Origin of the sequence: Novosphingobium sp., assembly GCF_039595395.1 — a bacterium.
Lineage (GTDB): Bacteria > Pseudomonadota > Alphaproteobacteria > Sphingomonadales > Sphingomonadaceae > Novosphingobium.
In genome coordinates this window covers 4,049,863-4,106,518 of record NZ_JBCNLP010000001.1, presented here as the reverse complement: position 1 = coordinate 4,106,518, position 56,656 = coordinate 4,049,863, and the positions used below count along the sequence as shown (strand labels likewise).

Genomic DNA, 56,656 nt, shown 5'->3' with positions numbered 1-56,656 from the left:
CTCCAGCTCGTCGCGATAGCGATAGCCGGCTGCGCTGCCCGGCCAGACGTCCTGCGTGGCGGGGTGGGTGTAAAGCTCGGTCAGGCCATCGGGCAGGGCGGCCAGCGCCTCGGCCATGGCCTCGGGCGTGAAGGCGCCGGTCTGGGTCAGACCCATGACCTGGTCGTTCACCATAATACCGCGCGCCTTCAGACGGCGGCCCAGAAGCCCGGCCCACCAGCGCATGGCGGCGGGGCCGAAACCGGAGGAGCCATGCTCGACCGGCACGCGCATTGCGGGAATGCCCAGCGATGTTCCGGCATCGAGAATCGCCGAGGTGATCATCGGATGCATATGGAAATGCTTGTGCGCATTCACATGGTCGAGCGGTAGCCCGGTGGCGGCGAAGGCGGCGAATTGCGCGGCCACCTCGGCGCGCATCTGGGCGCGGGCGGCGGGATTGAAGGCGATGGCGAAGGCGGTCTTCACCATATCGGGCTGGAACCAGCCATCGGGCCCGACCAGCGCGGGGATCTGCTCGGGCGGCAGCATGGGCTGGCCATCGACCAGCACCACATGCAGCCCCACGCCGAGGTTTGGCAGACGCTTCGCACGCTCCACCGCGTCGGCGGCGCCCTCACCGGCCACCATCAGGCTGGCGGCGGTGAGGATGCCATCGACATGGGCGCGTTCCACCGCTTCGTTCACCGCGATCGCGGCGCCGAAATCGTCAGCGGTGACAACAAGGCGTTTCAGCGACCGGGCCCCCCCGTTGCCTCCCGGCGCCTGATGTTCGCGTCCTGCCCCCCGGCTGGTGCTCAGGCTGCTTCCTTTCTGCGGCGCAGGAAGTCGAAGAATTCCACGCCCTCGCGCAGGCGGCGCTTCATCATATCCCAGTCGCGCACCATCTCACCCACGATCTGGGCGATCTTGCGCGGGCGGAAGTAGTAGCGCTTGTAGAACTCTTCCACCTTGTCGAAGATGACGGCGGAGGAGAGATGCGGATAGGAGAGCTGGGCGATCTGGTTGCCGCCATCGGTCAGCAGATGGTCGCTGCCGTCGAACCAGTTGTTCTCGACCGCCTGCTTGTACAGGAACGTGCCGGGATAGGGCGCGGCCAGCGACACCTGGATGGTGTAGGGGTTCAGCTCGATGGCGTATTTGATCGTTTCCTCGATCGTCTCCAGCGTTTCGCCGGGCAGACCCAGGATGAAGGTGCCGTGGATGGTCAGCCCCAGGCTGTGCGCATCCTTGGTGAACTGGCGCGCCACATCGGTGCGCAGGCCCTTCTTGATGTTGTGCAGGATCTGCTGGTTGCCGCTCTCATAGCCGACCAGCAGCACGCGGCAGCCGCCCGCCTTCATTTCCTTGAGCACATCGTAAGGCACGTTGGCCTTGGCGTTGCAGCCCCAGGTGATGTCGAAGCCCTTGGTGCCGAAGCCCAGCTTGCGCATTTCGCGCGACAGCTCGACCACATGCTTGTGCGCGTCGGCCAGCGTGTCGTCGTCGAAGAAGATTTCCTTCACCTCAGGCATGTTCTCGAGGATGTACTTCACCTTCGATCACCTTGGGCACGCTGCGATAGCGATAGTTGTGGCCCGAGATGGTCTGCGGCCACAGGCAGAAGGTGCAGCGGCTCTTGCAGCCACGGCCCGTGTAGAAGCTGACATAGGGGTGGCGCTGATAGCCACCGAAATACTTCACCGGGTTGAGGTCGCGCTTGTAGATCGGCGAGACCATGGGGAAGACATCCATGTCCTCCACCATCTTGCGGTCCTTGTTGCGCACGATGGAGCCATCGGCGGCGCGCCAGGTGATGCCGTCGATTTCGGCGAGCGGCAGGCCATTGGCCAGATCGACGCAGGTGAAATCATACTCTTCGCGGCAGACCAGATCGATGGCGTTGCAGGCCTTCAGGCTCTTTTCGTCCTCGATCATCACCTTGGCGCCGACGAAGGCGATCTGGATGTTCGGGTTGCGCGCCTTGATCAGTTCCGCCGTGCGGATGTCCTGCCCGAAGCTGGGGGTGCTGGTGTGCAGGATGACCAGATCGCGATCGTCGAACTCATGCGCGATATCGTCCCAGCTCAGGTCGTGAGCGGGGGCGTCGATCAGCTTGGAACCCTCGACCATGGCGGCGGGCTGGGCCAGCCAGGTGGGGTACCAGAAGCTCTTGACTTCGCGCTTCATCTGGTAACGCGCGCCGGCACCGCCGTCATAGCCGTCAAAGGAGGGGGCCTGGAGGAAAAGGGTCCGCTTCATTTGTCTCTCATTGCTGTGGGGCGGGTCCGGCCTTTGCGCGGATCTCGCGCTCAGGAGCATGCCGGATGCGTCCATTCTCGGTCATTGTAAGGCTTGCGCCGCGCCAATCAATCTTTCGAGCGATCAGGCTGACGCAAAAGATGGCGAAGCCTAGCACATCGCCCGCCGCGATGCACCATAGCGGAGCCGCCTTTCTGCGCGCTGTACGACGAATGGCGAAAGCGACGGCGAACCGTGTGGCGATGGCGCCACACAAGGCGATGGTGCCGGCGGCAGGCGCGAAGGGCAGGGCGAGCAGGGCGAGCGGCAGCGGTTGGGTCACCACGGACCCGACATGCCCCCCCGGATTGAGATCGCGGATCGTCACCGCCCAGCGCAGGAAATGGCGCCAGAGCTGCGCCAGAGTCGCCTCATCGCCAGCATGGTCAAGCAGGATCGGCGGCACGGCAATCTTCAGGCCTTGCGCGGTGACTGCGGCGCCCATGGCGTGATCGTCGGCCAGCACATCGGCAAAAGCTTCAAACCCGCCGATGGCGTCGAGAGTCTCCCGCCGCAGGGCGATGGTCGATCCCATGCAGGGCTGGGCGAGACCATGCGCCAGCGCGAAAATCATGTTGGGGGTCTGCTGGAAGGAGATCATCGCCGCGCCGATCTCGCTCCACGCTCCGGCATCGCCGCGCCCGATATAGAGGCAGGTGGCCAGCCCCACGCCCGGCTGGGCCAGAGCGGCGGTGACGGTGGCGAGATAGTCAGGCTGCACCACCATATCGCTGTCCGAGAGGATCAATATATCGTGTTTGGCCAGCGGCATCATCGCGGCCAGATTGCCGATCTTGCCATTGGCGCCGGGCAGGCGCGGCCCCGGATTGAGCGCGATATCGGCGCGGGGATGGCGCGCCACCAGCCATTCGACGGCGGAGCGGGCCGAGTCCTCGGGCGTGTTGATGCCGCAGACCATCTGCACCGGCGCGTCATGATCCTGCGCCAGAAAGGTGGCGAGATTGACGGCCAGCTTTGGCTCGGCGCCATAGAGCGGTTTGAGCAAAGTCACCGGCTCGGCCTGCGCGGCTTGCGGCGCGGGTTGCGGCGCGGGTTGCGCAAAGAATCGCCGGATCGCATGGACCAGCGCCAGTTGATACGCCGACCCCACCCCCGAAAGGGCGGCGAGCGTAACACCGATGGCCTGAATCCCGTGCATGGCGCGCCCTTAGAGCATCGTGCGAAAAAGTGGGAACCGGTTTTTCGCAAAAACGATGCGGCAGCGATAAAAGGGCATCGTGCGAAAAAGTGGGAACCGGTTTTTCGCAAAAACGATGCGACAGCGACAAAATCTAGCTGCTTTGCATGCCGCATAAAAGCCTTTAGGAGGCCGCGCTGTGACTGCTCCAGATCCTTCTATCACCGTGGTAACCGGCGTCGCCGGCTTTCTTGGCAGCGCCGTGGCGCGCACTCTGGCGGCGCAGGGCCGCAAGGTGCGCGGCGTGGTGCGCGGCTCGTCGCCGCGCGCCAATCTGGCGGATTTCCCCGGCGAACTGGTAGAGGCCGATCTGCGCGACGAGGCCGCCGTGGCCAAGGCGATGCAGGGCGCGGGCGCGCTGTTCCATGTGGCGGCGGATTATCGCCTCTGGGCGCGCGACCCCGAAGAGATCGTGCGCAACAATCTGACCATGACCCAGGCGGTGATGGGCGCCGCGCTGAAGGCTGGCGTGACCCGCGTGGTCTACACCTCCAGCGTGGCGACGCTGCTGCCGCTCGATGACGCGGTGTCGAACGAGAATCATCCCGCCACGCCGGAGCAGGCCACCGGTGCCTACAAGCGCAGCAAGGTGGTGGCCGAGAGGCTGGTCGAGGAGATGGTGGCCAAACAGGGCCTGCCTGCCGTGATCGTCAACCCCTCCACGCCCATTGGCCCGCGCGATGTGCGCCCCACGCCGACCGGGCGCGTGGTGGTGGAGGCCGCCAATGGCAAGATGCCGGCCTATGTCGATACGGGGATGAACCTTGTCCATGTCGATGATGTGGCGCGCGGTCACCTGCTGGCTGAAAGCAAAGGCCAGATCGGGCGCCGCTATGTGCTGGGCGGACAGGATGTGACTCTGGGCCAGATGCTGGCGGATATTGCCGCTCTGGTGGGCCGCAAGCCTCCGGGCGTGAAGCTGCCCATCGCGCCGCTCTTCCCGATTGCCGCTGTGGCCGAGCTGGGCGGGATGCTGACCGGCAAGGAGCCTTTCGTTACCCTCGATTCGCTGCGGATGGCGCGGCACCGCATGTTCTATTCCAGCGCGCGCGCTCAGGTGGAGCTGGGCTATCATGCCCGGCCTTATCTCGAAGCGCTGCGTGATGCCGTGGACTGGTTCCGCGATGCGGGCATGATTCGATGACCCTGCTCGGCCTTCTGGTGGCGGCGATCTGGATCGGCCTGACGCTGACCGGCTTCTGGACCTGCCGCGAGCGTGACACCAACGCCCCGCTGGCCCGGCCCGATGTCTGGCCCGAGGTGGTCGCCGTGGTGCCCGCGCGCGATGAGGCCGATGTGATCGCCCGCTCGATCGGCAGCCTTGCGGCGCAGGATTATCCGGGGCCGTTCCGCATCGTGCTGGTGGATGACAATTCCTCAGACGGCACCGGTGATATCGCCCGCGCTCTGGGCTCGGATCGCCTCACGGTGATCAGCGGGCAACCGCTGGCTGCCGGCTGGACGGGCAAGCTGTGGGCGGTGCATCAGGGGATTGCTCAGGCCGGGGCGCCGCAGTTCCTCTGGCTGACCGATGCCGATATCGCGCATGCCCCCGATACGCTGCGCACGCTGGTGGGCATCGCGCTGGGCGGGCGGCGGCGTTTGGTCTCCTTTATGGCCAAGCTGCATTGCGATACCTGGGCCGAAAAGCTGCTGATCCCGGCGTTTATCTGGTTCTTTATGATGCTCTACCCCTTCAACTGGGTGAACCGCAAAGGCCCCATCGCAGGCGCGGCGGGCGGCTGCGTGCTGGTGGAGCGCAAGGCTCTGGAAGAGGCGGGCGGCATCGCCGCCATGCGCGGCGCGCTGATCGATGACTGCACCTTGGGTGGCCTGATCAAGAAGACCGGGCCGATCTGGCTGGGCCTCACCGACCGCAGCCGCTCGATCCGGCCCTACTCCGGCTGGCGCGAGATCGGCATGATGATCGCCCGCAGCGCCTATGCGCAATTGCGCTACAACCCCGCGCTGCTGGTGATGACCGTGCTGGGGCTGGCGCTGGTGTTTCTGGCGCCTTGGGCTTTGGCTTTCACGCAGATCGGTGTCGCGGGCTGGGGCGGGGGCCTTGCCTGCGGGCTGATGCTGGCGCTTTACCTGCCGGTGCTGGCTTTCTATCGCCGCTCATCGCTGTGGGTGGTGGCGCTGCCGCTGGTGGCGCTGTTCTATCTGGGCTGCACGCTGTATTCGGCGCAGGCCTATTACCGGGGCCGGGGGGGGCATGTGGAAAGGGCGGGCGCAAGCCGCGAGATGACTGAAATGACCCTCAAGGCCTCGGACCTCGCCAGCGGCAAGGACCATAAGGGCGAAAACTTCCCCGTCGCCAGTTGGCTGGTGCGCCCCGATGCGCGCGCGCCGATCATGGCCTATTACCGCTTCGCCCGCGCCTCGGACGATGTGGCGGATGACGAAAGCACTTCCTCTGCCGAAAAGCTGCGCCTGCTCGCCCATATGCGCGCCGGACTGGAGGGCAAGGGCAGCCCCGAGGCCATGGCGCTGGGCGATGTCTGCCGGGAACGCGGCATCGATCTGGCCCATGCCCATGATCTGCTCGACGCTTTTGTGCAGGACTGCCGCGTCAACCGTTACGAGGATTGGGAAGGGCTGATCGGCTATTGCCGCCTCTCGGCCATGCCGGTGGGCCGCTTTGTGCTCGATGTGCATGGTGAGGATCGCGCCACCTGGGCGATGAACGATGCGCTCTGCGCCGCGCTGCAGGTGATCAACCACCTTCAGGATTGCGGCAAGGATTATCGTGGCATCGACCGGGTCTATATCCCCGTGCCGATGCTCAACGCCGTGGGGCTGGATGAGGCTGCGCTGGGCCGCGATCGTGCCGATCCCCGGCTGCTGGGCGTGATCCGCCTGCTGGCCGAAAAGACGCAAGGGTTGCTGCGCCAGAGCGCCGCTTTCTCCCGCGTGATCCGCGACGCGCGCCTCTCCGCCGAAGTGGCGATCATTCAAACTCTGGCCGAGGATCTGACGCGGATGCTGCTCGCCCGCGATCCGCTGGCTGACACGGTGCATCACGGCAAGGGCAGGGCGGCCTGGCTGGCCCTGACCGCCGTGGCGCGCAACAGCATTTCAAGGATTTCCCGATGACCACCGCTCCTCTGACGATGCAGGATCTGCAGGCCAAGGTCTCGGGCAGCAGCTTTTACGCCGGCATGCGTATCCTGCCCAAGACCGAGCGTGAAGCGATGTTCGCCATCTACGGCTTCTGCCGCATGGTGGACGATATCGCCGACGACCAGCAGACCCCCGCCGACCAGCGCGGTGCGGCGCTGGATGAATGGGTGTCGGGCATCCAGGCGCTCTATCATGGCGGTGAGCCCGGCGTGGCGGCTTTCCTCGCGCAGGCCGTGCGCGATTTCGATCTGCAGCAGGAGGATTTCCTCGCCGTGATCGAGGGCATGCGCACCGATGTCGATGGCGATGTCCGCTGGCCCTCCTTCGCAGATTTCGACCTCTACTGCGACCGTGTAGCCAGTGCCGTAGGGCGTCTGTCGGTCAATGTCTTCGGCATGGAGCGCAAGGTGGGTGTGGAACTCTCCCACCATCTGGGCCGCGCGCTGCAGTTCACCAACATCCTGCGCGATATCGACGAGGATGCCGGGATCGGCCGCGTCTATCTGCCTATCGAGGCCTTGCGCGCCGCAGGCATCACGCCTGCCTCACCCGAGACGTTGGTGACCGAGCCCAATCTGGATGCCGCCGCCCGCTGGCTGGCCCCCAAGGCCCAAAAGCATTTCGACGAGGCAGCGCTGATCCTCAAAAGCCGCCCCAAGGGCCATCTGATCGCCCCGCGCCTGATGGAGAGCGCCTATGCGCGCCTCTTGAAGCGCATGGTGGCGGCGGGCTGGAACGCCCCGCGTGTGCGGGTGAAAACCTCGAAACTGCGGCTGGTGCTGGCGCTGATCCGCTTCAGCGTATGGGGCTGACAGTGGGATTCGCGCGCGCGCATGTGGTCGGCGCAGGCCTCGCCGGGTTGAACGCCGCCACTTTGCTGGCCGAGGCCGGGCTTGCGGTATCGCTCAGCGATTCGGCGGCGCGGGCTGGCGGGCGCTGCCGCAGCTATTTCGACCCCTCGCTGGGGCTGACCATCGACAATGGCAACCATCTGGTGCTGGCCAGCAATCCGGCGGTCAAAGTCTTCCGCGAGCGCATCGGCGCGCATGAACCTTTGGCCGGGCCGAAGCATGCCGATTTCGCCTTCGCCGATCTGGTCACTGGCGAGCGCTGGAACTTGCGCATCAACGATGGCGCTCTGCCATGGTGGGTCGCCGTGTCGAGCCGCCGCATTCCGGGCACCGGCATCGCCGATTACCTGCCCTTGGGCAAACTGCTGCTGGGCAAGGGCGAGCAGACCATCGGCGATCTGATCGCCACCAAGGGCCCGGTGTGGGACCGCATGCTGGCCCCGGTGCTGCTGGCGGTGCTCAACACCGATGTGGCCAGTTCCAGCGCGGTGCTGGCCGCCAATGTGCTGAAGGAAACCTTGGCCAAGGGCGGCCTTGCCAGCGCGCCGCGTATTGCCATGCCCACGCTTGGCGCGGCCTTTATCGATCCTGCCATCGCATGGCTGGGCGGCAAGGGCTGTTATCTGGCCACCGGGCGCCGCCTCAAAGCCATCAAGACCGAAGCGAATCGCGTCTCCGCCCTGATCTGGGCCGATGGCGAGGAAGCGGTTGCCCCCGATGCCGCCGTGGTGCTGGCCGTGCCCGCATGGGTGGCGGGCGATCTGGTGCCGGGCCTCACCGTGCCCGACGATCATCGTGCCATCGTCAACGCCCATTTCGCGATTGCGCTGCCCAAGGGTGCGCCTGAGATGCTGGGGTTGATCAACGCCACCAGCGAATGGCTCTTCACCCATCCCGACCGCGTGTCGGTCACCATCTCCGCCGCCGACCGGCTGGTCGACACCCCGCGCGAGGAGCTGGCCCGCATCATCTGGGCCGAGGTGGCGCAGGCTCTGGGCCTGCCTGCGGACACGCCTCTGCCGCCATGGCAGATCGTGAAGGAAAAGCGCGCCACCTTTGCCGCCACCCCGGCGCAGGAGCGGCTGCGGCCCAAACAGCGCACCGCTTTCACCAACCTTTTTCTGGCCGGTGACTGGGTCGATACCGGCCTTCCCGCCACCATCGAGGGCGCCCTGCGCAGCGGCGATTCGGCGGCGCGTCTGGTCTTGGGGCAGCGACTGGTCTATGGGCGCGGGCGATGAGTACCCCCCAAACCGATACCAATGCCGATACGCTGACCCGCAACGCGCTGGATGAAGGCATCGCGCGCGGCGCCCATCGCCTCGGCGCCGAGCAGCAGGGCGACGGCCACTGGGTCTATGAGCTGGAAGCCGATTGCACGATCCCCAGCGAATATATCCTGCTGCGCCACTACCTGGGCGAGCCCGACGATCTGGTGCTGGAGGCCAAAATCGGCACCTATCTGCGCCGTATCCAGAGCAGCGTGCATGACGGCTGGGCGCTGTACCATGATGGCGGCTTCGACATTTCGGCCACGATCAAGGCGTATTATGCGCTGAAAATGATCGGCGACGATGTGGACGCGCCCCATATGGCCCGCGCCCGCGCCGCCGTGCTGAAGGCGGGCGGCGCCGAGCGGGCCAATGTCTTCACCAAGATCCAGCTCGCGCTGTTCGGCGCTGGAAGCTGGCAGGTGGTGCCGACCATACCGCCCGAGCTGATTCTGGCGCCCAAGTGGTTCCCGGTCCATCTGCTCAAGATGAGCTATTGGGCGCGCACCGTGGTGGTGCCGCTGCTGGTGCTGTGCGCCTTGCGCCCGCTGGCGAAGAACAAGCGCGGCATCAAGGTGGATGAGCTTTACTCCGGCAACCCTGCCGGGCTGACCTCTCAGGCCGCCCATGTGCATCGCGTCTGGAAGACCGGCTTCGAGGTGCTCGACTGGGGCCTCAAGCGCTTCGAGAACCACTGGCCCAAGAAGATGCGCCGCCGCGCCATCGACCTGTGCGCCGCCTGGGTGACCGAGCGTCTGAACGGCGAGGACGGTCTGGGCGCGATCTATCCCGCCATGGCCAACAGCGTGATGATGTATGATGTGCTGGGCTACGCGCCCGACCATCCGCATCGCGCCATCGCCCGTCACTCGGTCGAGAAGTTGCTCGTCATCAAGGATGATGAGGCTTACTGCCAGCCCTGCGTCAGCCCGGTGTGGGATACGGCGCTGGCCGCCCATGCCATGCTGGAGGTGGGCACGCCCAAGGCTGTCGAGCAGGCGTATGCGGCCTTGGATTGGCTGGGCGAACGCCAGATCCTCGATACGGTGGGCGACTGGGCCGAGCAGCGCCCCGATGTCCGCCCCGGCGGCTGGGCCTTCCAGTATGGCAACGATTACTATCCCGATCTCGACGACACCGCCGTGGTGGTGATGGCGATGGATCGCGCTGCCGGTGTGCGCGGCGGCAAGGATGCCGAGGCGATCGCACGCGGCGCCGAATGGACTTTGGGCCTGCAGAGCCATGATGGCGGTTTCGGCGCTTTCGACGCCGATAATGACAAATTCTACCTCAACAATCTGCCCTTTGCCGATCATGGCGCGCTGCTCGATCCGCCCACGGCGGATGTGTCGGCGCGCGTCGTGTCGATGCTGGCGCAGATGGGCGAGCTGGACAGCCCGCGCATGAAGGCCGCTCTGGCGTGGCTGGAAAAGGAGCAGGAGCCTGATGGTTCGTGGTTCGGCCGCTGGGGTGTGAACTATATCTACGGCACATGGTCGGTGCTCTGCGCGCTGGGCCGGGCCGAGCTGGATGCCGATCATCCGATGGTCGCCCGCGCCGTCAACTGGCTGAAGAGCGTTCAGAACGAGGACGGCGGCTGGGGCGAAAGCTGCGATTCCTATGCGCTGGACCGCAAGGGGCATGAATTCGCTGCCTCCACCGCATCGCAGACGGCATGGGCGCTGCTGGGGCTGATGGCGGTGGGTGAGGCCCGCTCGCCAGCGGTGGCCAAGGGTGTGGAATGGCTGCTCGCCAATCAGGCCGAGGACGGTCTGTGGGGGCAGGAGGTCTACACCGGCGGCGGCTTCCCGCGCGTCTTTTATCTGCGTTATCATGGTTATCCGCGCTATTTCCCGCTCTGGGCGCTGGCGCGTTACCGCAATCTGTCGGACTCGAATTCGGAGCGCACCGCGTGGGGGATGTAAATGACAAGCCGGTGATCGCGGTGACCGGCACGCTGCGCGAGGGCGATCTGGTCAAGGGTCTGGGCGTGACGGTGGTGGCCGGGGGCTCCGACCCCGAGCGCCTGCGTGCGCAGCTTGCCGAGATGGCGCCGCATGCCGCGGGCATCATCAGCTTCGGCATGGCGGGCGCCATCGACCGGCATATGAAGCTGGGCGACATGATCATCGGCTCGCGGCTGATCGGCGGCTTTGCCGGCGATTGCGACGAGGCCTGGGTGAAGGCGCTGCGCAGCATGATCCCCACCGCGAAAGTGGGCGCGATGCATGCCGATGGCCGCTTCTTCGCCGACCATCGCAGCAAGAATGAGCGCGCCGGGCGCAGCGCGGCTCTGGCGGTGGATATGGAGAGCCATATTGCCGCTCAGGCTGCCGCCGATGCGGGCATTCCCTTTGCCATCCTGCGCAGCATTTCGGATCTCAGCGAAGTCAATCTGCCGCCTGCCATTGCTCTGGCGATGAAGCCGGATGGCGGGGTGAATTATGGCGCGGTGATCGGCTCGATCCTCAAGCAGCCGGGGCAGTTGCCCAATCTGATGACCACGGTCAGCGGCTTTGCCAAGGCCTATGGCCAGTTTGGCCGCGCGCTGAAGAAGGTGCAGGGGCGGCTGGGGTTCGATCTGCGGTAAAATTGCCTGACAATCGGGAGGTCTCTGGTGTCCAAGCGTGCTGTCCTCTTTGCTGTTGCCACCATGACGACCGGGGTGATGACCGATGCCGTGCAGGCCCAGGATCTGCTCCCCAGTGATGCAGAGATGCAGAAGGCACTGGGCGGCGCCTACAACCATCTGGGGCTGATCGAATATTGTGCCGATCATGGCCATGCGACGACTCAGGACGTGACCCAGGCGCATAAGGTGACCGAGACGCTGGTCGGCACGCTGACGCCTGAGCCTGCCGCCATGGCGCAGGAAAAGGACGGGCGCGAGGGCACGATCATCGGCCTGCAGATCGTTGGCCGGATGGATCTGGCCTCTGTGGGCCATCCCGAAATCGTGCCGGAGGGGCGAACCATGAGTTTCGCCGACAATGCCCGCGCCCAGAAACTGACCGAGCGCGAGCTGTGCCAGCAGATGGTCGCGCAGATGCAGACGCCGGAATAGGCGCTAGCGCTCCTTGGGGGAGAGATAGGCCGGATCATGCGTGAAGGGCATCGCCTGGCCCTCGCGCAGGGCGGTCATCACATCGGCGAAGCTGGTGGCGCAGCGAAAGCCCAGCACCTCTTCGGCATGGGCTGAATCATAGACCCGCCCGATGCTGCGCGGCAGGCTCCAGCCTTTTGCGGCATAGAGTGCTGGTGCCTCGGGAAAGAGGCGGGCGATCACGGCGGATGCATCCTCTTTCAGGGCCCTGGCATGCTCGCGCGTGAAAAGGGTGGGGGCGGAGAGGATGAAGGTGCCGAAGCCGATCTGCGGCGCGCGATGCAGCGCGGCGATATGGGCATCGGCGGCATCCTCGACCGTGAGGCGGCGGTGAAGCAGCTCATTGGCCTTCAGATTCTCGCCCGAGGGGGTGGCGTGGGTGTCGTCATCCTCCGGGAAGAAGCGTGCCGTGCGCAGCACCGCGGCATTGAGACCGCGGGTTTGCGCATAGAGGCGGCACAGGTTCTCGGCAGCCAGCTTGGTCACGCCATAGATGTTGCGGGGCATCAGGGGGCAGCTCTGTTCGTCGAGCCAGACGGCCTTGGGGGGTGCTTTCATCGCGGATTGTCTGGCTGATCATCAGCGAGGTGGTGGAGGTGAAGACGAAACGGTCATGCCCGGCCCGCACCGCCGCCTCCAGCAGGTTGAGCGTGCCCGTGACGTTCACATCGACAAAGGCTTGCGCGGGATAGCGCGCGATATCGGGCTTGTGGAGCGATGCGGCGTGGATCACCGCCTCCACCCCGCGATCGAAGGCGTTCTGGATCACGCCGGGGTTGGCGACCGAGCCGATGATCTGCGTATCCGCACCCGCCGCGATATCGAGGCCCACCACATCATGCCCGGCGGCGCGCAGGCGAGGGGCGAGAAAGCGGCCAAGCCAGCCGGATGAACCTGTGAGAAGCACGCGCATGGCAGGGGATTAGCACGGCGTGGGGTCATGGAAAAAGGGCCGCCTCACCATCCGGCGAGGCGGCCCTTTCTGTGTCAGTGCGGAACGGCTCAGGCCGCGCGCGTTGCCCGGCGATAGCCTTCGGGGTCGGAGATGCGGATCTTCTCCAGCTCCTGCTCGACCTGCGTGGCGTGCACGTCGACCGCGCGGCGCTGCTTCGACAGGTCGATGTCCGGGGCCATGGGCCCATCGGTCTTCACGCCCTTCATGGCGACCTTCATGAACTCCAGCGGGCGCACGATGCCTTCGCGCGCGGCGGTGCCCTCAAAGCCGCAATGGACCATGCAGTTGGCACATTTTTCGTACTTGCCGACGCCATACTGCTCCCAGTCGGTGCCTTCCATCAGCTCGGCAAAGGTTTCGACATAGCCTTCGCCCACCAGATAGCAGGGCTTCTGCCAGCCGAAGACGGTGCGCAGCGGCATCGACCAGGGGGTGCACTCATAGGAGCGGTTGCCCGCGAGGAAGTCGAGGAACAGCGGCGAGTTGGTGAACTTCCAGTTCTTCGCGCCATTGCCGCGGGCGAAAAACTCGCGGAACAGATTCTTGGTCTTCTCGCGGTTCAGGAAGTGCTCCTGATCGGCGGCGCGCTCATAGGCGTAGCCCGGCGAGATGGTGACCTCGACGCCAAGGCTGGTCATGTGGTCCATGAAGGTGGCGAGGCTCTCAGGCGAGGCATCGTTGAAGACGGTGCAGTTGACCTGAACGCGGAAGCCCTTTTCCTTGGCCAGCTTGATCGCTTCCAGCGCGACATCATAGGTGCCGTCCTGATCCACGGCCTTGTCGTGCATCTGCTTGTCGCCATCGAGATGGATCGACCAGGTGAAATACGGGCTGGGCTCGTATTCGGCGATCTTCTTCTTGAGAAGCAGCGCGTTGGTGCACAGGATTACGAACTTCTTGCGCTCGATATAGCCCTTGACGATCTTGGCCATCTCGCGGTGCAGCAGCGGCTCGCCACCGGCGATCGAGACGGCGGGGGCGCCGCAATCCTCGATGGCATCCATGCACTCCTGAAAGCTCAGGCGGCGGTTGAGGATGGCATCGGGATAGTCGATCTTGCCGCAGCCAGGGCACGCCAGATTGCAGCGCAGCAGCGGCTCCAGCATCAGGACGAGCGGGAATTTGTCGCCCTTGATGGTCTTGGTGATCGCGTGCTTGGCGATGCGAAGCATGGGGGCCATAGGAAGCGACATTCGCGTGGTACTCCAGAACAGTCAGGGGCGCATATAGACGGGGGGCGCCAAAGAATAAAGGGGGGGCGTAAAGAGGGCGTAAAAGTCCGGTTTTCAGCCAGCCCGAACCGACCGGGCGCTCAGGCGGCGCAGGGCGGGCGGCAGGCTGAAGGAGACATTCTCCCTGATTCCATCCAGCTCCGATACAGAAAGATCGCGGGTCTGTCCAAGCCGCGCGAGCAATTCCTGCACCAGGACATCGGGCGCACTGGCTCCGGCGGTGATGCCAAGGCGCATCGTGCCATTGAGCCAGGCGGGGTCGAAGCCTTGCGCATCGCTCACCAGCCAGGCCGGAACGCCGCAGGATCGCGCGATCTCCGCCAGCCGCGTCGAATTCGAACTGTTGGCGGCGCCGACCACGATGATGGCGTCCACACGTTTGGCCAGATCGCGCACGGCGGTCTGGCGGTTCTGGGTGGCATAGCAGATGTCGGCCACATCGGGGCCCACGCAATCGGCAAAGCGCGCTTGCAGCGCCGCGATCACCGCACGGGTCTCATCGACCGACAGGGTGGTCTGGGTGAGATAGGCAACCGGCGCATCGTCAGCCAGCGGCAGGGCGACGACATCCTCCGCCGTGGCCACCAGATGGACCGGCGCGGGGATCTGGCCCAGCGTGCCTTCCACCTCAGCATGGCCGGCATGGCCGATCAGCACGATGTTGCGGCCCTCCCGCGCGAAGCGGATGCCGTGATTGTGCACCTTGGAGACCAGCGGGCAGGTGGCGTCATAGACGGGAAGCCCGCGCTTTTCAGCCTCGGCCTCGACGCTGGCGGGCACGCCATGGGCGGAAAAGATGGTGACGGCGCCATCGGGAACCTCATGCAGCTCCTCGACGAAGATCGCGCCCTGCGCCTCCAGATCGCGCACGACGCGGGCATTGTGGACGATTTCATGGCGCACATAGACCGGCGCCTCATGCGCCTCGATGGCATGTTCGACGATGGCGATGGCACGCTCGACCCCGGCGCAGAAGCCGCGGGGGGAGGCCAGCAACACGCGCAGGGGGATACGCATGGTGTCAGGAGAGGGGGAGTCCTCCTGTCCGTTCCATGCCTGAAGGCAGTTGGAATCTCTGTGTGGCGGCAAAAGCCTGTCCCTATGTTGCGGTCTGTCCAAACGGGGGGCCATGGAGCAGACAGCCGCGTTCGGACAGTCAGACTAACGTGCAAAGTCTGGCCCGGCGATGAACAAAATGCAGTTGGAACAGTTGCATCGAGAACTGTGGGGTGATTGCAACACAGGGGCGGCTGTGGGATGGATGGCATGTGTATGGGCCATTCACGGCTCCGACAGGCCGCTTGCCCTAGTCAGAGGCGGCATAGACAACAGGTGTTGACGATGATGAATGCGCGTAAGCAGTGGGTGAAAAGCGTGGCTGCCGTGGCTCTGGCGGTGGTCCCCGTGGCAGGCATGGTGGCGGGCGTGGCCCCCGCCATGGCGCAGAGCAGCGATCCGGCGGCAGGCTCGGTCGATGCGCTCAACAACGGCCTGATCGGCATCATGAAGGCGGGCAAGGGTGCGGGCCAGTCGGGCCGCGCGCAGCGCATCGCCCCGGTGATCGACCGCGTCTTCGACATTCCGCTGATGACCCGTCTGGCCGTCGGCCCGAGCTGGACCACCATCGCGCCCAAGGACCAGAGCGCGCTGGTCGCGGGTTTCCGCAATCTGACCATCGCGCAATTCGCGCATAATTTCGACGATTACACCGGCGAGAAGTTCACCATCGCCCCGCAGGTGGAAACGCGCGGCAACGACAAGCTGGTGCGCACCACGCTGACCATCCCCAACCACACGCCCGAGCAGATCAACTATCGCCTGCGCCAGGGCGGCGGCCAGTGGAAGGTGATCGACGTCTATTTTCGCAATTCGATGAGCCAGCTGGCGACCCGTCAGGCCGACTTTGCCGGTTCGCTGGCCAAGGGCGGCGCCCCGGCGCTGATCGAGCATCTCAACAAGCTGGCCGCTTCGCCGCAGTAAGCGGCGGCTACCGGCTGAAAACGGAAAAGGGCGGCGAGTTGTCTCGCCGCCCTTTTGTCTACGCTGGTTGTCTACCCGGGCAAGATCACTTGCCGCCCTTTTCCTTGCGCCATTCCTCGGGCGATTTGGGCCCGGTGAAATAGCGCAGGTTGAAGCTGATCGTCTGCGGCGCCGCGCCATGGCTGAAGACGGCATCGCGCCATTTGGGCGGGCTCATCACGATCTTGGCGTCGCGCGAAAAGCCCACGCCCTCCTTGGGGATGCCGAAAATGCCGCGATCGATCTCGGTGTTGCCATTCTCGTCGAGAAAGGCCTGAGCGCCCCATTCGCCGGGCGGCACATGCTCGATCGTCACTGTGGTGGTGCCCGGATGCGCGGGCACGCTGCCGCTGATCGCGCAATTCTCCGCCAGCCATTTGTCCTGCGGGCAGATCGCGACGATCACGCGGCCATGCGCATTGCGCACATTGCCGACCTGAACCACCAGCGGCGCACCAGTCGTCGCGGCGGCTCCGGCCAACATTAGGCCAGCGGCGATCAAGCCCGCGCCTCCGCGCCCGAGGCAAGACCGGCTTCATTCCAGCGCAGCGCCTTGAGCACCGTATCGACGATATGCGGCGCATTGAGCCCCGCCTCGTCATACTGCCTGTCAGGCGTGTCATGGTCCTGGAAGGTGTCGGGCAGGCGCATGGTGCGGATCTTCAGGCCATTGTCGGTCAGGCCCTCGTCGCTCGCCATGGTCAGCACATGGGCGCCCAGGCCACCCACGCTGCCTTCCTCGATGGTGACAACCACCTCATGCGTGGCGATCAGGCGGCGGATGAGATCGTCGTCCAGCGGCTTCACAAAGCGCAGATCCGCGACGGTGGTGGGCAGGCCCTTGGCCTCCAGCACGTCGGAGGCCTTGAGCGCCTCGGCCAGACGGGTGCCCAGCGAGAGGATGGCGATCTTGCCGCTGCCGCCGCGCACGATGCGGCCCTTGCCGATCTCCAGACGCTGCGGAACCTCGGGCAGGGGCACGCCCACGCCATTGCCGCGCGGATAGCGGAAGGCGATCGGGCCGCTGTCATGGGCGACGGCGGTGGCGGTCATATGCGCCAGTTCGGCCTCGTCCGCCGCAGCCATCACCACGAAATTGGGCAGGCTGGCCAGATAGGTGATGTCAAACGTACCCGCGTGAGTCGCGCCATCCGCGCCGACCAGACCGGCGCGGTCGATGGCGAAACGCACCGGCAGGTTCTGGATCGCCACGTCATGCACGACCTGATCATAGGCACGCTGCAGGAAGGTGGAATAGATCGCGCAGAACGGGCGCATCCCCTGCGCGGCCAGACCGGCGGCGAAGGTGACGGCATGCTGCTCGGCAATGCCCACGTCGAAGGTGCGCTCCGGGTGAGCCTTGGCGAATTTGTCGACGCCGGTGCCGCCGGGCATGGCGGCGGTGATCGCCACGATGCTCTCATCGGTTTCGGCGATCTTGGCCAGCGTTTCGCCAAAGACGTTCTGATAGGCGGGCGCCGTGGCCGGGGCCTTCACCTGCTCACCGGTGACGACGTTGAACTTCTGCACGCCGTGATACTTGTCCGCCGCCGCTTCGGCCGGGGCATAGCCCTTGCCCTTCTGCGTCACGACATGGATCAGGCAGGGGCCTTCGGCGGCATCGCGCACATTTTCCAGAACCGGGATCAACTGGTCCAGATTGTGCCCGTCGATGGGGCCGACATAATAGAAGCCCAACTCTTCGAACAGGGTCCCGCCCATCACCATGCCGCGCGCGAATTCGTCGGTCTTCTTGGCGGCGCTGTGCAGCGAGGCGGGCAGGTGGCGCGACAGCTTCTTGGCCAGACCACGCAGTTCGAGGAAGGGACGCGAGGAGACCAGACGCGCCAGATAGGCCGACAGGCCACCGACGGGCGGGGCGATCGACATATCGTTGTCGTTGAGGATCACGACCAGACGGTTGCCGGCTTCCTGGGCGTTGTTCATCGCCTCATAGGCCATGCCCGCGCTCATCGAGCCGTCACCGATCACGGCGATGGCCTTGCCCGGCTGCTTGGCGATCTTGTTGGCCATGGCAAAGCCGATGGCCGCCGAGATCGACGTGCTGGAATGCGCCGCGCCAAACGGATCATATTCGGATTCGGTGCGCTTGGTGAAGCCCGACAGGCCTCCGCCCTGGCGCAGGGTACGAATACGATCGCGCCGACCGGTGACGATCTTGTGGGGATAAGCCTGATGGCCTACGTCCCAGATCACCTTGTCGCGCGGCGTTTCGAACACATAGTGCAACGCCACGGTCAGTTCGACCACGCCAAGGCCCGACCCGAGATGCCCACCCGTCTGTCCCACGGTGTGGATCATTTCGGTGCGTACATCATCGGCAAGCTGACGCAGCTCGGCCATATCAAGCCCGCGCATGTCAGCGGGCACCTTTACCCGATCAAGGATCGGTGTCGACAGCTCCAAGTCCATCTTCCTGCCTTACACGTCGCGCGCCACCCTGTCGATGCGCTCTGGGGGGCGGGCGCGGTCAATTTCCCCTGATGGGGTGCTTTTGCAACGGTCGGCGGCGGCGGTTGCCCGCAACCTCGACCGGTTCTGGCGGCGCCATGCGCCCTATAGCCTCTCAAATCAATGCTGTTGGCAAGATGAACCCAGGCTGATGGCCGATGGTCGGGGGTAAGTGCCGGGAAAAATCCTTGCGCGGCAGGCATCCCCGCGCCACCACGCGCTGATGCCCAGCCTGACCGTCAACGGCCATCCTCTGGCCTTTCACCTTGATCCGCAGACGCCTCTGTTGTGGGCCCTGCGCGAGGCGGCCAACCTCACCGGCACCAAATATGGCTGCGGCAGCGGCGATTGCCGCGCCTGTCTGGTGCTGGTCGACGGGCAGGCGGTGCCATCATGCCAGATGAGCCTGGCGCAGGCCGAAGGGCGCAGCGTCACCACGATCGAGGGGCTGAGCCATGACCGCTCGCACCCCGTGCAGCAGGCGATGATGGCCGAAGGGGCGGTGCAATGCGGCTTTTGCACGCCGGGACTGGTGCTGGCCGGGGCGGCGCTGCTAGCGGCCAATGCCAATCCCACCGACGCCGACATCAAGGCCGCGATCACCGGCCTGTGCCGCTGCGGCGTCTATCCGCGCCTGCTGCGCGCCATCCATCGCGCCGCGCGGGTGATGCGCGGCGAGGAGAAAATCGCCGCCATCCCAGCGCCCGGCGTCGCGCAGAATGTCCCTGCCTTGCGCGGAGCTACGCCGGGTCGCTAAAGGCGGGGAAATTTCAGCAGGGATCTCCTTCGATGCATGCAACCATCTGGCACAATCCGGCCTGTTCCACCTCGCGCAAGACGCTGGCGATTCTGCAGGCGGTGCCGGGCATCGACCTGACCGTGGTGGAATATCTCAAGACCCCGCCCAGCGCCGAAAAGCTGGCCCAGCTCTATCGCGATGCCGGCATGACCCCGCAGCAGGGCCTGCGCACCCGCAACACCGACGTCGTCGAGCGCGGCCTGCCTGACGCCGACGATGCCACCGTGCTGGCCGCCATGGTCGCCACCCCCGTGCTGATCGAGCGCCCGCTGGTGGAAACCGACAAGGGCGTGCGCCTGTGCCGTCCGCAAGAGCGAATCAACGAGATCATCTGACCGAAGTTCTGCCACGGCTGGTGGCATCGGAGGGTGATTATCCACCGTATTGCGCAGGATACGCCCCGCGGCGAGACAGCGCTAACACCCGTCTGCTTGCATTAATCGGGGCAAATGGGCACATCACGCCCGAACATCGAAGATGATAGCTCAGGGAAACGACGAAAAGATGACAGGTGAACTTGTCCGCGAGGCGCCCTTCGAAAGCTTCAAAAGCCGGGTCAAGCGCCGCCTCGGGCCCTGGGGCGTGTTTCTGGAAGGCTTCCTGCGTAACCCGGTGATGGTCGGCTCGATCGTCCCCTCATCGCGCTTCACCATCAACAAGATGCTGAGCCGGGTGAACTGGGACGAGTGCAAGCTCTTCGTCGAATATGGCCCCGGCGTCGGCACCTTCTGCCGCCCGGTGCTCAGCCGCCTGCGCCGCGACGGCATGCTGATCGTCATCGACACCAATCCGATGTTCATCGACTATCTGAACGCCACCATCGCCGACAGCCGCTTCGTCGCCGTGCTCGGCTCGGCCGCCGATGTCGAAGCCATCGTGCGCGCCCATGGTCATGATCACGCCGACTACGTGCTTTCCGGCCTGCCCTTCTCGACCCTGCCCGATGGCGTGGGCCCGGCCATCGCCTCGGCCACGCACCGCGTGCTGCGGCCCGGCGGGGCGTTTCTGGTCTATCAGTTCACCTCGCGGGCGCGGGCCTTTATGGCGCGGCACTTCGCGCGCATCGATAATGCGATGGAGTTTATCAATGTGCCGCCTTGCTTCCTTTACTGGGGGTGGAAGGAAGAGGCTTAAGGAAGAGAAGATGCGAGGGGGTTACCCCCTCGCGCTCCCATGACGTCTTCCGACGCATGGGCAGTGGCGCCCGACCGGTGCGCGCCAACTCTCCACCAGCACAACAAAGGCGCCGCAGGCAGGAATGCCCCGGCGTCTTTTGTCGTTTAAAGCCTGCGGCGCAGCGACCTTGGCTTAAGGCCGAACCCGAAGCGCCACGCAGACATTAAAGGGAGCGCGAGGGCGATGGCCCTCGCATTCACCTTCTTAAACCTTCACCGAAACGTATCCGACAGCGACTCCCGCCCCGAAAACTGGCCCGAGAGCTGCCCGTGCACCGCGGCGATGATCGCGCTGGCCAGGATGCTCACCGCCCCGCCGATCAGGCCGGAGACGAGGCCGTTGGTGGTGAAGTAGGCCTTGCTGTATTCCGCCGTGCCCAGTTTCACGAGTGTGCCCAGCACCATGAAGGTCAGCGAGACGATCACCACATAGGCGATCATCAGCACCAGATAGAAGCCGAGCAGCCCGGCGGTGTTGCCGCTTGTCAGGCTCCATGAGCGGCGCAGGGCGTGCCATGGGTTGCCGATCTGGTCGATGACGATGGCGGGCAGGGTCATCGACAGGCGGGTGACGGCATAGATCAGGAAGGCGAGGAAGGCAGCCGTGCCGATGGCCACCACGATCACGACGGGGCCGCTCATGCCGGTGCCGGTCGCGCCCAGCAGGGCGCCGATCACGCCCAGCACCAGCACGAAGACCAGCGCGGTGAGGAAATAGCCGATGATCAGCAGAATGCCGACGCCCAGCACGGTGGGCAGGCGCTTCAGGCCAAGCAGGATGGCCTGACCCACCGTGGGCCGCGCCGAATCGGTCAGCAGCGCCATCATGGCCATCATGCCCACCGTCTGCACCAGCAGCAGCAGCGCGATATAGGGCGCGATCTGCGTATAGATGCCGCCCAGTGCCTGCAGCACGGCCCTGGGGTCCTGCTGGTTGGCGGCGGCCACGTCGCGCATCATCTGTTCCTGCAGCCCGGAAAGGAAGAAGGCCGAGGTGACGCCGGGCAGGAAGAAGAAGACGCCGGCCAGAACCAGCAGCAGTTCCTTGTTGGCGCTGCACAGGCGAACGGCCTGCTGCCAGGCCAGATTGCCATCGAAACGCATGGATGTGGGCCCCCTTTGCGGCACGTTTTCTCGCCCTGTTTGGCAGGGCTGCGCCCGGCAGTGCTGCCGGGCATTCACTCTGTGCCCTCACTATGCCCTCTTGATAACGACGGCAAATCGTTTCAGGCAATCCCGTATGTCGCCGAGTCCCTCAACCGCCGCCCTGACCCGCCCACTCGAGTTCCGCCACGAAGCCGAGCCCGTGCCCTATCGCGAGGCGCTTGAGGCCATGACCGCGCGCAACACCGCCATTGCCGAGGGCAGCGCGGGCGAGCTGATCTGGCTGCTTGACCATTTGCCGGTGTACACCGCGGGGACCAGCGCGGCGGCCTCCGACCTGCTCGATCCGCGCTTCGAGATCGTCGAGGCCGGGCGCGGCGGGCGTTACACCTATCACGGGCCGGGGCAGCGCATCGGCTATGTCCTGCTCGACCTGACCAAACGCAAGCGCGATGTGCGCGGCTTCGTGTCCGCGCTGGAAAGCTGGGTGATCGCCACGCTGCGTGATTTCGGCGTGGAAAGCTGGCGCTCCGACGCGGGCGTGGGGATCTGGACCCGCGACATCGACGGCTCCGAAGCGAAGATCGGCGCCATCGGCGTGCGCATCCGCAAGTGGGTGACGATGCATGGCTTTTCGGTGAATCTCTCGCCCGATCTGACGCATTTTTCCGGCATCGTGCCCTGCGGAATCGCCGAAAAAGGCGTCACCAGCCTCGAAAGGCTTGGCATCAAGGTTTCGGCGGTGCAATGGGATGAGGCCCTGCTGGCGCGCGCGGATGAGTTTCTCGCCATGCTCGACCAGCCCTGTCCCCCCCAGGGGTAACGCCCCTGATCTTGCCTGAGGACTCTATGCCCGCTCTCAAGATGACCATTGCCAAGACCACCTCGCTGGCGCTTGCCGCCGCTGCGGTGCTGGCCCTGTCGGCCTGCCACAGCAAGCCGGAAAAGACCGAAGACTCCCGCTCCGCCGAGGGTGAGGTGCTGCCCACCTCGACCAGCGATGCCATGGTGCCGGTCGAAACGCCCACCTCCACCCCGCCGCTCGCGCCCCGCAAGGATGTCGGATCGCAGGCGGCCGAGGATGCCACCAGCGATGCCGCCGACCTGAAGCAGGCCATGGATGCTTTGAAAGCTGACCAGGGTGCTGCTGCCGACAAGCCTGCGGATAAGGCTTCGCCTGCTCAGTAAGGTTGGAAGAAAGGGTAGGTGCGAGGGTGTTACACCCTCGCGCTCCCATTCATGTCTACGGTGCGCATCGGGTTCGGCTTTGCGCATAGTTCGCCGTGCCGCAGGCTTTAAACGACAGAAAGGCGCCGGGGCTTCCTGCCTGCGGCGCCTTTTCGTTGCGCTGGTGGAGCGGTGGCGCGCCACGATGCGGAGCCACCACCCTTGCGCCGGAAGACGTTCCGGGAGCGCGAGGGGGTAACCCCCTCGCACTTATTCTTTTCTTACAAATCTTCATCCTCGGGCAAAGGCACCTTGAACCCGTTCAGCGTGGTCGACACCATGCAGTAAAGCCCGACCAGATAGATAAACTCCGCCGTCCCGGCGCGCCCGAAGGCGAGTTCGGCTTCCTGATAGAGGATTTCGGGCACGATGCCGCCGTTCACCAGTGTGGAGGCGAGGTCGTAGGCGAGGCCTTCCTCATAGGTGAGGTCGGACGGTCGGTTGCCGCTGCTGATGGTGCGGACCTTGGCGTCGGACAGCCCGCGCAGCTTGGCGACGAGGATATGGGCGTAAAGCTCGTAGGCGGAATGGAAATGCGCGCCGGTGACGAGGATGCCGATCTCGCGGATGGGTTTGGGCAGGACCGGGTTGTCGCCCAGCGCCAGCACCAGCTTCCAGACCGGGCCGCCAAATTGCGGGAAGGTCAGCCAGGGGTTCCAGGGACCGATCAGGTCGTCCTTGCTGTCGATGGCGGTGAAGCCGGCGAAGTTCTTGTGAATGCCGGCTTTCATATCCTCATAGAGGGCCAGTTGGTCGCCTTCGAGGGTGGTGTGGTCGAGTTGGGGCAGACGCATGTGTGCTCCTTTTGATGCAGGCGCGAGGGGGGATGCGCTGCATCTGCGAAGAGAACACGGAAACGGCCCGCCGGCCAAGAAAAAACCGGCGAGCCGCGCTGCTTTCCCGATAATATCAGCATCGTGCGAAAAAGTGGGGACCGGTTTTTCGTAAAAACGATGCGGCAACAGGAACGAGAGCAAAAGGCGTGATTCTTAAATCACGCCTTTTGCTTTACCGGTTGCCCAGATCGCCCTTGCCGACGCTGCCGCTGGCCATCTCCAGCATGCGGTCGAGGCTGTGCTTGGCCTTCAGGCGCAGGCTTTCCTCGATCTCGATGCGCGGGGACAGGTCGCGCAGGCTGATATACAACTTTTCCAGCGTGTTGAGCGCCATATAGGGGCAGATGTTGCAGTTGCAGTTGCCGTCGCCGCCCGGCGCGCCGATGAAGGTCTTGCCGGGGATCGCGAGCTGCATCTGGTGGATGATATGCGGCTCGGTCGCGACGATCAGCGTGTCGCCGGTCATCGCCTTGGCATAGTTGAGGATGCCGCTGGTGCTGCCCACATAGTCGGCATGGTCGACGATGGTGGGCGGGCATTCCGGATGCGCCGCGATCGGCGCACCGGGGTGCTGGGCTTTCAGCTTGAGCAGTTCGGTCTCGCTGAAGGCCTCATGCACGATGCAGACGCCGGGCCACAGCAGCATCTCGCGGTTGAACTTGCGCGACAGGTAACCGCCCAGATGGCGGTCGGGACCGAAGATGATCTTCTGGTCCTTGGGGATCTGCTGCAGGATCGTTTCCGCCGACGACGACGTCACGATGATGTCGCTGAGCGCCTTCACCTCGGTCGAGCAGTTGATGTAGGTCAGCGCGATATGGTCGGGATGTGCCTCGCGGAACGCCTTGAAGCGTGCGGGCGGGCAGGCGTCTTCCAGCGAGCAGCCCGCGTTCATGTCGGGCAGGATCACCGTCTTTTCGGGGCTCAGGATCTTCGCCACCTCGGCCATGAACTTCACGCCGCAAAAGGCGATGACATCGGCATCGGTCTCGGCGGCCTTGCGGCTCAACTCCAGCGAATCGCCGACGAAATCGGCCAGATCCTGAAGTTCCGGCTTCTGATAGTAATGCGCCAGGATGACGGCATTCTTCTCGCGGCGCAGGCGCTCGATTTCGGCGCGGATGTCGATGCCAACGAGCGACGGGTGCTGGGCGGTCATGAACGGCATTCCCTCGATGAATTTGCGCCCATCTAGGAAGCCTTGGGCGTTCCCCCAAGGGAAAACACCAATTGCGAGTGATTATCAGTTTGTTTGGCGTTTTTGCCATCCGGCTTTGCCGGATGGGCGGCACCGGCCCTCTCCCCCGGCCCGGCCACCGACAGGATACGACCGATGTGTGACCGGGCCGGGGGAGAGGGCCGATGCCGACAGGGCGATTTTCAGGTCAGCGCGAAACGCTCACCCTCCTGCCTCACCAGCCCGCGTCGGATCAGATCGAGCAAATGCGCCAGCACCGAACGCCCCGCCGCGCCGACCAGGCGCGGGTCCAGCCCGGCATACATGCGGGCGACCAGCGCGGGAATCTCGCCCACCTCCTCGCCCAGCAGCTTCATGATCTGGCGCTCGCGCTGGCGGCGGTGGCCGATCATGGAGCGCACGAACTGGCGCGGATTGCCGATGGGCTCACCATGGGCGGGGTAATAGATGCGATCCTCGCGCTCATAGAGCCTCTCGAGGCTGGCCATATAGGCGCCCATATCGCCATCGGGCGGGGCCACCACGCTGGTCGACCAGCCCATCACATGGTCGCCGGTGAAGAGCGCGCCCGATTCCTCCAGCGCGAAGCACAGATGGTTCGAGGTGTGACCCGGCGTGGCCAGCGCCGTCAGCGTGAAGCCGGGCCCGGCGATCTGCTCGCCATCGGCCAGAATGCGGTCCGGGCGGTAATCGACATCGAAGGCGGCATCGGCGCGCGGGCCGTCATCCTCCATGGTCAGCGGCGCGCAGCCGATGATCGGGGCGCCGGTGCGCGCGGAGAGCGGCGCGGCGGCGGGGGAATGGTCGCGATGGGTATGGGTGCAGGCGATGGCCACCACCTGCGCGCCGCCGATGGCCGTGGTCAGCGCGTCAAGATGGGCGTCCTCCGCCGGGCCGGGATCGATCACCACCACGGCCTCGTCGGTGCCCACCAGATAGGTCTGGGTGCCGGTGTAGGTGTAGGGCGAGGCATTGGGCGCGAGAATGCGCCGAACCAGCGGCTCGGGGCAGGTGACAAGGCCGGTGGGCCAGGGTTGAGGGGGCAGGGCCATGCCGCCCATATGGGGAGCAGGGCGGGGCTTGTCGAGACTGGGAGCGTTTAAGCCGCGCCTTGCTGCAGCAGGTCGAGTCGGCTGCGCAGCCGGTCGATCGCCGAGGGGGCGGGGCCGCGCTGATCCTCGCGCCACTGGCGGTCGATGCGCAGCAGGCGGGCGTAGAAATTCTCGGTCGCCTTGATCAGCGTCTGCACCGAAGGGCTGAGCATGGCCATGCGATCCGGATCGGCGATGGGGAAATCGGGTGCCAGCCGGCCATAGCGGCGCAGTTGGAAGGCGCTGAGTTCGCCCACGAAATAGGCGCGGTGGTTCAGCAGCCAGGCCACCGCATGCATCATCCGTGTCGTGGTGCGCAGCGCCTCGCAGGACAGGGCGATGCGCAGCGTGTCGATATCGTCGCCGGCCGTTTCGATGCGGCCCGACAGGTCGAAGGTGGCGCGTACCTCATCCGACAGGACGAGGGCCTCGCAATAAAGGCCCTCCACGATGCGTGGGTTGATGGTGCTGGTGCTTGTCATGGCCTGCCCTTGTTAACCGGTGGAGGGCATGTATGACAAATGTCCGCTTGGGCACCGGAGGTCCCGAAACGGGACGTTCCCGAAATGACACGCTATGGACTTTTCACAGGAGCGCGAATGCGGGCTGTGGCCTGCGCCCCGCGTGAGGCTTCCCGTCAGGCGATGATGTCGGGGATCAGATAGTCCTCGATCTGGCTGATCTGGTCCTTCAGGCGCAGCTTGCGCTTTTTCAGCCGGGCGATCTGCAACTGGTCCTGGGTGCCCGCACCGCTGAGCGCATCGATGGCGGCATCCATATCGCGATGTTCGATTCGCAGCATTTCCAGACGCTTGCGCAGTTCTTCCTCGGTCATGATCGGCAGTCTCGGGCGCAAGAGGGAAAGGCAGTATCGGGCATTTATGACAACTCGTCGCAATCACCTGCGGCTCACCGCCACAGGCCTTGGCAGGATAGGCGCGATGTGGCTCTATGACAATCACGGAAGGCACATCGCCTTGCCGAGTCGGAACAGGCACCGCAGGAAAGGTGGCAGGGTCGCCGCCTCAGGAACGAAAGAAAGAGACGTCAACGAGACGTGCCGACGACCGGGCAACAGGGCGAAATCCCCTGCAGGAATGCATGCATGTGACTTGCACGGGCTGTGCCGGATGTAGCCGCTAACTGCCTCTCCAGAGGAAGCCTCTTTCCAGAGGACAAGCGGACATGAGGGTAACCGGGCTGCGTGCGGGCTGCCGATATCGGGCAGGCTCGCTTCGCGCCCTATCCAACCGATCAAGGCCGGGCCGATCAAGGGTCTGGGCCTTCGAGAAGGAGAGTAGCTCATGGAAACATCGCACTACACTGCCCTGCAAACCAAGCATGCCGGTCTGGAACGCCGTATCCATCAGGAATTGTCCCGTCCTCTCCCCGATCCCGTCACCATCCAATCCCTCAAGCGCGCGAAGCTGCGCATCAAGGATGAACTTCTGGCGCAATAGGCCGGCTTCCTCCTGCCTTTGGCAGGCGGGCGACAGGCAGCAGGTTTTACACTGACCAGCATGGTGGTGGCTTGATCGGTCATTCCATGGGGTGGTGTGGCTTTGCCTGCGCGTGACTGGCGCTGATGGCCCGCGCGTATCTGCTTGTGGCTGGCCTGCCCATGCGCGGCGCTCCGGACTGTGGCCCGGAGCGTCGTTGCGTCTTGCGGGGAGAATGTTTTCATCCCGCCGGACCCGACCTTCTTCATCGGCCATATGGATGGTTTCGATGACATCACCATGACATGCATGCGTGAAATGCATGATCGGGCGATTTGTTCTGTGCTTTTATCGGCCCGCGAAGCAATTCATGCCTGATGTCACGCTGCGCGCATTGCATTCGCCGCGTATTCGGCTAGGCCATGCGCATGACCAGCGCACCTGTCGGCCCCGTAAACTCCTCCTCCGCCGTCAGCGCGGCGCGCACCATTCTCACACGTCTGCATGAAGTGATGGCCAGCCGCCAGAATGCGCAGGCCAAACTCAACACCGTGGTCGAGGTGATCGGCGAGAGCCTGCATTCGGAAGTCTGCTCGATCTATCTGCTGCGCGAGGGCATGCTGGAGCTGTTCGCCACCCGCGGTCTGGCGCAGGAGGCGGTCCACGTCACCCGCATGGCCATCGGCGAGGGTCTGGTCGGCAGCATCGCGGCCCGCAACGAGACGCTGAACCTTGCCGAGGCTGCGGCCCACCCCGACTTCTCCTACCGCCCCGAAACGGGCGAGGACCGTTTTCACTCCTTCGCGGGCGTGCCCATCGTGCGGCGCGAGCGTTCGGTGGGCATCCTCTGCGTGCAGCATGTCGATCCGCGCCGCTATGAGGAGATCGAGATCGAGGCGCTGCAGACGGTGGCCATGGTGCTCTCCGAACTGATCGCCAATGCCGAGCTGGTCGATGAGGAGGAGGCCTTCGGCCTTTCCGCCGCGCTGACCGGCCCCGAGCAGCTTCGCGGCCTCACGCTGGTGAAGGGTTTGGCGGCGGGCGTGGCGGTCTATCACCAGCCGCGCATCACCATCGAGCATATCGTCGCCGAAGACACCGAGGCCGAGCGCCAGCGGGTCTATATGGCCTTCGACAAGATGCGCGACCAGATCGACCGCATGGCGTCGCAGGCCGAATTCGGCGGCGGTGGCGAGCATGACGAGGTTCTCGAAACCTATCGCATGTTCGCCTATGACGAAGGCTGGAGCCGCCGCATCAATGAGGCGATCGATTCCGGCCTCACCGCCGAGGCCGCGATCGAGCGCGTGCAGCAGCGCACCCGCATGCGCATGCGCCAGATCGACGATCCATTGCTGGCCGACCGCATGCATGATCTGGAGGATCTCTCCAACCGCCTGCTGCGCATCGTCTCGGGCCAACTCGGCACGGCGGCCAGCATGGGGCTGCGTCACGACGCCATTCTGATCGCCCGCAACCTGGGCCCCGCCGAGCTGCTGGAGTATGACAAGCGCCGTCTCAAGGGGGTGATCCTCGAGGAAGGCTCGCTGACGGCGCATGTCATCATCGTGGCGCGCGCCATGGGCATTCCGGTGCTGGGCCGCGTGAAGAGCCTGCGCGGTCTGGTGCGGGAAGGCGATCCGCTGCTGCTCGATGCCGATCAGGGCATCGCTTTCGTGCGCCCGACGCGCGATATGGTCATCGCCTTCGACGAGCGCCATGCCAAGACCCGCGAACGTCAGGCCGCCTATGCCGCCCTGCGCGACATGCAGCCGGTGACGGCCTGCGGCGAGCGCATCACGCTGATGGTCAATGCGGGCCTGCGTGAGGATATGCCCAATGTCTCGCTGACCGGCGCTGACGGCGTGGGCCTGTTCCGCACCGAATTCCAGTTCCTCGTTTCGGCCACCTTGCCCAGCCGGGAGCGCCAGACGCGGCTCTATCGCGATGTGATGGATACGGCGGGCGACAAGCCGGTGGTCTTCCGCACCGTGGACATCGGCGGCGACAAGAGCCTGCCCTATCTGCGCCATGACGAGGACCATAGCGAGGAAAACCCCGCGATGGGCTGGCGCGCGCTGCGCGTCGCTCTGGAGCGTGATGGGCTGCTGAAAGTGCAGGCCCGCGCGCTGCTGGAGGCTTCTGCCGGGCGCACGCTGCATGTGATGTTCCCGATGATCTCCGAACCCTGGGAGTTCGACGCGGCCAAGGCGGTGTTCGATGGCCAGCTCGCCTGGCTGCGCGGCCAGAAGAAGCAGCTTCCCGAGGCGGTGAAATTCGGCGCCATGCTCGAAGTGCCCGCGCTGGCCGAAATGCTCGATGTGCTGTGCCCCAAGCTGACCTTCCTGTCGGTGGGCACCAACGATCTGACGCAGTTCCTCTTCGCGGCGGACCGTTCGAACCCCAAGCTGGCCGAGCGTTACGACTGGCTGAGCCCCGCGATCCTGCGCTTTCTGCGCCGCGTCTCGCGCACCTGCCGCCAGCATGGCACGCTGCTGACCGTCTGCGGCGAGATGGGCGGGCGCCAGCTGGAGGCGCTGGCGCTGCTGGGTCTGGGGATCCGCCGCCTGTCGATCACGCCCGCCGCGGTGGGGCCGATCAAGAGCATGCTGCGGCAGGTCCATCTGCATGAGATCGAGGAGGAGATGAACCGCCTGCTCGATGAACCGGCACAGGATTTGCGCCAGCAGTTGCTGGTCTGGGCACAGGCGCGGGGCATCACCTTCGATTGATGTCCCCTCCGCCAGCGCATCGGGCCGGACCGGGGGCTTTCGCGCAGTGCTTCACTTCAACGATTTCCACGCTGCCAACCCGGCTTGGCGGTTGACTTTTTTACCGCTCTGGCCTTGATTCTGGCCTGGGCTTGCGGACACATCGAAAACGGGATCGCACATGGGTGCCGAAGACAAAAATGAGCAGCAGTCAGCACTGACCGCCGGGGGGCGGTTGCGTGCCGCGCGTGAGGCGGCGGGCCTCTCGCTGGAGCAGCTGGGAGAAAAGACCCGTATCCGCGCACGCCATCTCGAAGCGCTGGAGGCGGGGGATTTTGCTTCCTTGCCGGGGCGCACCTATGCGCTGGGCTTCGCGCGGACCTATGCCCGCGCGGTCGGGCTGGATGACGGCGAGATCGTGACGGCGATGCGCGCCGAATACTCCGGCGCCATGCCCGAGCCCGAGGCGCCTGCCGCGCCCGCTTTCACGCCGGGCGATCCGGCGCGCGTGCCCTCCTCGACCTTTGCCTGGGTGGCCGGTCTGCTGGCGCTGGTGGCGGCGGTGGGCGGCTATGTCTGGTGGAACAATTACTACAGCCCGGCGGCCGAGTTGCCCTCGCTGCTGCCCGCCGAGACGCCCGCGCCTGCGGCGACTGTCGCGCCCGCTGCGGCCCCGGCGCCCAAGCCGGCCCAGCCCAGCGGCGATGTGGTCTTCACCGCGCAGGGCACGGGCGTCTGGGTGCGTTTTTATGATGGCGACGGCAAGACGCTGACCGAAAAGGTGCTCAAGGACGGGGAAAGCTACACGGTTCCCGCCGACGCCCATGATCCCAAGCTGCGCACCGGCCATCCCGAGCTGCTCACCATCACCATCGGCGGCCAGAGCGTGCCCAAGCTGTCGGAGGAGATGAAGACGGTGAAGGATGTGCCCGTCACCGCCGCCGCGCTGAATGCGCGCGGCAATGCGGCGCCTGCGGCTCAGCCTTCGGCGCAGGCTTCGGGTCAGGCCTCACCGGCGCCCAGTGCGCAGCCTTCTTCGACGCCTGCCGCGACACCGGCGGCATCGCCCAGCCCGAGCGCCAGCGCTGCGGTTCACCACACCCCCCGTCCCCGCCGCCACAAGACGCGCGGCGAAACGGTGACCAGCGGCGGCGTGCTGCCCGCTGGCGTGCCGCTGGTGACCCAACCGGCTGCAACCACGGGAAATCCCTGATCTTTTCGCCGTGACTGCCCTGCGCTATCCACAGTTGCAGCAGGGCATTCCGGCGCAAAGCGGTGCATCATGCAGGGGCGCGGCTCGACAAGAGCCGCGTCCTTGATGCATCAAAGGCAAGTTTTTGAAAGTCTGGGATCGACGGGGTCGCCGGTCGCAGGCGCGTAAGGGCCACAGGGCCTGTTTGGAGCGACGGACGATGACACAGATGCGGCGGGGCAAGCTGCGCGCGGTTGCGCTGGCGGTGCTGGCTTGCGGCACATCGCTGGTGGCGGTGCCGGTGGTGCATGCTCAGGAAGGCACGGTGGATGAAATCCGCCTGCGCAAGCTGGAGGCCGAAGTGCGCGCCCTTCAGCGCCAGGTCTTCCCCGGCGGCGATCCGAAATTCTTCCCCTCCGACGGCTCGGCGCCCGCCGCGCCCACGCCCCAGCCCGGTTCGCCCGCCACCACGCCGGTCACCGATCTGCTGACGCGCATGGATGCGCTCGAAGGGCAGAACGCGCGCCTCACCGCTCAGGTCGAGGAAATGTCGAACCGCCTGCGCAAGATGGAAAGCGCGGCCCCCTCGGCGCCGGGTTCTTCCACCGTGGTCACCCCGCCCCCCTACACCGGCCCGCAGCCGGACGTGGGCGCCACGCCGCTGCCCGCCGGTCAGCCCGCTTACACGCCGCCGCCGGTGGCCAAGCCTAAGCCCGCCCCGGTGGTCGCCCCGGTGGCCAGTACGCCGACGCCGCCTGCCAAGCCGCCCGCCTCGCGCGTCGCGGCGGTGAAGGCCATCGTCAAGCCGCAGACCGACGATCCGGGCGAGGATGAATACACCTATGGCTTCAAGCTGTGGGAGGCCAAGTTCTACCCCGAGGCCGCTCAGCAGTTGAAGCTCTACATCGACAAATATCCGCGCCACAAGCGCATCAGCTACGCCAAGAACCTGCTGGGCCGCGCCTATCTGGACGACAACCAGCCGCGTGAGGCCGCCAACTGGTTCCTCCAGAACTATCAGGGCAACAAGCGCGGCGAGCGCGCCGCCGACAGCCTGCTCTACCTTGCGCAGGCGATGGTCGACCTGAAGGACAGCAGCCGCGCCTGCATCGCGCTGGGCGAGTTTTCCGACACCTACAAGACCGAGGCCGCCGGGCGTCTGCGCAGCCAGTATGACGATATCCGCAAAAGGGCGGCGTGCAACTGACGGCAGGTGCAGCCCAGGCGGAGCGCTTCGCTTCGGAGCTGACGCGGATCTGGCCGGAAAGCACGAAAGGCGGGCCCCTGCTGGGGCTCGCCGTTTCGGGCGGGCCTGACAGTCTGGCCCTGCTGCTGATCGCCCATGCCGCGCTGCCCGGCCGCGTGGCCGCCGCCACGGTGGACCACGGGTTGCGCCCCGAAAGCGCCGCCGAGGCCGCCGAGGTCGCCCGCATCTGCGCGCTGCTGGATGTGCCCCACGCCACGTTGGCTGTCAGCGTGGAGGAGGGCAATGTGCAGGCTCAGGCGCGCGACGCCCGCTATGCCGCTCTGGCCGCCTGGATGGAGCGTGAGGGCCTTTCAGCGCTGGCCACGGCTCACCATGCCGACGATCAGGCCGAGACTCTGGTGATGCGCCTCAATCGCGCCAGCGGCGTCTCGGGGCTGGCCGGGGTGCGCGAGCGCGGTCTGGTCCCCGCGACCCGCCTGCCGCTGCTGCGCCCCCTGCTGGGCTGGCGCCGCGCGGAACTGGCGGGAGTGATCGCCGCTTCGGGTTTCGAGGCCGCCGATGATCCCTCCAACCGCAACCCGGCCTATGATCGCGTGCGGGTGAGGCAGGCTTTGGCTGATGCTGCATGGATCGATGTGCCCGCATGGTCGCAGGCCGCTGCTCATCTCGCCGATGCGGACGCCGCTCTGGACTGGGCCGCAGCGCGCGAATGGGCCGAGCAGGTTGTGAAGGAGCCGATGGGGCTGGTCTATCGCCCTCAGGCGCCGCGTGCGGTGGCTTTGCGGGTGGTGGCGCGGATCGTCGAGCAGTTGGATGGACAAGCGGCGCGCGGGCAGGCCGTGGCGCGGCTGTTCGATGCTCTGGTCGCGCGGCAGCCCGCCTCGATCGGGGATCTGGTGGTGCGGCCTCTGCCCTCCGGGTGGAGTTTTATGAAGGGGCCCAAGAGAAGGGTTTAGGAAGTAGAAGATGCGAGGGGGTTACCCCCTCGCGCTCCCATGACGTCTTCCGACAAAAGGGTAGCGACGCCCGATCCTTGCGCCAAGGCTCTCCACCAGCACCACCTAAGGCGCCGCAGGTAGTTGTTTCTAAAGCCTGCGGCGCGGCAAACTTTGCCCAAGGCCGAACCCAGTGCGCTACGCAGACATTAAAGGGAGCGCGAGGGCGATGGCCCTCGCCCCTATCCTTGCTTAAACCTTCGTCTTCCCGCTGCGGGTGATAAACACCTTGTCCCCCAGCTTCGTCACCCCGAACACCTTCTGCGCGAAGTCCAGAGGCACGCCAACGCAACCATGGCTGGCGTATCCATTCTGCACATGAGTGGCGTGGATCGAGACACCATCGTTGGTCAACCGCATCATATAGGGCATCGGCGCGTCATAGAGGTTGGACATATGGTGCGCGTCTTTCTGGGTGATCGGGAAGACCCCCAGCGGCGTCGGCTTTTCCTGCGTGCCCAGCAGCACGGCGGTGGTGCCGATCTCGTAGCCGGCCCGGAACACCGAGAGCACCCGCGCGTCGAGGTCGACGGTGATGACGATCGGCCCGGCGGGGGCGCCCTGTTCGTTCCAGAACCACTGGCCGTATTTGATCGGCTCGGTGATGGGCAGGGTGCGATGGATGACCAGCGTCTCGGTCGCCGCATCGGCCTGTGCCGGGGCGGGGGACGGAGCCTTGGCTGTGCCTTCCGCCTCGAAGGCAGGCGCGAAGCTGGCGCCGGCGGAGGGCTCGGTCCTGGGCGTGCCGGGCGGCAGGGCTTCTCCCGAAGGCGCGGCAGCGGCCAGTTCCTTCGCGGTGATCGGCTTGGGCTGATGCGCGGCGGCGATGCCCTGCGGCGAGAGATGCGCCGTGCCGAGATATTGGTCCGCCTTGACCAGCCCGATGCCAGCCAGCAGCGCGGCCCCCGCCGCCACGGCGGCGATCTTCGGCAGGTGCCGGGGCTGGAGAAGGGCGGCGGTGTTGACCATGGCGTTCATGCGGGCCTTTAAAGCATGCGACCCATCAACGCTGCCTTAAAGCCTGCAAAAACGCCAGAGCCTTGGCGGCGCTGTTCCAGCCGGGGACAGGCGCGGGGGAAAGGTTTACGTTTTTGGAAGGGGAAGGAAGATGCGAGGGGGTTACCCCCTCGCGCTCCCAGAACGTCTTCCGACGAAAGATTGGTGGCATCCTGATGTTGCGCGAACTTCCCGCAGGCAAAAAAAGGCGCCGCAGGCAGGAAGCCCCGGCGCCTTTTTATCGTTTAAAGCCTGCGGCGCGGCAAACTTAGCGCAAGGCCGAACCCGAAGCACTCACGCAGACATTAATGGGAGCGCGAGGGTGTAACACCCTCGCATTCACCTTTTTACTTCTTCAAACCCTCATCACCCGTGCGCCCCGAACTCATTGGCGATGGCGGTGCCGATCCGCAGGGTCAGCTGGTGCGACCGTTCCAGCGGATCGATATAATCGCGGTGGATCGCTGTATAGCCATGCGCCGCATCGTCGGGATAGTCGGCGGGTTCGTCGACCTTGAAGTCCGACAGGCTGGGGAAGCTGGTGGGGAAGGCGCGCTTCAACTGCGCCAGCGCCTCATCCACGCGCAGGGTGAAGACCATCTCGATCACGTCATGGGGCGTGATGTCATTGGCGCGGCTGAAGGCGGGGACCATCACCACTTTCAGGAACATATGCTGGAACAGCGCGAGGCGCAGCGCCTGAAGCACGCCGATCGAGCGGCGCGTATGCTCGCGGTCCTGAGGCGAGAGGCCGCCCGGCTCCTCGGGGATCAGGCTGAGCAGGCGGTGCAGTTTCAGCGAATCGACGCGCAGGCGGGTGGCCAGACGGCGGAACACGCCGGTGCGGTCGTCGGAGGTGAGATATTCGGCCAGCGCGAGGCAGCCCTGGGCGATATGGTTCTCGTCCCCGCGATAGGGGCGGCTGGCCCAATAGGCGGAGTTGAACAGCTCGCCAAAGGCGGTGGCAGTCTTGATGCTGGCCACCGCATTGGCCGAGCGGACGAGGCGCACCATCTGGCGGCCACGGTCGCTGGAGGCCAGCAGATCGGCCATGGCCTCGTAATTGCCCTCAGCCGCCGTCCCGAAACCGGCGATGATGTTCACCGGATAGCCGAGCTGCTGCAGGATGGCATTGTGCGGGATGGCGCGGATCTGGCGCAGGCTCATGCTGCGGTCGGCCGAGACGTCGCTCTGGCGGCGGCTCTTGCGGCTGCCGGTGTCGTTGAGCAGGCCCAGACCGAAAGCCGTCACCGCGCGGGCATAGGTGCTGGAGGTCAGATGCTGCTGCTGCACGCGGCGGATCGCGCGATAGAAGTCGAGCGACAGATCGGTGCGGCGATAGAAGGGATCGGTCGGCGCGTAGGGATCGGCCTCGGCGGGGGCGAGTTCGATAAAGCGGGTGAGGGTGGCCAGCGCCAGATCGTCGGTGCCGAAGAACAGATAGCCGTCGCCGCCCTGGAAGCTGACCTCGGGCTCAAGGCGGATGCCCGCGCGCACGAAGCGGCGGCGCGCCCAGGGCGACAGCGGCCATGCGAGGCGGTCGGCCATGCTGGCGGGGTGGGCGCCGCGCCCCATGCTCTCGCCATGGGTGTTGAAGATCAGCGCCGAGACATCGCTCAGCTCATTGGCGGTCATGGCTTCGGACAGGCGGCCCTGCAGGCGCTCGATGGCGAGGCTGGCGGGGATCTGGCCCACGAAGCGGCCCGCGTCGGAAAAGCCGGTCTGGATGGCCAGACGGCCGCGCAGGCGGGCATAGGCGCGATAGGCAGGCTCGGCCAGCAGGTCGTCGATGAAGCGGCCGCCATGTTCCAGCGCGGTTTCGGTCTCGAACAGGGGCGAGACGTCAACCTTGTCTTCCACCCCGAACAGCTTGGCGAAATAGAGCGCGGCCAGCACGGTGGTGGGCTGTTCGCATTCGGCCACCAGCATGCGGATCGGGGTTTCCGAATCGATGTGCTGAAGGATCTGCGCCATGGTCAGGAACAGGCGGACGGCGGTGGAATTCTCGATCGCCAGCGCGGCGAAATTGCTGCGCAGCGGCTTCACCTCGGCCAGCAGCTCGCGCATCTTGCGCAGCGCGGCCTGGCTGGCCAGATCCAGCGTGCCATCGGGATCGATGCGGCGGCGGATCGCGTTCTGAAGCTGCGAGCTGTTCACGCGGAAGTGAATCCACGACATGCCCAGACCATCGGCGCGCATTGCGGCGGCGGCAACCAGCAGGGCCTGCGCGGTGTCGTCATCGCTGGCGGCGGCCAGCTTTTCCAGCGCGGCGATGGTCGGGGCCAGCGTGACCAGCTTTTCGGGGCCGTCGGCGGTGAGCTGGTTGGCGGCATCGTTGACGGCCGCGGGATTGGTCATGTCACCGGCAAAGAGCGCGGCCATGGCCTGGCTATGCGCCCCGGCGGCGGCCAGCTTTTCGGCGATCTCGGGCGCGATCTCTTCCAGCAGGGCGGCGTAGGAAGCGAGGCGCTCGGCCTTTTCCTCCAGCCGGTAGCGGATGCAGGTCTGCCAGCCGATGTCGGTGCGGCCATCCATGTCATAGCCGACCCAGCTGGCGAAGCGCACCGGCGTGGGGCTCAGCTTGCGCCACTGGTCGGGCCAGCGGCCGCGCGCGTTGGAGAGCAGCGTGGCGTTGATCGCATCGCGGGCCTTTTGCGCGCGGGCGATGGCGGCCATGGCATCGGCATGTTCGGAATCGAGCGTGATCGTGTCGCGCGCGGCAGGCGCGGCGCAGACCGTCTCGCTGTCGAGATCGCCCTGGCTGGCCGCCTGCGCCACCGCCTGCGCCTGAGCGCGGGCCAGCAGGAAGGTGGGGTGAGCGGTGAAGACGATATGGGCGACCGGGCGATTCCAGCGCGCGGCGAAACCGGCGAAATCGCCAGCTTCGGCCATGGCGCCGATGCGGGTCAGATTGGTGTCGCGCTCGACCGGGGAGACCAGGCGGTTCAGGCGGCGGGCGCGGACACGCAGGCCCTCGCATTCCAGCTCGGCGACCATGGTTTCGATGCGGTCGAGGGTCAGCTCGCCGCTTTCCATCTTGCGCGAGAGTTCCAGGCCAAGCTGGAAGACGGGGTTGAACAGCGGGGTTTCGGCGGTACGCTCGTGCAGTTCCTGCAAGCGGCGATCAAGGGCGGCAAATTCGCTCATCGTAAAGACTCTCCCGAACTGGCGGGTTTGCGAAGCGCCTCTTCCGGCCGGCCCTGTCCCTGTTGTGTCGGCCCGTGGGGGGCTCTGTCACTGGTCAGCCTAGCTCAAGCCCGCCCCGCTGGGGAGGGTGAAAGATGCGCGCTTCGCAAAGGCGCTGGAAGGTGTTGTCGCGCGATCCGGGGCGAGATCGCCCGCAACCCCTGAATGAAGGGCCCGCCGTGGCGGCAGGCCCCTGGCTATGGTGGTGACGGAAAGGATGGGGGTCAGGCCCTGTGAGGCTTAGGCTTTGAGAGCCGCAGCGGCGCGGGCGCCGGCAACAATCGCGGCCGTATCGACCTTGGTGCCGTCGAACACGCTCTTGGGCAGCATCCAGCTACCGCCGACGCACAGCACGGCCTCAAGCGCCAGATAGTTGGGCGCGGTGGCCAGGGTGATGCCGCCGGTGGGGCAGAAGCGCGCGCTGCCGAAAGGCGCGGCAATGGCCTTGAGGGCGGGAATGCCGCCATTGGCTTCGGCCGGGAAGAACTTGAAGCGCGACAGGCCCAGATCCATGCCCAGCATGATGTCGGCAGCGTTGGCGGTGCCGGGCAGGAAGGGGATATCGGCCTTGACGGCGGCTTCGCCCAGCGCGGGGGTCAGGCCCGGCGAGACGATGAATTCGCTGCCGGCGTCGATCGAGGCCTGCAGATCGCGCGGATTGAGCACCGTGCCCGCGCCGACGATGGCGCCGGGGACCTGCTTCATCACCTTGATGGCGTCCAGAGCGCAGGGGGTGCGCAGCGTCACCTCCAGAACTTTCAGGCCGCCTTCGACCAGCGCTTCGGCGACCGGCAGGGCATGGGCGATGTCTTCAATGACCAGCACCGGAATCACCGGGGCGGTACGCATGATGGTTTCGATCGCGATGGTCATCGGACATGTTCCTTCTGGAAGGCTGCGGCCGCGCCCAGCAGGCCCGGCTGCGGATGGGTGATGAGCTTGACCGGCAGGCCCGCCATCAGATTTTCAAAGCGCCCCTTGGCGCGGAAACGGTCGCCGAAGCCGCTGGCCACCAGCGTGTCGCAGATGCGCAGGCCAAGCCCGCCCGCGATCACCACGGCCACCGCGCCATGCACCAGCGCATAATCGCCCGCCGCGCTGCCCAGCGAGAGGCAGAAGCGGTCGACGGCGGTGGCGCAGAGCACGTTCTCGCGGCGCTTTTCGGGGTCGGTGCCCAGGGTCCAGATCGTGCGGTCGTCCAGCGGCGTGATCGGTTTGCCTTCGAGCACCGCCAGCGTCTCATAGATGTCGACGATGGCCGGGCCCGAGACGACACGCTCCACGCTGACGCGGCGGTGGCGCTGGCGCAGACGGGCCAGCAGCGCATCGTCGATGGCGTCGAGCGGGGCGAAGTCGATATGGCCGCCTTCGGTGGCCTGCACGTGATAGCTGCCGGGGCCGTCGCGCCACAGTTGCGCCACGCCAAGGCCGGTGCCGGGGCCGGGGATGCTGATCGTGCCCTTCTCGGGCAGCGGCACGTCGGGGCCCGACAGATGCGTGAAATATTCAGGACCCGCATGGGCCACCGCATGGGCCACCGCGCCGAAATCATTGACCAGCGTGACGGCATCGACGCCCAGCCGGTCATGCAACTGGCCGGGATAGATCACCCAGGGGTTGTTGGTGAATTTGATCGAATCGCTGTTGATCGGCCCGGCAATCGCCAGAGCCGCCGCGCGGGGCAGGGCGCCCCCGTTGATTTCGGCAAAATGAGCCCATGCCGATTCGAAGCTGGCATGGTCCTTGGTGTGGAGCGTTTCCACCTTGCCCAGCGTCACCTTGCCGTCATCGCCCAGATTGGCAATCGTGAAGCGTGCGTGGGTGCCGCCGATATCGACCGAAACAATGTCCATGGGGGCCTCGTCTAAAGCATCATCTCGAAGTGGGAACCGATTTTTTGCAACTGCGATGCGACGGGGATATTTTCCTGTCGCATCGCAGCATCAAGCGGTTTCCCGTGAAGGCTGTGTGACAGCCGCCTGGCGTCAGAGCCCCGCCAGCGCCAGCATCGCCGAACCGCCCTGCTCGGCGCCATCGGCGCCCAGGCGGAACATGGCGAACAGCTCACGCCCCACGCCCATGACGGGGGGCGGGGCGGCGGCGGGCTCACGCCCGCTGATGTCGGTCAGCACCTCCAGCGCGCCGGTTTCGGCGCAGAGGCGCACCCCGTCGCCGTCGCGCAGGTGGGCCAGCGGGCCGCCGGCGATGTCTGCCAGCGCTTCGGGCGTCACGTGGATGGCCGCGGGCACCTTGCCCGACGCCCCGGACATGCGCCCGTCGGTGACCAGCGCCACCTTGAAGCCACGGTCCTGCAGGACCCCGAGGAACGGCGTGAGCTTGTGCAGCTCCGGCATGCCGTTGGCCCGCGGGCCCTGGAAACGCACCACGGCGACCAGGTCGCGCTCCAGCTCGCCGGCCTTGAAGGCCGCGGCCAGGCTGGCCTGGTCGTGGAAGATCCGTACCGGCGCCTCGACCACCTGGTGTTCCGGCGCCACCGCCGAGACCTTCATCACGCCGCGACCGAGGTTGCCCTCCATCAGGCGCAAGCCGCCTTCGGCGGAGAACGGCTTGTCCAGCGGACGCAGGATGGCTTCGTCGAGACTCCGTTCCGGCCCTTCGCGCCAGACCAGCCGGCCATCCTCGAGGAACGGCTCGCGGGTGTAGCGGCGCAGGCCGGGGCCGGCGACGGTCTGTACGTCCTCGTGAAGCAGCCCGCCGTCGAGCAGTTGGCGGATCAGGAAGGACATGCCGCCGGCCGCCTGGAAGTGGTTGATGTCGGCCTGGCCGTTGGGATAGATGCGCGCCAGGGTCGGCACCACATGGGACAGCTCGGCCATGTCCTGCCAGGTCAACTGGATGCCCGCCGCCTGGGCGATCGCCAGCAGGTGCAGGGTGTGGTTGGTCGAGCCGCCGGTGGCCAGCAGCGCCACCACCGAGTTGACGATGGCCTTCTCGTCGACGATCTCCGCCATCGGGCGGTAGCTGTTGCCGCTCCTGCCGATGGCGGCCAGGCGGTGGCCGGCGGCGCGGGTCAGCTCGTCGCGCAGCGGCGTGTTCGGGTTGACGAAGGAGGCGCCGGGCAGGTGCAGGCCCATCACCTCCACCAGCAACTGGTTGGTATTGGCGGTGCCATAGAAGGTGCAGGTGCCCGGCGCATGGTAGGAGGCCATTTCCGAGGCCAGCAGCTCCTCGCGGGTGGCCTTGCCCTCGGCGAACAGCTGGCGCACCGCGGCCTTTTCCTTGTTGGAGATGCCGGTCGGCATCGGGCCGGCCGGGACGAACACGGTGGGCAGGTGGCCGAAGCGCAGCGAGCCGATCAGCAGGCCCGGCACGATCTTGTCGCAAACGCCCAGGCACAGCGCTGCCGTCGAACATGTTGTGAGACAGCGCGATGGCGGTGGACATGGCGATCACGTCGCGGCTGGCCAGCGACAGTTCCATGCCCGGCTCGCCCTGGGTCACGCCGTCGCACATGGCCGGCACGCCGCCGGCGACCTGCGCGGCGGCGCCGATCTCGCGGGCCTAGATCTTCATGGCATCGGGGTAGCGCCCGAAGGGCTGGTGCGCCGAGAGCATGTCGTTGTAGGCGGAAACGATGGCCAGATTGGGCGCCTTGGTGAAGGCCATGGTCTTCTGGTCGCCCTCGGCCCCGGCATAGGTGTGCGCCAGGTTGGAGCAGCCGAAGAAGCTGTTGCGCTCGCCATGGCGGTCGGCCTCGGCGCGGATCATGTCGAGGTAGCGCGTGCGGCCCGGCTTGGACCGTTCGATGATGCGCGCGGTGACGCGCTCGATGGTGGAGTGAAGCTGGGCCATGGTGGGTCTACTCTGCACAAGAAAGCGGGGCTCTGGCGAACCCGCGCTTGTGGATATGGAGCGGGCCGGGGCCCGGATTGTTCCTGGCGAGGGTGGGCAAGCCTTATGGCTTGCCCATACCCTTACTCATGCCACGTAACGCTGTCCTTCGCGGCGAGCGCGATGGCGGAGGTGGGGCCCCAACTGCCCGCCGGATAGGGCTGCGGGGTGATCTCATTGTCGGTCCAGCAGGCGCGGATGTTGTCCACCCAGGTCCACTGGGCTTCCACCTCGTCGCGGCGCACGAAGAGCGTCTGGTCGCCCTCGATCAGGTCGAGCAGCAGGCGCTCGTAAGCGATGCGCTTGGTGGGGCCGGCGAAAGCATCGGGCATGCGGATGTCCAGAGGCACCTCGCGCAGGCGGATGCCGCCGCGATCGAGGCCGGGCACCTTGGTCATCAGATCCAGCGTGATGTTCTCTTCGGGCTGGATGCCGATGACCAGACGGTTGGGCTTGGCCACCGCGCCGCGCTGGGCGAACATCGAATGGGGCACGGGGCGGAACTGCACGACGATCTCGGTGGTGCGCTTGGGCATGCGCTTGCCGGTGCGCAGGTAGAACGGCACGCCCGTCCAGCGCCAGTTGTCGATGATCCAGGCGCAGGGCGACGAAGGTTTCCGCGTCTCCGAAGGCTTCTGCAATTCGTCGATATAGCCCGGCACGCTGCCGCCCGCGATGGCGCCCGCCACATACTGGCCGGTGACGATATCGCCCGGCGTGACCTTGCGCAGCGAGTTGAGCACCTTGACCTTCTCGTCGCGCACATCGACGGGGTCGAAGCGGGCGGGAGGCTCCATGGCCACCAGGCAGAGCAGCTGCAGCAGATGGTTCTGCACCATGTCGCGCAGCGCGCCCGCGCCGTCGTAGTAGCCGCCGCGGCCTTCCAGGCCCACGGTTTCGGCCACGGTGATCTGCACATGGTCGATATGGGTGGCGTTCCACAGCGGCTCGAACAGGATGTTGGCGAAGCGCAGGGCCATCAGGTTCTGCACGGTTTCCTTGCCCAGGTAGTGGTCGATGCGGAAGATGCGATCCTCGGTGAAGGCGCCGGCGACGGCATCGTTCACCACCTTGGAGGAGGGCAGGTCGATCCCCAGCGGCTTTTCCAGACCGATGCGGCTGCGTTCGTTGGCCAGACCGCTGGCGACGAGGCCCGCGATGGTCGGCTCGAACAGGCTGGGCGCGGTCGAGAGGAAGATCGCCAGACCGTTCTCCACCGTGCCGACCTTTTCGGCCAGCGCGTGGAAGTGGCTGGTGTCATTCGCGTCGAGCGGCTGGTAATAGAGCCGTTCGAGGAAGCTGGGGATGGCGCCCTTGCGATGCTCGGGCAGGAATTTGTCCAGCGCCTGCGCGGCAAAGTCACGGAAGGACGTGTCGTCCATCTCGGAGCGCGCGGTGCAGACGATCTGCAGCTTGTCGGAGACCAGACGGTCGGCGTGCAGCGCGCAGAGCGAGGGCAGCAGCATCCGCTGCGACAGGTCGCCGGTGGCGCCGAACAGCAGCAGGCGGTCTGCGGTAAAGCTCATGCATAGTCCCTTTGCGAATCGTAGTCTTACAGCGGGTTGGCCCCGCATGCCGACAGGATGGCGGGCCGCCTTCTATCAGTGCGGGCCCATGCATGCCAGCATGCGGGCACGTATGCACGATGACAAGCCTGAGCGTTGAATACGAATTTTAATGCGTGAGGCGGGGCTTTTGCGCAACGCGGTAAGCTGCGGAGCGGTGGAGAATGCCGTCAGCTTGCGGGATGGCGGCGGATGGGCATCGGGATCGAGCAGATGTCGGCGCTGGTGGCGGCCACCTTGATGAAATCGTCATGCCGGTGCGCGCGCAGATCGGCATAGCGGGCGAAGCTGGCGCTTTGCGTTGAGAGATATTCGAAATGCGGCTGCTGCTCGGCAGGCAGATCGCTGGCCAGGCGTATCGAGAGGATCGGCGTGCGGTCGGCGGTGTCCTTATAGACGCCATTGCCCGGCGCGCGGGGCAGGGAGGAGAGATGCTCGATGCCCTCGATCACCCGGCCGACCACCGCGATGTTGCGATCCAGCATGCGCGGCGGCTGGCCGATCACGGCATAGAGTTCGGCGCCGCTCCCGGTGTCGGGCGAGAGATCGCGCGCAACGCCGACGGTGCCGTAGCAGTGGATGGGCCAACTGGTCCTGGCATTCGTCCCCATTGGCCAGCCCTTGCCGAAGCCGACCTGGCCTGCTCCCCCCTCGAAAAGATAAGGGTCGAAACGGAGCGATTGGCTCCACCAGTCCATCGGTTCCACGCCTGCGATGCAATTATCTTGGTCGCAAACTTTCCGGACAGATCCGTGGAGTTCATACTCCCTTTCATCCACCTTCGCCAAATCTGCGGGCAGAGGTCGGGCCTTCACTTTGTCCTCATTGTCGCCATCGCCCCATTGCGCGACCCAATTGTCCTGCACGCGATAGACCGAGAGCCCGTCCCACCAATGAGCGGCGGCCAGCTTGCGCAGATTGCCCACCCAGCCTTGCGAGAAAGGCGCGGGGATCAGTTGGATCACCACCTGCCTCGGGTGCCCCTTGGCATCGGGCGCCAGCGCCATCACCAGCAAATCCTGCGGGGCAATCGCCACCCAGTCACCGGCGGGCGCGGCCTTGACGATATCGCCCGCGCTGAGGGCCTTGGCCGCAGGTGGCGGCGCGGCGGGGGCTGCCTGACCCGGCAGCGCCGGGATCAGGGCGCCCAGCATGGCGAGGGCGGTCAGCGAAAGGCGGCGGGGCATGGTGTTGAAAGGCATGTTGTTACTCTGCCCCCGGCGTCTTTCGCAGGCAAGATCGATGAATGAACAGGAAGCGCAGAGGAAGGCTTGCGCTGCCCAAAGACAATCGCTAGGGCGGCGGACCTTACAGGTATGCGGAGCGGTGGCCGAGTGGTCGAAGGCGCTCGCCTGGAAAGTGAGTATACGCCAAAAGCGTATCGAGGGTTCGAATCCCTCCCGCTCCGCCATCTGACCGTTTCAGTCTGATTCATTCAGTCTCAAACGCCTAAAATACAAGGGTTTTGCTAAAACCCCTGTTGCAGAGGGCACCAACCCAACCCACATAATTGCCTCCTTAGTGTGGGGAAGGATGTGGGTATGGCCTTAACTCAATTGCAAGTTCGGAACGCCAAGCCCGGCAGCCATTCGGATGGGAATGGGCTGCTGTTGCGAGTCAGCGCCTCAGGAGCCAAATCTTGGATTCTTAGGGTGCAGGTTGATGGTAAGCGCAAAGATATCGGCCTTGGCTCACTGGATCACGTGTCACTTGCTGAGGCCCGAGAAAAGGCGCGCATTGAGCGTAAGGCAGCAAGAGACGGAGTTGACCTGAAGGTTGAAGCTAAAAAGCTTAAAATTGCCTCTATGACATTCAAGGAGGCGGCTGAGTCCTATTTGGATCATGCTCTGCCTTCCCTGAGCAACGTCAAACATCAGAAGCAATGGCGCTCGACCCTCAAAACTTACGCCTACCCCACACTTGGGGATTTGGTTGTGGGCAAAGTGGATGCTCCCGACATTGCCGAAGCTCTTAAGCCCATCTGGAAAACCAAATCTGAAACGGCGCGTCGGGTGCGTCAGCGTATCGCCACGATCTTGGACCATGCTCAGGCTAAGGGGTGGCGTGACCGTGAGGCACCGGAACGTGCCCTTTCGACGTTGTTGAAACCGATCAAGCAAAAGGCAAAGGGCAACTTCCCTGCGATGCCATATAAGCAGGTTCCAGCGTTTGTCTCAGCCATGAGGGCAGCGAAAACGACCGTGGGGCGTGATGCCCTTCTGTTTGCTATTTTGACAGCAGCAAGGTCGCAGGAAGTGCGGGGAGCCCGAAGGGGGGAGTTTGACCTTGAGGCTGGTGTCTGGGTTGTGGCTGCTGAGAGGATGAAAAAGCGGCGATTGCATCGGGTGCCGTTGTCTTCAGCTGCGCAGGCTATCGTGGAGGCGGCTTTCAACAGAATTGGTTCAGACGCCGATGCTCTGCTGTTTCCCGGCATGAAGGGAAAAATCATGTCGGATATGACCTTGGGCAAGGTTTTGAAGGCAAATGGTGGCGACGGGTTCACCGTTCATGGATTTCGGTCATCGTTTCGGGATTGGGCTGCTGAGGAAGGTTATTCCCGAGATTGGGCCGAGTCGGCCTTGGCGCACGTCGTGAAGGATCAAACCGAGGCCGCATACCGTCGCACGGACTTCCTTGAGCAGCGAAAACCTATGATGCAAGCGTGGGCAGACGCGTGCGAAAAATAAATTTGAAACCAGAACTGCTTTTTGCCGAATACTTGCAAAAAATTCAACGAGTAAATTACTGATTTAAAGAGGAAAAAATCATCATCTTCCTGTTTATACCCCTCTTCATACTTCTATAAGTCAATTTAGAAGACAATCTATATAAAGTGCGGGGGTGGTGGGGTTGCGGAGCCAAATTTCATAGCTCATATGGGTCCCACTCAAGTAAAAGGAGGACCAAATGACTATGATTACTACATCAAAATTTATGGCTCGCACTGGCCTGTCGAGAGCTACCATCTGGCGCTATCGCAAGAAGTTTCCGGAGTTTCCGAAGCCGGTAATCCTATCGCCTTCGACTATCCGTTGGATAGAAGAGGATGTTGACCGCTGGATTGAAGCTTTGCGGAAGGTTGCGTGACATGACTGCTGCGCGTTCTAACAAGCCTGTCGTTTCTCGGGGTGATTTGAATCAGATTATTGCTGGTTTGGAGGAGTTTAGGGGTTTCTATCAGCAATCATCGGCGTTGATCGAGCATTACGATGAGGGGTATTTTGAAAAATACAGGTCTTTGAATGTCGGAACAATCCAAGCCCTCAATGTTAGGCATTCGGATCATTTGGGTAGGGTCTTTGAGCTGGACATTGCCCCCGCCCTTGGGATCGATGGGCATTCCGCTGGCCTCGACTCTGTCATAGAGGCGATGGCGGCTTTGGGCTGGGAGTCTTCTGCAAAAATCAGTGAGATGATTGAACTGTGTGAGTTGCTTGCAAGCCCTATGCGACCTTCGTTGTCGAAGCTCGTCAAATACGAAGGCCGCTATTTGCCATCCCTGCCGGAGGGTACTCTTCTTGATGTACGTGTGAACGTCATCACGCCATCGGCAACGGACGTTCTCGAATTTATCGATGCTTGCTTGGAATTCTGGCGGGAGTGTTCCGTCGTCAGTAAATGAGCATGTTGGCGTTGATCAACCTATGATTGGCAGGGCAGGGCCCGCCTTGCTGATCGGAGGCATACCCTAATCCTTAAATGTTGCCTCTCACTTCAATACTGCCTATAGGGCATCCATCTCACGCCCTTGGGGCTGGAGGTTATCCCACATCGTTATCGGTCTGTATGAAGGTTTCCCTCAGGAGGCCTTCTGAGCGCTTGCGTGTGCCTTGGGCTACTTGGGTAGCCAAAAAGCCATTTCCCTTCTGAGAAGGGCTTAAAATTGAAATTAGAGGTATTCCTTCTGGCAGACTGACCCAGTCCGGCTGTGGGGAGGCCTGCGTCTCGAAAGGAGGTCAAGATGAGTTAGTTTTCAGCGCAATCAAGGTGTCAGGGCATTGTAATGAAAAGACGGAATTCAAATCCGGTCTACGTAATATATCTTTTCCTTTCTTTCCCTTCCCTTCTTCCTTGCCTTCTCTCCCTCCCTCTCTCTTTAAGAGGAAATATTATTATGGAAATAAGTTATGAAAGAAAAAGAAAATAAAGAAAAATTTCAAAGATATATTAATCATCTGTATCAAGAACGTGGCTTGTTTGAATTCAACAAGGGTGCTTTTTATCTCTTATTGAGGTTTATGCCAGAATCAATCCAAGCAAGATCATTGATTGATCATTTATGGACTGAAATTCAGTTAAGAAAATTAAACAAAAATAAAACAGATACTCTTTTTAAAGAGGCTTTGGGGATAATATGTTCTGAATTGCTGATAGCTCAAGCTGATAATGATGAAGGATGGGCCTATCGCTCTCGGAAGCGTGATAGCTTTACCGATGAACTGATTGGTGAAAGCTCATTCCGGAATGTCATTGGGTTTTTAGAATCATCTGAATATATAGAACAAACTGATTTTCAAAATCGGTTTGATGACAGCAAAGCTCGCCGCATCAGATTGACACCATCATTCCTGGCTCTCGCGGAAAAGCATGGGGTCAAGGGCGGTGATATATCCCACTTTCGGGAGACTGATCAGCCTTCTAAGCCGCCATTCCCAATCCTGCTTAGGGCATCCTCCACTTTCAAGGAGGGAGAAACGCCCTATCAACGCGGGGCTAAGATTAAGGGGGAGGTGATGAGGGTTCATCGAAAACACCACCTCGTTAAAGGTTATATATCTGACATTAAAGAGATAAACTCCTTTCTTTCGGCGCACAGTCTAACTTATGCTGGTGATCCTGATGAAACATCTTGTTGCGGGGGCTTTCGCCGGGTTTTCAGTTGCGGAGATACCCCAGACCATAACTACCAGAAAGGCGGGAGGCTTTATCCTTTTGACGGGGGTTATCAGGGGTTTGCAGGTAGGAAGCCCGATGATCCGACACGCAAGGAGCGGAAGAACCTCCTGATAAACAAGGAAGCCACAGCTGAAATCGACATTTCTGGCAGCCATCCAAGGATATTAATGGCGCTGCTGCATCAGTCGATAGCGGAGGATGTTGACCCTTACGGGTTTGACGCCATTCCCCGGCTGGTCATAAAAATGTGGTTCACCAAAACGATGGGTCACACCTGTTTTCACACAGGATGGATGGACAAGGATGTTGAAAAGTATGCAGAGGCCTTCCCGAGGCGCAATCTGAGGAAGGATTACCCCATTAAAAAAGTGGAAGAGGCTGTTTTGGCTCGCTTTCCTGTCCTTGCCAAATGGCCCTTCTGTCCGATCCGTTGGGGCGATCTGCAATACATCGAGTCATGTATCATCGTGAAAACCATGCTGCGGCTGGCAAGGGATCATGGGATACCGGCATATCCCGTGCATGACTCTATCATTGTGCCGGTCAGCAAGGCGAAAGTGGCGGAACAAGTGCTGAGAGAAGCCTTCAAGGAAGAGGTGGGGGTGTATCCTGCCCTTTCAGTAAAGGGGGCTTGAGCGAGCGATGCTAGGAACAGACGGCTTTCGGGCCGTCTTTCTTTTTCAAAGGGGTTATTTGACACAGTTCGTTATTTGCTCTCGCGTCTTTTTCTGCTGAATGCGCACCAATTTAATCAACCTATGATCGCCTAATTCATTTAACTCAATAGAGTTAAATGCAATTAATCCTGAAAAATTTGAAATTGATACTTTTCCTTCGCCATGGAAGACGTTTGGTGCGCCAAAGTCAGTTAGCGAATTGGCGATGCACCATTCCAGATCAAGCATGCTTTTTGTAGAATTAATTTCTTCAATCTGCCGATTCTCCCACACTTTTTTGTACGTGTCTGCCAAAGCCATATTGGAGCTTCCGGCTATAAATATCGCGGAATACAGCAAGAATGAACGCTTCTTCATATGCTAAACATCCCCAAAATGCGCTTGAGAATTCGATGCGGAAATATTCATTGTAAGTTAAATGAAATAAATCGAGTTTCTGTGCTTATTTACAATAATTAAGCAAACAATGAATTTCAGACACCCCCACCCTACACCTAATCATGTGAGGATTGAGGTTTTGATTTTTTGTTGAATTTGTATGGATTTCTCTGGCGCTTTCATTGAGTGAAATCAGACTTCGTCTTTGAAAATCAGTCTATGATTGCGAGAAAGCGCCCGTGCCACGAATCTAAGAGAGACATGGCCTGCTTAACCGTAAAGTTGTTTAGATCAGCGCCGGAATGACTTTTGTAAAAGTGTATTGTTTTCACCGGCGATGACATATTAGTGGTGTAGACCTTGAGAGAAATAGATTTTATCTTCTCTTCACTTCTCCGTGATGCTGTGACACCGCCCATGAGAAGCCCTACAGGTCCTAGAAGCAAGCCGCCTAAAGCAACGCGGCCCACTTGGCTCCCTCGGTTCACTTTCGTTACGGATAAGCCATTCTTCTCCACCTCAACGGAAACTATATCATTGTAATTAAACAATTTATGAGATTTTGAGCTTTCCATGAAGCATACCTTTTTGCCAGATGGATCTATGGCAACGGCTGCACCGCCATGTGTTCCGGAAAAGATGTGAGAAGGGTTGAACCCGTTTATCTCTCGCATCGCTTTTTCAACGGAATTAGCTTTGGCGATTTGCATGATGGCAATCGCTGAAAAGACAATAAATATCGCAATGATAGTTGTCATTTATGCCCCCATTCGTGTTGGAGGCGATGTCCCAGCCCTAAGCCGGGTGTTCGTAACCCCGTGCGTAGCCCGAGGCGCTGCTACCTTTAGCAAGCGCTTGGACATACGCAGCAGCCACCCGGCCCAGAAAACTGGACCGAGCTACGCTTCAAGAGGTTACGACGCCTCACAGCCGGGACTCACCGCACTGCAAGTTCGTCATTGCAAAATGGGGGGCGAAGGTAAAGCCTTTCGGTGAAGGCGTGTGTTCTAGATTTGATCTGTGTTGCGCTGCAAGGGCAGCTATCTGGCCACCGGGTGCAAATGGGGCCTAACTGTATGCGACAACAAAGCAGCGATAGGGCAGTCATACGTTGCCGCCACGGGTAACCTCCTGCGCAGGGGCAACGCTTGGCACAGCTCTGACACGTTGCGCAAACATATGGCAGACTGCCCCACTGATGGTGGATTGTGCCGTGCGCCACCCTCGATACACTGAGAGCATGGGTACGATGCTCCTCTACAGATCAAAGGTTCTGTTTATGCCCGCGCAAACCATCGTGTTTTCCGACGTCGAGAGATCACTTCGCAATGACCGTCACGACAGTTTTGTTAGAGAATGTGTTCGGCGGGTATTCCCTCAATTTAATGATATCGCGGAAGAAAGTAGCGCTATCTTCAAGGGCCTTTTTGAACGCAATCGAAGCGAGTTAAAAGAAGTCACCGAACAAGAGCTTTTTAAAGTTTGCCTGCTTGTGGGTTCGGAAAATTATCGTATTTTGGCGGACGTTCGTGATAGCGTCTATATGGGGGTGCTTGCGGGCACATACCATCAATGGGAAAAGGAGATAAAAGACTTCCTTTGTGTCGAGCTCAGAGCTTTTAAGAAAAATTCTTGGATCAATAACAAAATTATAAGAGCTGATTTTGATAATTTGGTATCGCTTATGGAAAGGTTTGGCTGGAATTTGTCTTCAGAGCCATTCTTCGCAAAGTTAAAAAGTTTGCATTTGGTGGTCAACGTTTACAAGCATGGCAATGGCCGCAGTGTTACCGAGCTTGCCAAGCATGCCCCGCAGTATCTTATTGATCCTTGTCCGATCTCGCCCGCAACAAGTGTCTCCAGCACACCAGACCATACTTGGCTTGCTGTCGATGAAAGCATGTTCCACGAGCTGTCCGGGACCGTTAAGGCTTTCTGGCTTGAAATGCCTGAGTTTCTCTGCGTCCCAGATTGACAATCGCGGTATGCTACCTGTGCTGCTTAGGGGTCACACGCCTGATCTTGGTAGCGCCCTCCGTAAGGGATGCCAGTTTTGCCGTCGAGCCAATGGAAGACGATCTGGGCGATGGGCATGCCCCTCCGGAAGCGGATGGGGCGCCACGAGTGGTTCACTAGCTCCAGCGTCAGGTAACCTTAACATTCCCGGCATTGAGGGGGCACGAATTTCACCCCGATAGCTGACTTAGCGGCTGGGGCTTATAACGCCCGCTTTCCCACCCGTTGAATAGCGGCCCTGCTAACCCCATACCGCTGGGCTAGAGCGCCTAGAGAAACGCCCCTCGCGCGTTCTGCCGTAATCTCCTCTTGTTGGGCTCTCGAAAGCGCCATGGGTCTTCCTAGCGCTTTGCCTTCGGCTTTCGCCCTCGCCAGCCCCGATTGGGTGCGTTCAATCAGAAGGTCACGCTCAAACTCTGCCACAGCAGATATAACAGCCATGGTCATTTTCCCGGCTGGGGAGGTAAGGTCCACGCCACCCAGCGCCAAGCAATGAACCCTCACGCCGTCTGCTGCCAGCCGCTCAACGGTTTGCCTAACATCAATGGCGTTGCGCCCCAGCCGATCCAGCTTCGTCACCACCAGCACATCGCCAGCTTCAAGCCGATCTACCAGCTTGGCAAAGCCTTTGCGCTCCATGGCAGCAACAGAGCCAGAGACGGTTTCCGCAATGATGCGTTTGGGCTCAACCGCAAACCCAGCAGACAGGATTTCCTGAACCTGATTGTCTGTGGTCTGTTCCAGCGTGGAAACCCGGCAATAGCTGAATACGCGGCTCATCGTCACAATCCTTGTATCGATTCTCTGTATCGAATTTAGGTGTGTAACGGAATATGAGTTAAGCTAGATTACGATACAGCGGTTGAGGCTGTATCGTAAACGGAGGTTTTGGAGCCGTCTCAAGGAAAAGGGGTGGAGTTTAACGTCCACCCCATTCATTCATGTCGGAGTGGAGAAATTATTTTTTTCCGCCCGAGCTTTTGCAGACATTTTTGAGGTCCGGAATTTCCCTTTTTGAAAGAAGTTTGTTAATTCTAAGGGAAAGTTTGCTGTCCACTTTCTTGAAAAATGCGGAAGATCGCAGCGCGCTTTTGAATGAGCCGAAATCCTCATAAGCATCTACGGCGGCATCCCAGAACGCTTCCGCAGAATATTCTACATATTTTTTCAACGCAGACGAAAATTCTGGCCTCGACATGCATTCCAAGGAGATGACACTTGATGAAAAATCACTCTTCTTTTCAATAAGCTTTCTGGTGGTGTAGCTTATCCAATACGTGCTTGTCACTCCAAGTAAGCCAGAATTGTCATCATCCTTGAGCTCATTTTGAAGCTCTTGACGCTTTGCTTCGGAAATATTCCCGACCAGCCAAGCCAAGTAAACGTCCTTGGCTGTAATACCCTTGAAGAAAATAGTTTGGTATGGCTCGTCGAAAAGCTCACCCTTATTTGCAATCGCAGGAATAAGATATTCAGGATATCCAGAGGCGAGGAATTGCGCGACTTTATCTAACTCTATGATTTTGAGGTCTTTCTTGCGCCGAGCTCCTTCGAGCTTTGGAGCATAGTTTACCCCAATTGTCTCAAATTCCTTTCGCAAAGACTTCTGAATATTATCAGCCGAACGAACACTCCAAATGCGAACGGCATTCTGTGAGTTATTGTATCGAACAATATCTGTGCGAATATTCTGCTTTGCTGCAATAATTCTGACTAGGACTTTTGCGCTAGATGGGGCATCCGCATGAACAAGGCTGGATGTTGTCTGGCATCCATTCACGATACTAAATCGCTTCAAATTAACTCTTTTTTTCGCTTTATCTTTTTCTTCGTCAATCGTGTCTGCCACGATTGTGATGCCGTTATTTAGGGCCCAAAAGAGCCCCGGATGCTCTTTTGCTGTTTTGATAATTTGCTCATTGATCCCACCCTTTCTCGATCCAAGAAAGAGTCTAATGTTCCCTGCAAAGAGCTCTTGAGGATAAGCTTTGTGTAATCTTTGTAACTCAGCGGCACTAACAGATCCCACGATAGCCCGGCCGTATTCGCCTCGGTCCTCGAAAAAATCCGCTGAAAAATCAATATAATCTTCAGAAACTCCTCCTCCATCAAGAACTATGGCTTTATATTGCGCCAAAATTTCATCTTGTGCGGAGTAGAAGTAAGATATTTCCTGATCTGACTTCTTTGAAACAGATACTGCTCCATTGATGGTTTCTGAATTTAAGCCGAGAGATATCAGCCCTAACGTCAGCGAAAGATCCCGGTGATCATTATTCGCGCTTTCAATCATGTCAGCAAGATCTGAACGGCCTGCGTCACGCAGAGCGGATGGATTTCGGATATATGGAAGGCTTGCCAGCACCGCGTCCCATTTAGCCTTAGGGGTGGGCTTGGAGGTGTTTCCGGGGCAATGTGCTTGAATCACCATCAAGCTTTCAGAAGCCTCATCAACAAAAACCAGATCGATCCCTTGGTCGTTCCCGCCGTCGGCTGCCGCAGCTTCGAGTGCGTCATCTTCGTCAACCGAATAGAAATTTATTGCGTACCAAGCCGCAAACGCTTTCTCGCGGGTGACTCGCCCACGCTGTGCGAGTTCGTCAATTGAGGTTAAAACGTCAGTTAGCGTCGGTGTCGTTGACATAAGACCCCAGATCCTCACAGTCGCTAGAGATGGCCAGTCCAATGGGATGACGCGATAGGAGGAAAAGTCTGAAAAATCTATATTGCTTCACGTCATGATCCTAGGAAGCGCATTGCAACGCTTTGCATTGACTAAGTGACATGCTCAAGGACCGCCTTTCCTTTTGGGAGGGAAGCTCGGCTCATGATGTGGGGAAAAATGTGATTTTGGCATGATTTTGCAAAATCAAATAGCTCATTTATAACAATAAAATACATGTGTTTTGCCCCCTCCCGCTCCGCCACACACCCTTGTCAGGGGCCAACCCCTATAAACCCCCACCATGCAGCACCGGATCATCCGCCAGCTCTGCGGCCAGATGGTCGATAAAGGCCCGGACCCGTCTGGGGACATGGCCGCCGCCCACATAAACGGCATGGATCTGCTCCAGATCGCCGGGGTTCCAGTCCTCCAGCAGCGGCACCAGACGGCCCTCGGCCAGGTCGCGCGCGACATGGAACAGCCCCACGCGGATAATCCCGGCGCCCGCCAGCGCCATCTGCTTCATCGTCTCACCATTGTTGACGATCAGTCCGCCCGCCACCACCGTCGCCGCCTCCTGCCCGTCCCGGCGGAAGGGCCACACCGGATGGGCACGGCGAAAGCTGAAGGTCAGGCAGTCATGCCCGGCCAGATCGCCCGGCACCATCGGCACGCCCCGCTGCGCCAGATAGGCCGGTGAGGCGCAGACCACGCGGCGGCTCTGCCCAAGGCGGCGTGCCATCAGGCTGCTGTCGGGCAGGTCGCCCATGCGGATCGCCACATCCACCCGCTCGGCCACCAGATCGACCATCGCATCGCTGAGCGCCAGCTCGATCTCGATGCGCGGATGCAGCGCTCGGAACGACAGGATCGCGGGCACCACATGCTGGTTGCCGAAAGGCACCGTGGCGTTGATCCGCAACCTTCCATGTACCGAGCCACCGGCCGCCGCCGCCTCCGCATCGTCCAGATCGCGCAGGATCGGCAGAGCGGCGCGGTAATAGGCCTCGCCCTCGTCGGTCAGCGTCAGGGCGCGGGTGGTGCGGTGGAGCAACCGGCTGCCCAGCCGCGCCTCCAGCCGTGCCACCAGCTTGCTCACCGCCGAGGGGGTGAGGTCCAGCGCGCGGGCGGCGGCGGAAAATCCGCCCTCATCCACCACGCGGGCGAAGACCTCCATCTCGCCGGCCCGTTCCATCGCGATGCGTGTCATTGTGTCCTGTGGTTCACAGATGATTGTCCATTGCAGGCAATAGTCGTAGGGGGCCTCCATGCCTAGCTTGTTTCCAACACTCTTACCGGAGACACGACATGGACCTGCAGATCAAGGACAAGACCGCCCTCGTCACCGGGGGCACCGGAGGCATTGGCCTCGCGGCGGCTCAGGCGCTGGCGGCGGAAGGCGCGCGCGTGTTCATCACCGGGCGCGACAGCGCCAGGCTGGCCGAGGCCGTCGAGGCGATCGGCCCGCAGGCGCAGGGCATTCTGGGCGATGCGGCCACTGCCGCAGGCGCCGGGGCGATCATCGCGGCGCTGCCCAAGGTGGATATTCTGGTCAACAATCTGGGCATTTACGAAAGCCGTGCCTTCACCGAGATCACCGATGAAGGCTGGATGGCGATGCTGGAAACCAATGTGCTGAGTGGCGTGCGCCTCTCGCGCCATTACCTGCCCGCCATGCTGGGCGAAGGCTGGGGCCGCATCATCTTCGTCTCCAGCGAATCCGCTTTGGCCACGCCCGAGGACATGATCCATTACGCCACCAGCAAGACCGCCCAGCTTTCGGTCTCGCGCGGTCTGGCGCAACTGACGCGCGGTACCGGCGTGACGGTCAATTCGGTGCTGCCCGGCCCGACGCGCTCGGCGGGGATCGAGGCCTTCCTGCGCAGCCGCTCGCCGCATCCCGAGGCGCCCATCGCCGAAGTGGAGGCCGAATTCTTTGCCAGTGACCGCCCCAGCTCGATCCTGCGCCGGATGATCGACGCCGATGAGGTGGCCAATCTGATCGCCTATCTCGCCAGCCCGCGTTCTTCCGCCACGAATGGCGCGGCGCTGCGGGTCGAGGGCGGGCTGGTCAACACCATCGCGTAAGGAGAGGGCCATGGCCGAACCGCTGACCATTCTGGCCATCACCACGGCGAAGCCGGGTATGGCCGGGGCGCTGCGCGCCGCTCAGGAACAGCTTGTCGCCGAGACGCTGAAGGAGGAGGGCTGCCTGTCCTATGCCTTGCATCAGTCGCTCGATGATGAGCATGTGCTGATTTTTGTCGAAAGCTGGGCCAGCGAGCCCTTGTGGCGCGCCCATATGGATGGCGCGGCGATGCAGCGCTTTCGCGAGACTGGTGCCGGGGACTATTTCGCCGATTTCAGCCTGCATCGGCTGAAGCATGTGGCAGGCGGCCCGGCCCAATAACCCTGGATGAGGGGTCAGGGTTCGCCCGCCCCCTCACGTCCGGTATCCATCAATCCTCCGATCCGCCCTTACGGCCGAAGTTGTACCGCACGCCCACCATAAAGGCCCGGCCCGGCGCGGGGGTGCGGAATTGCTCATCCTGACCATTGTAGATGTTGGTCCCCACCACGCCGAAGGTGGCATAGTGCCGGTCGAACAGATTGGTGATGTTGGCGAAGAGTTCCAGATGCTCCACCGGCATGACATGAAGGTCCAGATTGACCAGCGCATAGCCCGGCACCGCGCCGTTCAGATTGGCCTCGTCGCCATGGGCGTATTGGCTGGAGACGGCGATCAGATTGACCCCGACCGCCACCTGCCGGATCGGCGTGTAAAGCGCCCGCAGCTTGACCGTGTCGGAGGGAATGCCGGTGATATGGTTGCCGGGGCGCACCGTATCGCCGCTCTCATCGGTAAAGCCCGAGAGATAGGTGGCCGCGACATGGCCATAGCTGGCGCCCAGATGCAGCTTGGCAAAATCGCCCGTCAGTCCCA

Annotated in this window: 50 protein-coding genes, 1 tRNA gene and 2 pseudogenes (2 of these 53 running past the window's edge); 25 read left to right on the top strand and 28 right to left on the bottom strand. The window is 62.9% G+C overall.

Annotated elements, in window-relative coordinates; all coding sequences use genetic code 11:
• From hpnK to hpnI, 3 genes and pseudogenes are all read right to left on the bottom strand, one after another.
• Positions 1-735, bottom strand: the 5' portion of a protein-coding gene (gene hpnK / locus ABDW49_RS18695) for a hopanoid biosynthesis-associated protein HpnK (protein WP_343614385.1). 183 nt of this gene lie to the left of the window's left edge; the window shows 735 of its 918 coding nt (coding positions 1-735); it begins with the start codon at positions 733-735; its stop codon lies off the left edge, out of view.
• Between the two features lie 62 nt (positions 736-797).
• Positions 798-2,241, bottom strand: a pseudogene (gene hpnJ, locus ABDW49_RS18690) (hopanoid biosynthesis associated radical SAM protein HpnJ).
• Between the two features lie 7 nt (positions 2,242-2,248).
• Positions 2,249-3,439: a bacteriohopanetetrol glucosamine biosynthesis glycosyltransferase HpnI gene (gene hpnI, locus ABDW49_RS18685; protein WP_343613842.1), complete on the bottom strand. Its 1,191-nt coding sequence runs from the start codon at positions 3,437-3,439 to the stop codon at positions 2,249-2,251.
• Positions 3,440-3,617: 178 nt separating this feature from the next.
• Between hpnI and hpnA the strand changes: the two genes are divergently transcribed.
• The 7 genes from hpnA to ABDW49_RS18650 are packed head-to-tail and all read left to right on the top strand — an operon-like array spanning position 3,618 to position 11,790.
• A complete protein-coding gene (gene hpnA / locus ABDW49_RS18680) occupies positions 3,618-4,622 on the top strand; it encodes a hopanoid-associated sugar epimerase (RefSeq protein ID WP_343613840.1) in 1,005 nt (334 codons plus the stop codon).
• The gene (gene hpnC / locus ABDW49_RS18675) at positions 4,619-6,577 is read left to right on the top strand and encodes a squalene synthase HpnC (protein WP_343613838.1); all 1,959 of its coding nucleotides are present in this window, start codon (positions 4,619-4,621) and stop codon (positions 6,575-6,577) included. Before hpnA ends, hpnC begins: the two co-directional genes overlap by 4 nt.
• Complete coding sequence (hpnD, locus tag ABDW49_RS18670) at positions 6,574-7,416, top strand: presqualene diphosphate synthase HpnD (protein WP_343613836.1); 843 nt, start codon at positions 6,574-6,576, stop codon at positions 7,414-7,416. Before hpnC ends, hpnD begins: the two co-directional genes overlap by 4 nt.
• A 2-nt stretch (positions 7,417-7,418) precedes the next feature.
• Positions 7,419-8,696: a hydroxysqualene dehydroxylase HpnE gene (hpnE, locus tag ABDW49_RS18665; RefSeq protein ID WP_343613834.1), complete on the top strand. Its 1,278-nt coding sequence runs from the start codon at positions 7,419-7,421 to the stop codon at positions 8,694-8,696.
• Complete coding sequence (shc, locus tag ABDW49_RS18660; RefSeq protein ID WP_343613832.1) at positions 8,693-10,651, top strand: squalene--hopene cyclase; 1,959 nt, start codon at positions 8,693-8,695, stop codon at positions 10,649-10,651. Before hpnE ends, shc begins: the two co-directional genes overlap by 4 nt.
• Entirely contained in the window at positions 10,639-11,316 is a 678-nt protein-coding gene (locus ABDW49_RS18655; RefSeq protein WP_343613829.1) for a phosphorylase, read from the top strand. Before shc ends, ABDW49_RS18655 begins: the two co-directional genes overlap by 13 nt.
• Positions 11,317-11,343: 27 nt before the next feature.
• A complete protein-coding gene (locus ABDW49_RS18650; RefSeq protein WP_343613827.1) occupies positions 11,344-11,790 on the top strand; it encodes a hypothetical protein in 447 nt (148 codons plus the stop codon).
• Positions 11,791-11,793: 3 nt separating this feature from the next.
• Here ABDW49_RS18650 and ABDW49_RS18645 read toward each other — a convergent pair whose 3' ends face one another.
• The 4 genes from ABDW49_RS18645 to ispH all read right to left on the bottom strand — a co-directional run bounded on the left by ABDW49_RS18645 (position 11,794) and on the right by ispH (position 15,033).
• A complete protein-coding gene (locus tag ABDW49_RS18645; RefSeq protein ID WP_343614383.1) occupies positions 11,794-12,315 on the bottom strand; it encodes a hypothetical protein in 522 nt (173 codons plus the stop codon).
• Complete coding sequence (locus ABDW49_RS18640) at positions 12,215-12,742, bottom strand: NAD(P)-dependent oxidoreductase (protein WP_343613825.1); 528 nt, start codon at positions 12,740-12,742, stop codon at positions 12,215-12,217. Before ABDW49_RS18640 ends, ABDW49_RS18645 begins: the two co-directional genes overlap by 101 nt.
• An 89-nt stretch (positions 12,743-12,831) precedes the next feature.
• Positions 12,832-13,977, bottom strand: coding sequence for an adenosyl-hopene transferase HpnH (hpnH, locus tag ABDW49_RS18635; protein WP_343613822.1), 1,146 nt, complete (start codon positions 13,975-13,977; stop codon positions 12,832-12,834).
• A gap of 93 nt (positions 13,978-14,070) precedes the next feature.
• On the bottom strand, positions 14,071-15,033 hold the full coding sequence (gene ispH, locus ABDW49_RS18630; RefSeq protein WP_343613820.1) for a 4-hydroxy-3-methylbut-2-enyl diphosphate reductase: 963 nt from the start codon (positions 15,031-15,033) through the stop codon (positions 14,071-14,073).
• Between the two features lie 324 nt (positions 15,034-15,357).
• Here ispH and ABDW49_RS18625 point away from each other — a divergent pair, with 324 nt between their 5' ends.
• Complete coding sequence (locus ABDW49_RS18625; RefSeq protein WP_343613818.1) at positions 15,358-15,996, top strand: ABC transporter substrate-binding protein; 639 nt, start codon at positions 15,358-15,360, stop codon at positions 15,994-15,996.
• Positions 15,997-16,081: 85 nt separating this feature from the next.
• Here ABDW49_RS18625 and ABDW49_RS18620 read toward each other — a convergent pair whose 3' ends face one another.
• Entirely contained in the window at positions 16,082-16,537 is a 456-nt protein-coding gene (locus ABDW49_RS18620) for a DUF2141 domain-containing protein (protein WP_343613816.1), read from the bottom strand.
• Positions 16,534-18,468: a 1-deoxy-D-xylulose-5-phosphate synthase gene (dxs, locus tag ABDW49_RS18615; protein WP_343613814.1), complete on the bottom strand. Its 1,935-nt coding sequence runs from the start codon at positions 18,466-18,468 to the stop codon at positions 16,534-16,536. The genes ABDW49_RS18620 and dxs overlap by 4 nt, the downstream gene beginning before the upstream one ends.
• A 262-nt stretch (positions 18,469-18,730) precedes the next feature.
• On the opposite strand from dxs, the gene ABDW49_RS18610 reads away from it, so the two are divergent.
• The 3 genes from ABDW49_RS18610 to ABDW49_RS18600 all read left to right on the top strand — a co-directional run bounded on the left by ABDW49_RS18610 (position 18,731) and on the right by ABDW49_RS18600 (position 20,440).
• Entirely contained in the window at positions 18,731-19,264 is a 534-nt protein-coding gene (locus ABDW49_RS18610; RefSeq protein ID WP_343613812.1) for a (2Fe-2S)-binding protein, read from the top strand.
• Positions 19,265-19,296: 32 nt separating this feature from the next.
• On the top strand, positions 19,297-19,641 hold the full coding sequence (arsC, locus tag ABDW49_RS18605; protein ID WP_343613810.1) for an arsenate reductase (glutaredoxin): 345 nt from the start codon (positions 19,297-19,299) through the stop codon (positions 19,639-19,641).
• Between the two features lie 169 nt (positions 19,642-19,810).
• Positions 19,811-20,440: a methyltransferase gene (locus tag ABDW49_RS18600; RefSeq protein ID WP_343613809.1), complete on the top strand. Its 630-nt coding sequence runs from the start codon at positions 19,811-19,813 to the stop codon at positions 20,438-20,440.
• A 254-nt stretch (positions 20,441-20,694) separates the two neighbouring features.
• On the opposite strand, the gene ABDW49_RS18595 is transcribed toward ABDW49_RS18600, so the two are convergent.
• Positions 20,695-21,585 (bottom strand): glycerophosphoryl diester phosphodiesterase membrane domain-containing protein, encoded by an 891-nt coding sequence (locus ABDW49_RS18595; protein WP_343613808.1) that lies wholly within the window; start codon positions 21,583-21,585, stop codon positions 20,695-20,697.
• A 136-nt stretch (positions 21,586-21,721) separates the two neighbouring features.
• Here ABDW49_RS18595 and lipB point away from each other — a divergent pair, with 136 nt between their 5' ends.
• Together lipB and ABDW49_RS18585 are read left to right on the top strand one after the other, a co-directional pair.
• Entirely contained in the window at positions 21,722-22,408 is a 687-nt protein-coding gene (lipB, locus tag ABDW49_RS18590; protein WP_343613807.1) for a lipoyl(octanoyl) transferase LipB, read from the top strand.
• A gap of 26 nt (positions 22,409-22,434) precedes the next feature.
• On the top strand, positions 22,435-22,773 hold the full coding sequence (locus ABDW49_RS18585) for a hypothetical protein (RefSeq protein WP_343613806.1): 339 nt from the start codon (positions 22,435-22,437) through the stop codon (positions 22,771-22,773).
• 260 nt (positions 22,774-23,033) lie between these two features.
• On the opposite strand, the gene ABDW49_RS18580 is transcribed toward ABDW49_RS18585, so the two are convergent.
• The 5 genes from ABDW49_RS18580 to ABDW49_RS18560 form a co-directional block, all read right to left on the bottom strand.
• The gene (locus ABDW49_RS18580) at positions 23,034-23,606 is read right to left on the bottom strand and encodes a carboxymuconolactone decarboxylase family protein (RefSeq protein ID WP_343613803.1); all 573 of its coding nucleotides are present in this window, start codon (positions 23,604-23,606) and stop codon (positions 23,034-23,036) included.
• Positions 23,607-23,820: 214 nt separating this feature from the next.
• Complete coding sequence (gene nadA, locus ABDW49_RS18575; RefSeq protein ID WP_343613801.1) at positions 23,821-24,807, bottom strand: quinolinate synthase NadA; 987 nt, start codon at positions 24,805-24,807, stop codon at positions 23,821-23,823.
• A gap of 221 nt (positions 24,808-25,028) precedes the next feature.
• Positions 25,029-25,898, bottom strand: a complete 870-nt coding sequence (locus tag ABDW49_RS18570) for an MBL fold metallo-hydrolase (protein WP_343613799.1) — start codon at positions 25,896-25,898, stop codon at positions 25,029-25,031.
• 47 nt (positions 25,899-25,945) lie between these two features.
• The gene (locus ABDW49_RS18565; protein ID WP_343613797.1) at positions 25,946-26,419 is read right to left on the bottom strand and encodes a DUF1465 family protein; all 474 of its coding nucleotides are present in this window, start codon (positions 26,417-26,419) and stop codon (positions 25,946-25,948) included.
• A 155-nt stretch (positions 26,420-26,574) separates the two neighbouring features.
• Positions 26,575-26,772, bottom strand: a complete 198-nt coding sequence (locus tag ABDW49_RS18560; RefSeq protein WP_206237934.1) for a DUF465 domain-containing protein — start codon at positions 26,770-26,772, stop codon at positions 26,575-26,577.
• Positions 26,773-27,241: 469 nt separating this feature from the next.
• Between ABDW49_RS18560 and ABDW49_RS18555 the strand changes: the two genes are divergently transcribed.
• From ABDW49_RS18555 to tilS, 5 genes are all read left to right on the top strand, one after another.
• A complete protein-coding gene (locus tag ABDW49_RS18555) occupies positions 27,242-27,397 on the top strand; it encodes a DUF465 domain-containing protein (protein WP_343613793.1) in 156 nt (51 codons plus the stop codon).
• A gap of 407 nt (positions 27,398-27,804) precedes the next feature.
• Positions 27,805-30,108, top strand: a complete 2,304-nt coding sequence (ptsP, locus tag ABDW49_RS18550) for a phosphoenolpyruvate--protein phosphotransferase (RefSeq protein WP_343613791.1) — start codon at positions 27,805-27,807, stop codon at positions 30,106-30,108.
• Positions 30,109-30,268: 160 nt separating this feature from the next.
• On the top strand, positions 30,269-31,300 hold the full coding sequence (locus tag ABDW49_RS18545) for a RodZ domain-containing protein (RefSeq protein WP_343613790.1): 1,032 nt from the start codon (positions 30,269-30,271) through the stop codon (positions 31,298-31,300).
• A 199-nt stretch (positions 31,301-31,499) separates the two neighbouring features.
• Positions 31,500-32,486 (top strand): hypothetical protein, encoded by a 987-nt coding sequence (locus ABDW49_RS18540; RefSeq protein WP_343613789.1) that lies wholly within the window; start codon positions 31,500-31,502, stop codon positions 32,484-32,486.
• The gene (tilS, locus tag ABDW49_RS18535) at positions 32,477-33,442 is read left to right on the top strand and encodes a tRNA lysidine(34) synthetase TilS (protein WP_343613787.1); all 966 of its coding nucleotides are present in this window, start codon (positions 32,477-32,479) and stop codon (positions 33,440-33,442) included. The genes ABDW49_RS18540 and tilS overlap by 10 nt, the downstream gene beginning before the upstream one ends.
• Positions 33,443-33,673: 231 nt before the next feature.
• Here tilS and ABDW49_RS18530 read toward each other — a convergent pair whose 3' ends face one another.
• The 7 genes and pseudogenes from ABDW49_RS18530 to ABDW49_RS18500 all read right to left on the bottom strand — a co-directional run bounded on the left by ABDW49_RS18530 (position 33,674) and on the right by ABDW49_RS18500 (position 44,282).
• A complete protein-coding gene (locus tag ABDW49_RS18530; protein WP_343613785.1) occupies positions 33,674-34,459 on the bottom strand; it encodes a L,D-transpeptidase family protein in 786 nt (261 codons plus the stop codon).
• A gap of 384 nt (positions 34,460-34,843) precedes the next feature.
• Positions 34,844-37,624, bottom strand: coding sequence for a phosphoenolpyruvate carboxylase (locus ABDW49_RS18525; RefSeq protein ID WP_343613783.1), 2,781 nt, complete (start codon positions 37,622-37,624; stop codon positions 34,844-34,846).
• Between the two features lie 279 nt (positions 37,625-37,903).
• On the bottom strand, positions 37,904-38,536 hold the full coding sequence (gene eda, locus ABDW49_RS18520) for a bifunctional 4-hydroxy-2-oxoglutarate aldolase/2-dehydro-3-deoxy-phosphogluconate aldolase (protein ID WP_343613781.1): 633 nt from the start codon (positions 38,534-38,536) through the stop codon (positions 37,904-37,906).
• Positions 38,533-39,516, bottom strand: coding sequence for a glucokinase (locus tag ABDW49_RS18515; protein ID WP_343613779.1), 984 nt, complete (start codon positions 39,514-39,516; stop codon positions 38,533-38,535). Before ABDW49_RS18515 ends, eda begins: the two co-directional genes overlap by 4 nt.
• 132 nt (positions 39,517-39,648) lie before the next feature.
• Positions 39,649-41,476: pseudogene (edd, locus tag ABDW49_RS18510) on the bottom strand (phosphogluconate dehydratase).
• A gap of 122 nt (positions 41,477-41,598) precedes the next feature.
• Positions 41,599-43,041 (bottom strand): glucose-6-phosphate dehydrogenase, encoded by a 1,443-nt coding sequence (gene zwf, locus ABDW49_RS18505; RefSeq protein WP_343613777.1) that lies wholly within the window; start codon positions 43,039-43,041, stop codon positions 41,599-41,601.
• A gap of 209 nt (positions 43,042-43,250) precedes the next feature.
• Positions 43,251-44,282 carry a peptidylprolyl isomerase gene (locus ABDW49_RS18500; RefSeq protein WP_343613775.1) on the bottom strand — a complete coding sequence of 344 codons (1,032 nt, stop codon included), beginning with the start codon at positions 44,280-44,282 and terminating at the stop codon, positions 43,251-43,253.
• A 118-nt stretch (positions 44,283-44,400) separates the two neighbouring features.
• Here ABDW49_RS18500 and ABDW49_RS18495 point away from each other — a divergent pair.
• The 4 genes from ABDW49_RS18495 to ABDW49_RS18480 all read left to right on the top strand — a co-directional run bounded on the left by ABDW49_RS18495 (position 44,401) and on the right by ABDW49_RS18480 (position 48,611).
• Positions 44,401-44,491 (top strand) — tRNA-Ser (locus ABDW49_RS18495).
• A 130-nt stretch (positions 44,492-44,621) separates the two neighbouring features.
• Entirely contained in the window at positions 44,622-45,767 is a 1,146-nt protein-coding gene (locus ABDW49_RS18490; RefSeq protein ID WP_343613773.1) for an integrase arm-type DNA-binding domain-containing protein, read from the top strand.
• A gap of 401 nt (positions 45,768-46,168) precedes the next feature.
• The gene (locus tag ABDW49_RS18485) at positions 46,169-46,702 is read left to right on the top strand and encodes a hypothetical protein (protein ID WP_343613771.1); all 534 of its coding nucleotides are present in this window, start codon (positions 46,169-46,171) and stop codon (positions 46,700-46,702) included.
• A 505-nt stretch (positions 46,703-47,207) separates the two neighbouring features.
• Entirely contained in the window at positions 47,208-48,611 is a 1,404-nt protein-coding gene (locus ABDW49_RS18480; protein ID WP_343613769.1) for a hypothetical protein, read from the top strand.
• 54 nt (positions 48,612-48,665) lie between these two features.
• Here ABDW49_RS18480 and ABDW49_RS18475 read toward each other — a convergent pair whose 3' ends face one another.
• Both ABDW49_RS18475 and ABDW49_RS18470 read right to left on the bottom strand, forming a co-directional pair.
• On the bottom strand, positions 48,666-49,010 hold the full coding sequence (locus ABDW49_RS18475) for a hypothetical protein (protein WP_343613767.1): 345 nt from the start codon (positions 49,008-49,010) through the stop codon (positions 48,666-48,668).
• Between the two features lie 233 nt (positions 49,011-49,243).
• Positions 49,244-49,789, bottom strand: coding sequence for a hypothetical protein (locus tag ABDW49_RS18470; RefSeq protein WP_343613765.1), 546 nt, complete (start codon positions 49,787-49,789; stop codon positions 49,244-49,246).
• Positions 49,790-50,310: 521 nt separating this feature from the next.
• Here ABDW49_RS18470 and ABDW49_RS18465 point away from each other — a divergent pair.
• Entirely contained in the window at positions 50,311-51,006 is a 696-nt protein-coding gene (locus tag ABDW49_RS18465) for a hypothetical protein (protein ID WP_343613763.1), read from the top strand.
• 242 nt (positions 51,007-51,248) lie between these two features.
• Here the strand turns inward: ABDW49_RS18465 and ABDW49_RS18460 are convergent, their stop codons facing one another.
• From ABDW49_RS18460 to ABDW49_RS18450, 3 genes are all read right to left on the bottom strand, one after another.
• Positions 51,249-51,827 carry a recombinase family protein gene (locus ABDW49_RS18460; RefSeq protein ID WP_343613761.1) on the bottom strand — a complete coding sequence of 193 codons (579 nt, stop codon included), beginning with the start codon at positions 51,825-51,827 and terminating at the stop codon, positions 51,249-51,251.
• A gap of 178 nt (positions 51,828-52,005) precedes the next feature.
• Positions 52,006-53,691 carry an AIPR family protein gene (locus ABDW49_RS18455; RefSeq protein WP_343613759.1) on the bottom strand — a complete coding sequence of 562 codons (1,686 nt, stop codon included), beginning with the start codon at positions 53,689-53,691 and terminating at the stop codon, positions 52,006-52,008.
• A gap of 307 nt (positions 53,692-53,998) precedes the next feature.
• Positions 53,999-54,922, bottom strand: coding sequence for a LysR family transcriptional regulator (locus ABDW49_RS18450; RefSeq protein WP_343613757.1), 924 nt, complete (start codon positions 54,920-54,922; stop codon positions 53,999-54,001).
• A gap of 98 nt (positions 54,923-55,020) precedes the next feature.
• Between ABDW49_RS18450 and ABDW49_RS18445 the strand changes: the two genes are divergently transcribed.
• Both ABDW49_RS18445 and ABDW49_RS18440 read left to right on the top strand, forming a co-directional pair.
• Complete coding sequence (locus ABDW49_RS18445) at positions 55,021-55,800, top strand: SDR family oxidoreductase (protein ID WP_343613755.1); 780 nt, start codon at positions 55,021-55,023, stop codon at positions 55,798-55,800.
• A 10-nt stretch (positions 55,801-55,810) separates the two neighbouring features.
• Positions 55,811-56,122, top strand: a complete 312-nt coding sequence (locus ABDW49_RS18440; RefSeq protein WP_343613753.1) for a putative quinol monooxygenase — start codon at positions 55,811-55,813, stop codon at positions 56,120-56,122.
• A gap of 49 nt (positions 56,123-56,171) precedes the next feature.
• Here the strand turns inward: ABDW49_RS18440 and ABDW49_RS18435 are convergent, their stop codons facing one another.
• Positions 56,172-56,656, bottom strand: the 3' portion of a protein-coding gene (locus tag ABDW49_RS18435; protein WP_343613751.1) for a TonB-dependent receptor. 2,056 nt of this gene lie beyond the right edge of the window; the window shows 485 of its 2,541 coding nt (coding positions 2,057-2,541); the start codon falls outside the window, past its right edge; the stop codon is at positions 56,172-56,174.

What these genes read in the sequence shown, in the direction of transcription:
- hpnI (WP_343613842.1), bottom strand. Translation starts at nt 3,439, where the DNA reads ATGCACGGGATTCAGGCCATCGGTGTTACGCTCGCCGCCCTTTCGGGG.
- hpnC (WP_343613838.1), top strand. Translation starts at nt 4,619, where the DNA reads ATGACCCTGCTCGGCCTTCTGGTGGCGGCGATCTGGATCGGCCTGACG.
- hpnD (WP_343613836.1), top strand. Translation starts at nt 6,574, where the DNA reads ATGACCACCGCTCCTCTGACGATGCAGGATCTGCAGGCCAAGGTCTCG.
- shc (WP_343613832.1), top strand. Translation starts at nt 8,693, where the DNA reads ATGAGTACCCCCCAAACCGATACCAATGCCGATACGCTGACCCGCAAC.
- ABDW49_RS18640 (WP_343613825.1), bottom strand. Translation starts at nt 12,742, where the DNA reads ATGCGCGTGCTTCTCACAGGTTCATCCGGCTGGCTTGGCCGCTTTCTC.
- hpnH (WP_343613822.1), bottom strand. Translation starts at nt 13,977, where the DNA reads ATGTCGCTTCCTATGGCCCCCATGCTTCGCATCGCCAAGCACGCGATC.
- ispH (WP_343613820.1), bottom strand. Translation starts at nt 15,033, where the DNA reads ATGCGTATCCCCCTGCGCGTGTTGCTGGCCTCCCCCCGCGGCTTCTGC.
- ABDW49_RS18625 (WP_343613818.1), top strand. Translation starts at nt 15,358, where the DNA reads ATGATGAATGCGCGTAAGCAGTGGGTGAAAAGCGTGGCTGCCGTGGCT.
- dxs (WP_343613814.1), bottom strand. Translation starts at nt 18,468, where the DNA reads ATGGACTTGGAGCTGTCGACACCGATCCTTGATCGGGTAAAGGTGCCC.
- ABDW49_RS18610 (WP_343613812.1), top strand. Translation starts at nt 18,731, where the DNA reads ATGCCCAGCCTGACCGTCAACGGCCATCCTCTGGCCTTTCACCTTGAT.
- arsC (WP_343613810.1), top strand. Translation starts at nt 19,297, where the DNA reads ATGCATGCAACCATCTGGCACAATCCGGCCTGTTCCACCTCGCGCAAG.
- ABDW49_RS18600 (WP_343613809.1), top strand. Translation starts at nt 19,811, where the DNA reads ATGACAGGTGAACTTGTCCGCGAGGCGCCCTTCGAAAGCTTCAAAAGC.
- ABDW49_RS18595 (WP_343613808.1), bottom strand. Translation starts at nt 21,585, where the DNA reads ATGCGTTTCGATGGCAATCTGGCCTGGCAGCAGGCCGTTCGCCTGTGC.
- lipB (WP_343613807.1), top strand. Translation starts at nt 21,722, where the DNA reads ATGTCGCCGAGTCCCTCAACCGCCGCCCTGACCCGCCCACTCGAGTTC.
- ABDW49_RS18585 (WP_343613806.1), top strand. Translation starts at nt 22,435, where the DNA reads ATGCCCGCTCTCAAGATGACCATTGCCAAGACCACCTCGCTGGCGCTT.
- ABDW49_RS18580 (WP_343613803.1), bottom strand. Translation starts at nt 23,606, where the DNA reads ATGCGTCTGCCCCAACTCGACCACACCACCCTCGAAGGCGACCAACTG.
- nadA (WP_343613801.1), bottom strand. Translation starts at nt 24,807, where the DNA reads ATGACCGCCCAGCACCCGTCGCTCGTTGGCATCGACATCCGCGCCGAA.
- ABDW49_RS18570 (WP_343613799.1), bottom strand. Translation starts at nt 25,898, where the DNA reads ATGGCCCTGCCCCCTCAACCCTGGCCCACCGGCCTTGTCACCTGCCCC.
- ABDW49_RS18565 (WP_343613797.1), bottom strand. Translation starts at nt 26,419, where the DNA reads ATGACAAGCACCAGCACCATCAACCCACGCATCGTGGAGGGCCTTTAT.
- ABDW49_RS18560 (WP_206237934.1), bottom strand. Translation starts at nt 26,772, where the DNA reads ATGACCGAGGAAGAACTGCGCAAGCGTCTGGAAATGCTGCGAATCGAA.
- ABDW49_RS18555 (WP_343613793.1), top strand. Translation starts at nt 27,242, where the DNA reads ATGGAAACATCGCACTACACTGCCCTGCAAACCAAGCATGCCGGTCTG.
- ptsP (WP_343613791.1), top strand. Translation starts at nt 27,805, where the DNA reads ATGACCAGCGCACCTGTCGGCCCCGTAAACTCCTCCTCCGCCGTCAGC.
- ABDW49_RS18545 (WP_343613790.1), top strand. Translation starts at nt 30,269, where the DNA reads ATGGGTGCCGAAGACAAAAATGAGCAGCAGTCAGCACTGACCGCCGGG.
- ABDW49_RS18540 (WP_343613789.1), top strand. Translation starts at nt 31,500, where the DNA reads ATGACACAGATGCGGCGGGGCAAGCTGCGCGCGGTTGCGCTGGCGGTG.
- ABDW49_RS18530 (WP_343613785.1), bottom strand. Translation starts at nt 34,459, where the DNA reads ATGAACGCCATGGTCAACACCGCCGCCCTTCTCCAGCCCCGGCACCTG.
- ABDW49_RS18525 (WP_343613783.1), bottom strand. Translation starts at nt 37,624, where the DNA reads ATGAGCGAATTTGCCGCCCTTGATCGCCGCTTGCAGGAACTGCACGAG.
- eda (WP_343613781.1), bottom strand. Translation starts at nt 38,536, where the DNA reads ATGACCATCGCGATCGAAACCATCATGCGTACCGCCCCGGTGATTCCG.
- ABDW49_RS18515 (WP_343613779.1), bottom strand. Translation starts at nt 39,516, where the DNA reads ATGGACATTGTTTCGGTCGATATCGGCGGCACCCACGCACGCTTCACG.
- zwf (WP_343613777.1), bottom strand. Translation starts at nt 43,041, where the DNA reads ATGAGCTTTACCGCAGACCGCCTGCTGCTGTTCGGCGCCACCGGCGAC.
- ABDW49_RS18500 (WP_343613775.1), bottom strand. Translation starts at nt 44,282, where the DNA reads ATGCCTTTCAACACCATGCCCCGCCGCCTTTCGCTGACCGCCCTCGCC.
- ABDW49_RS18490 (WP_343613773.1), top strand. Translation starts at nt 44,622, where the DNA reads ATGGCCTTAACTCAATTGCAAGTTCGGAACGCCAAGCCCGGCAGCCAT.
- ABDW49_RS18485 (WP_343613771.1), top strand. Translation starts at nt 46,169, where the DNA reads ATGACTGCTGCGCGTTCTAACAAGCCTGTCGTTTCTCGGGGTGATTTG.
- ABDW49_RS18480 (WP_343613769.1), top strand. Translation starts at nt 47,208, where the DNA reads ATGAAAGAAAAAGAAAATAAAGAAAAATTTCAAAGATATATTAATCAT.
- ABDW49_RS18475 (WP_343613767.1), bottom strand. Translation starts at nt 49,010, where the DNA reads ATGAAGAAGCGTTCATTCTTGCTGTATTCCGCGATATTTATAGCCGGA.
- ABDW49_RS18470 (WP_343613765.1), bottom strand. Translation starts at nt 49,789, where the DNA reads ATGACAACTATCATTGCGATATTTATTGTCTTTTCAGCGATTGCCATC.
- ABDW49_RS18465 (WP_343613763.1), top strand. Translation starts at nt 50,311, where the DNA reads ATGCCCGCGCAAACCATCGTGTTTTCCGACGTCGAGAGATCACTTCGC.
- ABDW49_RS18460 (WP_343613761.1), bottom strand. Translation starts at nt 51,827, where the DNA reads ATGAGCCGCGTATTCAGCTATTGCCGGGTTTCCACGCTGGAACAGACC.
- ABDW49_RS18455 (WP_343613759.1), bottom strand. Translation starts at nt 53,691, where the DNA reads ATGTCAACGACACCGACGCTAACTGACGTTTTAACCTCAATTGACGAA.
- ABDW49_RS18450 (WP_343613757.1), bottom strand. Translation starts at nt 54,922, where the DNA reads ATGACACGCATCGCGATGGAACGGGCCGGCGAGATGGAGGTCTTCGCC.
- ABDW49_RS18445 (WP_343613755.1), top strand. Translation starts at nt 55,021, where the DNA reads ATGGACCTGCAGATCAAGGACAAGACCGCCCTCGTCACCGGGGGCACC.
- ABDW49_RS18440 (WP_343613753.1), top strand. Translation starts at nt 55,811, where the DNA reads ATGGCCGAACCGCTGACCATTCTGGCCATCACCACGGCGAAGCCGGGT.